At 65.1% G+C, this 55351-nt stretch carries 57 protein-coding genes and 2 pseudogenes (1 of these 59 cut by a window edge); 32 read left to right on the forward strand and 27 right to left on the reverse strand.

What is annotated here, in order from left to right; genetic code table 11:
- Window positions 1–59 precede the first annotated feature (59 nt).
- Window positions 60–956, reverse strand: coding sequence for a LysR substrate-binding domain-containing protein (locus EN874_RS23340; RefSeq protein WP_127427475.1), 897 nt, complete (start codon window positions 954–956; stop codon window positions 60–62).
- Between the two features lie 82 nt (window positions 957–1038).
- Between EN874_RS23340 and EN874_RS23345 the strand changes: the two genes are divergently transcribed.
- Complete coding sequence (locus tag EN874_RS23345; RefSeq protein ID WP_168247563.1) at window positions 1039–2631, forward strand: amidohydrolase; 1593 nt, start codon at window positions 1039–1041, stop codon at window positions 2629–2631.
- Between the two features lie 24 nt (window positions 2632–2655).
- Window positions 2656–3588, forward strand: a complete 933-nt coding sequence (locus EN874_RS23350) for a dimethylarginine dimethylaminohydrolase family protein (protein ID WP_127427477.1) — start codon at window positions 2656–2658, stop codon at window positions 3586–3588.
- A gap of 445 nt (window positions 3589–4033) precedes the next feature.
- Here the strand turns inward: EN874_RS23350 and EN874_RS23365 are convergent, their stop codons facing one another.
- The gene (locus tag EN874_RS23365; RefSeq protein WP_126084862.1) at window positions 4034–4213 is read right to left on the reverse strand and encodes a hypothetical protein; all 180 of its coding nucleotides are present in this window, start codon (window positions 4211–4213) and stop codon (window positions 4034–4036) included.
- A gap of 139 nt (window positions 4214–4352) precedes the next feature.
- Between EN874_RS23365 and EN874_RS23370 the strand changes: the two genes are divergently transcribed.
- The 3 genes from EN874_RS23370 (at window position 4353) to EN874_RS23380 (ending at window position 5499) form a co-directional block, all read left to right on the forward strand.
- Entirely contained in the window at window positions 4353–4613 is a 261-nt protein-coding gene (locus EN874_RS23370) for a hypothetical protein (protein ID WP_127427478.1), read from the forward strand.
- 3 nt (window positions 4614–4616) lie between these two features.
- On the forward strand, window positions 4617–4877 hold the full coding sequence (locus tag EN874_RS23375) for a hypothetical protein (RefSeq protein ID WP_126084860.1): 261 nt from the start codon (window positions 4617–4619) through the stop codon (window positions 4875–4877).
- A 142-nt stretch (window positions 4878–5019) separates the two neighbouring features.
- A complete protein-coding gene (locus tag EN874_RS23380; RefSeq protein ID WP_127427479.1) occupies window positions 5020–5499 on the forward strand; it encodes a class I SAM-dependent methyltransferase in 480 nt (159 codons plus the stop codon).
- Window positions 5500–5558: 59 nt separating this feature from the next.
- Here the strand turns inward: EN874_RS23380 and EN874_RS23385 are convergent, their stop codons facing one another.
- The 8 genes from EN874_RS23385 to EN874_RS23415 form a co-directional block, all read right to left on the reverse strand.
- Window positions 5559–6263, reverse strand: a complete 705-nt coding sequence (locus EN874_RS23385) for an SOS response-associated peptidase (RefSeq protein WP_127427480.1) — start codon at window positions 6261–6263, stop codon at window positions 5559–5561.
- Window positions 6264–6371: 108 nt separating this feature from the next.
- On the reverse strand, window positions 6372–6590 hold the full coding sequence (locus EN874_RS23390) for a hypothetical protein (protein ID WP_126084857.1): 219 nt from the start codon (window positions 6588–6590) through the stop codon (window positions 6372–6374).
- 691 nt (window positions 6591–7281) lie between these two features.
- The gene (locus EN874_RS23395; RefSeq protein WP_127427481.1) at window positions 7282–7836 is read right to left on the reverse strand and encodes a dihydrofolate reductase family protein; all 555 of its coding nucleotides are present in this window, start codon (window positions 7834–7836) and stop codon (window positions 7282–7284) included.
- Window positions 7837–7941: 105 nt separating this feature from the next.
- Window positions 7942–8088 (reverse strand): hypothetical protein, encoded by a 147-nt coding sequence (locus EN874_RS33800; RefSeq protein ID WP_168247564.1) that lies wholly within the window; start codon window positions 8086–8088, stop codon window positions 7942–7944.
- Between the two features lie 106 nt (window positions 8089–8194).
- A complete protein-coding gene (locus EN874_RS23400) occupies window positions 8195–8428 on the reverse strand; it encodes a hypothetical protein (protein ID WP_127427482.1) in 234 nt (77 codons plus the stop codon).
- A gap of 194 nt (window positions 8429–8622) precedes the next feature.
- Entirely contained in the window at window positions 8623–9045 is a 423-nt protein-coding gene (locus tag EN874_RS23405) for a hypothetical protein (protein WP_127427483.1), read from the reverse strand.
- A gap of 115 nt (window positions 9046–9160) precedes the next feature.
- The gene (locus EN874_RS23410; RefSeq protein ID WP_127427484.1) at window positions 9161–9727 is read right to left on the reverse strand and encodes a cytochrome c; all 567 of its coding nucleotides are present in this window, start codon (window positions 9725–9727) and stop codon (window positions 9161–9163) included.
- Window positions 9724–11244 (reverse strand): multicopper oxidase family protein, encoded by a 1521-nt coding sequence (locus EN874_RS23415; RefSeq protein WP_127427485.1) that lies wholly within the window; start codon window positions 11242–11244, stop codon window positions 9724–9726. Before EN874_RS23415 ends, EN874_RS23410 begins: the two co-directional genes overlap by 4 nt.
- A 191-nt stretch (window positions 11245–11435) precedes the next feature.
- Between EN874_RS23415 and EN874_RS23420 the strand changes: the two genes are divergently transcribed.
- The 5 genes from EN874_RS23420 to EN874_RS23435 all read left to right on the forward strand — a co-directional run bounded on the left by EN874_RS23420 (window position 11436) and on the right by EN874_RS23435 (window position 16922).
- The gene (locus tag EN874_RS23420) at window positions 11436–13349 is read left to right on the forward strand and encodes a DUF4396 domain-containing protein (protein ID WP_127427486.1); all 1914 of its coding nucleotides are present in this window, start codon (window positions 11436–11438) and stop codon (window positions 13347–13349) included.
- 101 nt (window positions 13350–13450) lie between these two features.
- Window positions 13451–13609: a hypothetical protein gene (locus EN874_RS33805; protein WP_168247565.1), complete on the forward strand. Its 159-nt coding sequence runs from the start codon at window positions 13451–13453 to the stop codon at window positions 13607–13609.
- Window positions 13610–13891: 282 nt separating this feature from the next.
- Window positions 13892–14959, forward strand: coding sequence for a type III polyketide synthase (locus EN874_RS23425; RefSeq protein ID WP_127427487.1), 1068 nt, complete (start codon window positions 13892–13894; stop codon window positions 14957–14959).
- On the forward strand, window positions 14956–15669 hold the full coding sequence (locus tag EN874_RS23430) for a methyltransferase domain-containing protein (RefSeq protein ID WP_127427488.1): 714 nt from the start codon (window positions 14956–14958) through the stop codon (window positions 15667–15669). The genes EN874_RS23425 and EN874_RS23430 overlap by 4 nt, the downstream gene beginning before the upstream one ends.
- Window positions 15669–16922, forward strand: a complete 1254-nt coding sequence (locus tag EN874_RS23435) for an FAD-dependent oxidoreductase (RefSeq protein ID WP_127427489.1) — start codon at window positions 15669–15671, stop codon at window positions 16920–16922. The genes EN874_RS23430 and EN874_RS23435 overlap by 1 nt, the downstream gene beginning before the upstream one ends.
- A gap of 6 nt (window positions 16923–16928) precedes the next feature.
- On the opposite strand, the gene EN874_RS23440 is transcribed toward EN874_RS23435, so the two are convergent.
- Window positions 16929–17741, reverse strand: a complete 813-nt coding sequence (locus EN874_RS23440; protein ID WP_127427490.1) for a methyltransferase domain-containing protein — start codon at window positions 17739–17741, stop codon at window positions 16929–16931.
- A 267-nt stretch (window positions 17742–18008) separates the two neighbouring features.
- On the opposite strand from EN874_RS23440, the gene EN874_RS23445 reads away from it, so the two are divergent.
- The 3 genes from EN874_RS23445 (at window position 18009) to EN874_RS23455 (ending at window position 21114) form a co-directional block, all read left to right on the forward strand.
- Complete coding sequence (locus EN874_RS23445) at window positions 18009–18488, forward strand: DUF2231 domain-containing protein (protein WP_168247566.1); 480 nt, start codon at window positions 18009–18011, stop codon at window positions 18486–18488.
- A gap of 303 nt (window positions 18489–18791) precedes the next feature.
- Complete coding sequence (locus tag EN874_RS33810; RefSeq protein WP_189394130.1) at window positions 18792–19025, forward strand: RNA-binding protein; 234 nt, start codon at window positions 18792–18794, stop codon at window positions 19023–19025.
- Window positions 19026–19593: 568 nt separating this feature from the next.
- Window positions 19594–21114, forward strand: coding sequence for a tlde1 domain-containing protein (locus EN874_RS23455; protein ID WP_245513636.1), 1521 nt, complete (start codon window positions 19594–19596; stop codon window positions 21112–21114).
- Between the two features lie 163 nt (window positions 21115–21277).
- On the opposite strand, the gene EN874_RS23460 is transcribed toward EN874_RS23455, so the two are convergent.
- Window positions 21278–22033 (reverse strand): DUF4239 domain-containing protein, encoded by a 756-nt coding sequence (locus EN874_RS23460; RefSeq protein WP_127427492.1) that lies wholly within the window; start codon window positions 22031–22033, stop codon window positions 21278–21280.
- 220 nt (window positions 22034–22253) lie between these two features.
- On the opposite strand from EN874_RS23460, the gene EN874_RS23465 reads away from it, so the two are divergent.
- From EN874_RS23465 to EN874_RS23480, 4 genes are all read left to right on the forward strand, one after another.
- Window positions 22254–23039 carry a ThuA domain-containing protein gene (locus tag EN874_RS23465; RefSeq protein WP_127427493.1) on the forward strand — a complete coding sequence of 262 codons (786 nt, stop codon included), beginning with the start codon at window positions 22254–22256 and terminating at the stop codon, window positions 23037–23039.
- An 84-nt stretch (window positions 23040–23123) separates the two neighbouring features.
- Window positions 23124–24182 (forward strand): Gfo/Idh/MocA family oxidoreductase, encoded by a 1059-nt coding sequence (locus tag EN874_RS23470; protein ID WP_127427494.1) that lies wholly within the window; start codon window positions 23124–23126, stop codon window positions 24180–24182.
- A gap of 16 nt (window positions 24183–24198) precedes the next feature.
- The gene (locus tag EN874_RS23475; protein ID WP_245513637.1) at window positions 24199–24642 is read left to right on the forward strand and encodes a hypothetical protein; all 444 of its coding nucleotides are present in this window, start codon (window positions 24199–24201) and stop codon (window positions 24640–24642) included.
- A gap of 108 nt (window positions 24643–24750) precedes the next feature.
- The gene (locus EN874_RS23480) at window positions 24751–25152 is read left to right on the forward strand and encodes a GFA family protein (RefSeq protein ID WP_127427495.1); all 402 of its coding nucleotides are present in this window, start codon (window positions 24751–24753) and stop codon (window positions 25150–25152) included.
- A gap of 51 nt (window positions 25153–25203) precedes the next feature.
- Here EN874_RS23480 and EN874_RS23485 read toward each other — a convergent pair whose 3' ends face one another.
- Window positions 25204–25926, reverse strand: a complete 723-nt coding sequence (locus EN874_RS23485) for a 3-keto-5-aminohexanoate cleavage protein (protein ID WP_127427496.1) — start codon at window positions 25924–25926, stop codon at window positions 25204–25206.
- Window positions 25927–26480: 554 nt separating this feature from the next.
- Entirely contained in the window at window positions 26481–26897 is a 417-nt protein-coding gene (locus EN874_RS23490) for a helix-turn-helix domain-containing protein (protein WP_127427497.1), read from the reverse strand.
- A gap of 223 nt (window positions 26898–27120) precedes the next feature.
- Here EN874_RS23490 and EN874_RS23495 point away from each other — a divergent pair.
- Window positions 27121–27594 (forward strand): annotated as a pseudogene (locus EN874_RS23495) (dihydrofolate reductase family protein); the annotation flags it as partial.
- An 81-nt stretch (window positions 27595–27675) separates the two neighbouring features.
- Here the strand turns inward: EN874_RS23495 and EN874_RS23500 are convergent.
- Together EN874_RS23500 and EN874_RS23505 are read right to left on the reverse strand one after the other, a co-directional pair.
- Window positions 27676–27870, reverse strand: a complete 195-nt coding sequence (locus EN874_RS23500; RefSeq protein WP_127427498.1) for a hypothetical protein — start codon at window positions 27868–27870, stop codon at window positions 27676–27678.
- Window positions 27871–28019: 149 nt separating this feature from the next.
- Window positions 28020–29279 carry a cytochrome-c peroxidase gene (locus tag EN874_RS23505; protein ID WP_245513639.1) on the reverse strand — a complete coding sequence of 420 codons (1260 nt, stop codon included), beginning with the start codon at window positions 29277–29279 and terminating at the stop codon, window positions 28020–28022.
- Between the two features lie 205 nt (window positions 29280–29484).
- Between EN874_RS23505 and EN874_RS23510 the strand changes: the two are divergent.
- The 4 genes and pseudogenes from EN874_RS23510 to EN874_RS23525 all read left to right on the forward strand — a co-directional run bounded on the left by EN874_RS23510 (window position 29485) and on the right by EN874_RS23525 (window position 32578).
- Window positions 29485–31016: pseudogene (locus EN874_RS23510) on the forward strand (acid phosphatase).
- A gap of 103 nt (window positions 31017–31119) precedes the next feature.
- Window positions 31120–31569, forward strand: a complete 450-nt coding sequence (locus tag EN874_RS23515) for a hypothetical protein (protein ID WP_127427500.1) — start codon at window positions 31120–31122, stop codon at window positions 31567–31569.
- A gap of 56 nt (window positions 31570–31625) precedes the next feature.
- Window positions 31626–32048: an OsmC family protein gene (locus EN874_RS23520; RefSeq protein WP_127427501.1), complete on the forward strand. Its 423-nt coding sequence runs from the start codon at window positions 31626–31628 to the stop codon at window positions 32046–32048.
- A 5-nt stretch (window positions 32049–32053) separates the two neighbouring features.
- The gene (locus EN874_RS23525) at window positions 32054–32578 is read left to right on the forward strand and encodes a hypothetical protein (protein WP_127427502.1); all 525 of its coding nucleotides are present in this window, start codon (window positions 32054–32056) and stop codon (window positions 32576–32578) included.
- 85 nt (window positions 32579–32663) lie between these two features.
- Here the strand turns inward: EN874_RS23525 and EN874_RS23530 are convergent, their stop codons facing one another.
- A complete protein-coding gene (locus EN874_RS23530; RefSeq protein WP_128261474.1) occupies window positions 32664–33116 on the reverse strand; it encodes a hypothetical protein in 453 nt (150 codons plus the stop codon).
- A 128-nt stretch (window positions 33117–33244) separates the two neighbouring features.
- Between EN874_RS23530 and EN874_RS23535 the strand changes: the two genes are divergently transcribed.
- Window positions 33245–33988, forward strand: coding sequence for a 2OG-Fe(II) oxygenase (locus tag EN874_RS23535; protein ID WP_127427504.1), 744 nt, complete (start codon window positions 33245–33247; stop codon window positions 33986–33988).
- A 147-nt stretch (window positions 33989–34135) separates the two neighbouring features.
- Window positions 34136–35758 (forward strand): ABC-F family ATP-binding cassette domain-containing protein, encoded by a 1623-nt coding sequence (locus tag EN874_RS23540; RefSeq protein ID WP_127427505.1) that lies wholly within the window; start codon window positions 34136–34138, stop codon window positions 35756–35758.
- Window positions 35759–35796: 38 nt separating this feature from the next.
- Here EN874_RS23540 and htpG read toward each other — a convergent pair whose 3' ends face one another.
- Window positions 35797–37683, reverse strand: a complete 1887-nt coding sequence (htpG, locus tag EN874_RS23545) for a molecular chaperone HtpG (protein ID WP_127427506.1) — start codon at window positions 37681–37683, stop codon at window positions 35797–35799.
- Between the two features lie 381 nt (window positions 37684–38064).
- Here htpG and EN874_RS23550 point away from each other — a divergent pair, with 381 nt between their 5' ends.
- A complete protein-coding gene (locus tag EN874_RS23550; protein ID WP_127427507.1) occupies window positions 38065–39483 on the forward strand; it encodes a hypothetical protein in 1419 nt (472 codons plus the stop codon).
- 18 nt (window positions 39484–39501) lie between these two features.
- Here EN874_RS23550 and EN874_RS23555 read toward each other — a convergent pair whose 3' ends face one another.
- From EN874_RS23555 to EN874_RS23565, 3 genes are all read right to left on the reverse strand, one after another.
- A complete protein-coding gene (locus EN874_RS23555; protein WP_127427508.1) occupies window positions 39502–40395 on the reverse strand; it encodes a hypothetical protein in 894 nt (297 codons plus the stop codon).
- Between the two features lie 178 nt (window positions 40396–40573).
- Window positions 40574–42232, reverse strand: a complete 1659-nt coding sequence (locus EN874_RS23560) for an acyl-CoA synthetase (RefSeq protein ID WP_127427509.1) — start codon at window positions 42230–42232, stop codon at window positions 40574–40576.
- A 79-nt stretch (window positions 42233–42311) separates the two neighbouring features.
- Window positions 42312–43157 (reverse strand): helix-turn-helix transcriptional regulator, encoded by an 846-nt coding sequence (locus EN874_RS23565; RefSeq protein ID WP_168247567.1) that lies wholly within the window; start codon window positions 43155–43157, stop codon window positions 42312–42314.
- A gap of 141 nt (window positions 43158–43298) precedes the next feature.
- Here EN874_RS23565 and EN874_RS23570 point away from each other — a divergent pair, with 141 nt between their 5' ends.
- Window positions 43299–43688: a VOC family protein gene (locus tag EN874_RS23570; RefSeq protein WP_127427511.1), complete on the forward strand. Its 390-nt coding sequence runs from the start codon at window positions 43299–43301 to the stop codon at window positions 43686–43688.
- A gap of 3 nt (window positions 43689–43691) precedes the next feature.
- Here the strand turns inward: EN874_RS23570 and EN874_RS23575 are convergent, their stop codons facing one another.
- The gene (locus EN874_RS23575) at window positions 43692–44390 is read right to left on the reverse strand and encodes a YafY family protein (protein ID WP_127427512.1); all 699 of its coding nucleotides are present in this window, start codon (window positions 44388–44390) and stop codon (window positions 43692–43694) included.
- Between the two features lie 95 nt (window positions 44391–44485).
- Between EN874_RS23575 and EN874_RS23580 the strand changes: the two genes are divergently transcribed.
- Window positions 44486–44890: a VOC family protein gene (locus tag EN874_RS23580; protein WP_127427513.1), complete on the forward strand. Its 405-nt coding sequence runs from the start codon at window positions 44486–44488 to the stop codon at window positions 44888–44890.
- A 68-nt stretch (window positions 44891–44958) separates the two neighbouring features.
- Entirely contained in the window at window positions 44959–46515 is a 1557-nt protein-coding gene (locus EN874_RS23585) for a serine hydrolase (RefSeq protein ID WP_127427514.1), read from the forward strand.
- 25 nt (window positions 46516–46540) lie between these two features.
- Here the strand turns inward: EN874_RS23585 and EN874_RS23590 are convergent, their stop codons facing one another.
- Entirely contained in the window at window positions 46541–47107 is a 567-nt protein-coding gene (locus tag EN874_RS23590) for a hypothetical protein (protein WP_127427515.1), read from the reverse strand.
- Window positions 47108–47144: 37 nt separating this feature from the next.
- Entirely contained in the window at window positions 47145–48083 is a 939-nt protein-coding gene (locus tag EN874_RS23595) for a hypothetical protein (protein WP_127427516.1), read from the reverse strand.
- A 170-nt stretch (window positions 48084–48253) separates the two neighbouring features.
- Here EN874_RS23595 and EN874_RS23600 point away from each other — a divergent pair, with 170 nt between their 5' ends.
- Both EN874_RS23600 and EN874_RS23605 read left to right on the forward strand, forming a co-directional pair.
- The gene (locus EN874_RS23600) at window positions 48254–49360 is read left to right on the forward strand and encodes a KamA family radical SAM protein (protein ID WP_127427517.1); all 1107 of its coding nucleotides are present in this window, start codon (window positions 48254–48256) and stop codon (window positions 49358–49360) included.
- Window positions 49361–49568: 208 nt separating this feature from the next.
- Window positions 49569–50390, forward strand: coding sequence for a BA14K family protein (locus tag EN874_RS23605; protein ID WP_245513640.1), 822 nt, complete (start codon window positions 49569–49571; stop codon window positions 50388–50390).
- A gap of 177 nt (window positions 50391–50567) precedes the next feature.
- Here EN874_RS23605 and EN874_RS23610 read toward each other — a convergent pair whose 3' ends face one another.
- Complete coding sequence (locus EN874_RS23610) at window positions 50568–51701, reverse strand: alpha-hydroxy acid oxidase (protein ID WP_127427539.1); 1134 nt, start codon at window positions 51699–51701, stop codon at window positions 50568–50570.
- Window positions 51702–51894: 193 nt separating this feature from the next.
- Here EN874_RS23610 and EN874_RS23615 point away from each other — a divergent pair, with 193 nt between their 5' ends.
- Window positions 51895–52476, forward strand: coding sequence for a TetR/AcrR family transcriptional regulator (locus EN874_RS23615; RefSeq protein ID WP_127427519.1), 582 nt, complete (start codon window positions 51895–51897; stop codon window positions 52474–52476).
- A gap of 197 nt (window positions 52477–52673) precedes the next feature.
- Window positions 52674–53081 (forward strand): globin family protein, encoded by a 408-nt coding sequence (locus EN874_RS23620; RefSeq protein WP_127427520.1) that lies wholly within the window; start codon window positions 52674–52676, stop codon window positions 53079–53081.
- 339 nt (window positions 53082–53420) lie between these two features.
- On the opposite strand, the gene EN874_RS23630 is transcribed toward EN874_RS23620, so the two are convergent.
- On the reverse strand, window positions 53421–54812 hold the full coding sequence (locus EN874_RS23630; RefSeq protein ID WP_127427522.1) for an FAD-binding oxidoreductase: 1392 nt from the start codon (window positions 54810–54812) through the stop codon (window positions 53421–53423).
- Window positions 54813–55030: 218 nt separating this feature from the next.
- Window positions 55031–55351, reverse strand: the 3' portion of a protein-coding gene (locus EN874_RS23635) for a group 1 truncated hemoglobin (RefSeq protein ID WP_127427523.1). Its footprint extends 231 nt past the window's final position; only the last 321 of its 552 coding nucleotides appear in the window; its start codon lies beyond the right edge, outside the window; its stop codon occupies window positions 55031–55033.

Below are 55351 nucleotides of genomic sequence, written 5' to 3' on the forward strand. Positions count from 1 at the left end.
GAATAGTTTTCGCCTGATCGGCAAATTTGATTCACGTCTGGAAAGGGCGGCGCCCTGCCTCAGTAGTTCGCCACCCTGTTTTCCGACAGCTTGGCCCTCAGCCAGTCGCTGAAGGCATTGAGCACCGGATGCCCCGCCTTCGCATGCTCGAAGACCAGGAAATAGGCGCGCGGCGAGGGCACCGACGCTTCGAACGGCTTCACCAGCCGGCCCTCGCTCAGCGCGCGGCGGCCGAGCAGTTCGTCACCCAGGGCGATGCCCTGGCCGGCGATAGCCGCCGAGAAGACGAGGTTCATGTCGGAAAAGAAGATGCCACCTTCGGTATCGGGATTTTCCACCTTGGACAGCGCCAGCCAGCGCGCCCAGTCCTCGGTGTCGCTGAGATGGAGCAGGTTGGCTCGCAGCACGTCGGCCGGTTTGGCAAAGCCGCCGACCTTGTTGAGCAGCGTCGGGCTGCAGAGCGGCATGAAGGAGACTTCGCAAAGCAGCTCCACCGCGCGGTTGGGCCAGTTGCCGACGCCGAAGGCGATGAAGGCGTCGGCATCCGGATTGCTGACGTCGTCGAGGCGGCGCGGCGTCAGCACCGACAGCGCCACATCCGGATACATCTGCTGGAATTCGCCGATATGGGTGCACAGGAACATCGAGGCGAAGCCGGGCGGGCAGGAGATGGCGAAGGAGCCGCCGACGCCGGCGCCGTTGGTCTGCGTCCCGGCGTCGCCGAGCACGGTCAGCGCCTTGCGCACATCCGAGGCGTAGCGCTGACCGCGCGGCGTCAGCGCCACGCCCTTGCCGATGCGCTGCAAAAGATCGAAGCCAAGGTCGCGTTCGAGCAGCCTCAGCTGATGCGAAACGGCGCTGCGGGTGAGGTGGAGCTCGTCGGCGGCGCGCCATACGCTGCCGTGGCGGGCGAAGCTGTCAAGGGCGCGCAGCGCCTGCGTTGAAGGTATGCGCAAGAGGCCTCAGGTGAACCGAATTTGCACGAGCCGGGAAAACATATCACTTTTTGATGAGCCGCTTCACTGCTTTCTTTGCGGCATGGAGAGACCGGTGACGACCTCGGCGCAAGAGACCGCGCTTGCCTGCATCGACGGGATCCAGCCGCTCTTGTCGGCCTGGACGCGCACCATTTTCGACTTCGGCGAGACCGCCTGGCGCGAGTACCAGTCGGCGGCCTGGTATGTCGACCGGTTGAGGCGCGAGGGCTTTTCGGTCGAGGAAGGTTCCGGCGGCATGCCGACCGCCTTCTGCGCCCACTGGACGAACGGTGACGGGCCCACCGTCGGCATGTATGCCGAATATGACGCCGTGCCCGGCAACTGCCAGGACGCGGGAGTGGTGAGGCAGCCGCGCCCAGGTCTCGGCATCGAAGCCGGCGGCCACACCGACCCGCATTCGGGCCTTGGCATCGGCAGCCTCGGCGGCCTGCTCGCCGCCAAGGCGGCGATGCAGCAGCATGGTATTGCGGGCACGCTGCGCTTCACCGGGGAGCCGGCCGAGAAGGTGAGGGGCTCGAAACCGATCCACGCGGCCAAGGGTTACTATGACGGCCTGGCCGCCATGATCTCCTTCCACCCTTTCTACATGCTGCCGCTCTGCAACACCGCGCGCTGGGACACCCATTGCGGCGCGGCCTATGCGATGATCTACCGCTTCGTCTGCGACGAGCCCGAAAAGTGGGTTCGCGCAGGCGATGGCGCGCCGATCCCGCAGGCGCATTCGGCGGTGCGGGCGCCCGGTGCCAACGACGCGCTGATGATGATGTACATGGCCTCCAGGGCGCTGCGCGATTCCATGCTGACGCATCAGGGCGGCTGGTCGATCAGCGAGGCGATCCTCACCGCGGGGCAGGCGACCGCCGACAATCTGCCGGCGGGACTGGCCGAGATCCAGTACATGATCCGCGTGCCGACCATAGCCATGGCCGAGCAGGTGGCCGCCGTGCTCGACCGCAACGCGGAGGCGGCCGCCAGGATAAGCGGCTGCCGGTACGAGCGGCACTGGGTGTCGAAGTCGCGGCCGGGGCTCGCCAATCACGTTATGGCCGATATCACCTACCAGGCGCTGTCGACCGTCGGTGTGCCACAGTGGAACGAAGAGGCGAGGGCCATCGCCCGCGAGATCCAGGTCAATGCCGGCGGCGAGGCGACCGAAAACCCGTTCATCGACGAGATGGAGCGGCTGATTTCGCCGCAGGAGGCCGAGGCGATCCTGCGCCGCGACCTGCCGCCCTCGCAGGTGAATTCGACCTCCGACGACTACACCGATATGAGCTGGCACGCGCCGACATCGCGCTTCTACGTCGGCCGTCCGGCGCTGCGCTCAGCCAACGGCCACGCCTATCCGTCCTGGGTGATGAACGCGCTGGGCGGCATCCCGGCGACCATCGACCCGATGGTCACTTGCGCTTCGAAGACGGTGGCGCTGACGGCGCTTCGCCTGCTCGAGGACAAGGCCGCGCGCGATGCCGCGATGGACGAGTTCGTCGCCCGCACCGGCGGCGGCGTCGGCGGCTCGAACTGGATCGCGCCGCTTTGCGACTATGATCCGCCGATCCATTTCCGCTGGCCGGAATATGTCACCACGCCGCGCGGGCGCGACTGGTGGATTCCGTCCGCTTCCACCGCATGACAAACATCGATCGAGGAGAACCCCATGACCGTCCATGACCGCATCGTCGCCGAGCCCTTCTCGCTGCAGCGCCGCAATCCCGATGGCGGCACCAAGCCGCTGACCGCTTGGGGCTTCGCCAACGAGACCGATCCACTGACCGACGTGCTGCTCGGCTCGCCCAATTTCCTGCGGCATCTCTCGACCAGTTCGCTGTCGAGAAAGCATCTGCGCGAGGCGCCCTGCAACATCCAGATCGCGCAGGCGCAGCACAAGGACCTTGTCGCCGCTTACGAGCATTTCGGCGTCAACATCCACTGGCACGAGCCGACGCCGGAACTGCCGATGCAGGTCTATTCGCGCGACTCCAGCGTCATGACGCCTTATGGCGCCTTCATCACCGCTATGGCCAACTGGTGGCGCCGAGGCGAGAACTACGCCGCCATCCGCACCTATGAAAAGCTCGGCATCCCGATCTACGACATGGTGACGGCCGGCACCTTCGAGGGCGGCGACTTCAACGTCATCGAGGAGGGCGTGGTGCTGATCGGCTGCGGCGGCGCCCGCACGCAGGAGGAGGGCGCCCGCCAGGTGCAGGCCTGGTTCGACAAGGAAGGCTGGGAGACGCGTATGGCCTTCATCGACGAATACTATGTCCACATCGATCTCATGGTGGTGCCGATCGCCGAAAAGCTCACCGCGGTCTGCCTCGCCTGCACCGAGCCCGGCATCGTCGACTGGCTGAAGGGCAAGGGTCACGAGATCATCGACGTGCCCTTCCAGGACACGATGGCGCTCGGCTGCAACTTCATGTCGCTCGGCAAGGACAGGGTGATCGCGCCGACGTCGAGCAAGACGCTGATCGAAAAGCTCAAGGCCCAGGGCTTCGAGGTTGCGGCCGTCGACATGAGCGAGATCTCCAAGACCGGCGGCGGCATCCACTGCATGGCGCAGGCGCTGAAGCGCGTGAAGGCTTAAGGGGCGGTTCGTTTTATAGCGTGCGGGAGTGCAAATACTCCGATGCTGGCGGGACAGCGCTCTCTCTGTCCTGCCGGGTAGCGGAGCGAGGCAGGGCGGATCGATCGGGCATTAGCCGGGGTTCCCGGCGAAACGTTTCGGCCAGACGGTCCCGCCGAAAAGCCTCCAGCACGAAATCGACGAAGACCCGCGTCTTGGCCGGCAGCGGGGTGCGGCTCGCGTAATAGAGCGAGATCGAGCCGAGATCTGCATACCAATCAGGAACGAGGCGCAGCAGCGCTTTGCTCTCCAGATAGGGCAGCGCTTCCGGTGGCCGCTACCGGCACGGACGTCGCCCATGTCGAAGGCGGGCGGATCAAGTCGCTGCACGTCTTCCTCGACCCGGAGCCGCGCTGAACACGCTCACCCGTGTTCGACGCGAATTGCTGGGCATGTCGCCAGTTGCTCAACGCGCAGCCTTCCTCGGCGCGACAAGCGCATCCAGGCGCTCCTGCAGGTGGCCGTTGAGCACGATCATCTCCTTCAGCGCCTTCACGGGGTCGCCCTTGTGCCGGGCGATGAAGCGCTCGGCGGTCGCCTGAAGTGCCGCTTCCTGGCGGCTGTCGAGCCTCACGATGTGGTCCATGGCGGGTGCTCCCTTTGGCTCGTATTAGCATGTGAACAAAAAGTGAACAAAAATGTCAAGAGCGAATTGACTTTGCGAGGAATGGGTTCCTATTTTGTCAGGAGATGGGGCGGTTTGCTCGGGATCAGGGAGAGCCGCATTGGGCAGACGGAAGGGCCGCTATGACAGATTGTTCCGGTCGGACGCGGAGGCGATCATTCGCGACGCGCTGGAGCTGCGCCAGACCGTGCTGGCGGCGCAGCTCAACCTCAAAGCCAATGGCGAAATATACTGGCGGCTCAACGGCTTGGTGGAGAAGCTGCATGAGGTGATGGGCGCGGTTGCCGGAAGGGAGCCCGACTTCCGCGCTGCCTGGCTCGGCCTGTTGCCGCTAACCGAGGATTACTGCGACCGGACATGAGAGATGGCCGGACCCATGGACAGCGTCGGCCGGGCGGCCAAGGCCAACATGCTGCTCGTCGTCGAATGCCGCCACTGCTATCACGTCGGCCGCTTCAAGGCGAACGACGTGGCCAAGGTCGTCGGCTGGAACAAGCCGCTCGAAGCAATCCGCTTCCGCTGTAAGCATTGCGGCCGCAAGGACACGGAGGTCAAGACCCAGTTCATCGACCAGGACCATCCGCCCAAGGGCTACATCTGGGTGCTGCAGAAAGCGAGGACATGATCGCTAGGCGCTTTTCCACTGCGTATCGATCGCTCAAGGACGACCTGACAAATTACAGAAAGCACGCACGGGATCGACGACGTAACCGGCCGAACCTACAGTGGCGGCCCTCGACACCCTCAAGCCCTGCCCGGAGCCGCCCATGGACAGCCGCCTCGATCGCATGATCGCCCGCCTTACCACCCAGCGCCGGGCACTGGAGCGGGCGGCGCAGGAGATCCGGGGCCTGCCTGGACCAGTGCTGGAGATCGGCCTGGGCAAGGGCCGCACCTACAGCCATCTGCGCAAACTGTTCCCGGAGCGCCGGATCATCGCCTTCGACCGCGACCTGCACGCCCCGGCCGATGCTGCGCCCGCCGGCACCGACCTAGTGCTGGGCGATTTCCGCGAAACGCTGTCCGCCTTGTCCGGCCGTGCGTCCGCAGCCTTGGCCCATGCTGATTTCGGCAGCGAGGACCCCATCCGCGACGCTGCCCAGGCCGGCTGGCTGGCGGCGCTGATCGACGCGCTGATGGCACCGGGCGGACTGGTGGTCAGCGACCGGGTGATGCAGTCGTCGCGCTGGACCGCCTTGCCCTTCGACACGCCGGACTGGCCATATTTCCTCTGGCGCGTGAACTGACCGCCACCACACCCTGGTGCTCGGAGACGATGCGGGCCGGGCTTCGAATGGGAAGGCCTCTAAAACAACGACCCCTGCGCCGGCGGCTCGGCAGGAAACTTGATCTGCGTCGCCGGCTTCTCGACGATCACCAGCGCGTCGTCCGGCGCGGGCCGCTGCAGCGTCCTCGCCTCCGCCCATGGCGCGGTGAGCCACGTCTCGGTCTCCTCCTCAGTGGTCAGGATCACCGGCATTGCCTTCTCGTGGATCGGCGCGATCAGCGCGTTGGGCCTTGTCGTCAGGAACCCGTAGAGCTCATGGTCGCCCGGACCTTCCTTGGCCCTGCGCACGCCATGCCAGGGGGTCCAGAGGCCGGCGAAGAAGAACAGCGGCTTCTCGTCGCTCAGCGCAAACCAGAAATTCTTCTGCACGCCGGTTTCGGGGTCCTTGTCGCCGGGCGTCGGCGAGGGCTCGGCAAAGCTCGTCACCGGCACCACGCAGCGGTTCTCGACGCCGAGATAGGGCAGCCAATGGGCATATTGCGGGTTGCGGATGTTGGTCGTGCCGGAATCGGCGTTGCCGCGCATCCGCTCCGGCGGCGTCGGCATGCCCCAGCGCAGCCTGGCGAGCTCGCGGTTGCCGTCGGCGGCGTTGCGCACCACCGGCGCCGGCTGGTTGGGATAGATGTCGACCGAAGGTTCGAGATTCCCGGCAATGTCGCGCAACGCCCGCGTCCACTGGCGGATCGCCTCCTGGCTGGTGGTGATGTTGTAAAGATTGCACATCGGCAGCGCTCCCGTCCGCGGATTGTTCCCGCATTTCCGGGCGAAGCGCAAACCACCCGATCCCGGAAGCGGAGCCTGCCATGCCAGTCGCTTACCTGCCGGATTGTGTCAACGTCCGCGCCCGCCGCGCCGCCTTGCCTCGACCGGCTCCTCGGCCGGCGGCTCGCCCGGCAGGCCCAGCCGGTGCCGTTCCTCCTCGGCGAAGGCTTCGGCTTCCGCGTGAATGTCGAACACCTGCTGCGTCAGTCTTCCGCCTTCGACGACGCGCACGATCCACTGGCCGTTGATGCCCTTTACGCGGACGCTGTCTGGTTCGCCTGCCACCATGTGCAGCTCCAGCTCGTTGCCACAAGAAATGCATCCTTGAACGGCAATACGATTTAACGTGCGAAGGGTTGCCGCAAGTATCGGCGCATTGGCCTTTAGTAGGAGAGCAGTCGCCGGCCGCCCGTCGATTCGACATCGCAAATAAAAATATCGAGAAACCGCCGATGCTGTGTAAAAAAGCCAGGTTTCGGAACCGTGGTTAATGCACGTCGCGCCAAAGTGAGCGGCGGCTTTGCGAAAACGACATGCATAACAACAAAGACCTAAAGCGCGTCGCCCGAATCCGTTTCAGCGCGACGCGCTTTAGGGCATGCTTGGCGGAATTCGACTTCGATATGTCACCCGGTTCGCGCAACAATACGCCAGCGAGTCACGAACGCGTCCAAGCGGATTGTGAGGCCGACATGTCCGCCGCGCCGATGGTTCGGATCGAATGTGAGGGTGGTCGAAGGCTTGCTTTGGCGACGTCCGCCGCGCCGGCGGCCCGGCAGCCTGGGGGGGTGTATTGGGTTCGGCGGCCGGGCCTGACCGGAGTTTGCGAGCCTGCCGGCTATCTCGAACATGCGCTTGTGCTTATACAAGGGCAAGAACGACCTAGGCCCTAGGACCAAAGCAGTGGGGGCGGCGCAAACGGCCGAAGCGGCGGCCTTCTCCCTTCAACTCCGGCTGGCCCGTCTTGAACTTGCCGCGCTCAGGCAGGCGCGTAGCGCAGCAGCGTCACGCCTTGGGAGAGGCGCTCCCTGCCAAGTGGCGTCAGCGCGAGCGACAATCCATACTGGAAATACGGCTTGCCGCCGCCCAGGACGACCGGGTGCATGTAGAGTCGGTACTCGTCGATCAGGCGCGCTCGGGCCAGATGCGCCGCCAATCCGGCGCCGCCGACACTGATCTGGCCATCCGTCTCAGCCTTCAGCGACCTTGCCACCGCCACGGCGTCGCCATCAGCCAGGCGGGCATTGGCGCCGACCTCGCTGAGAGTCGTCGAGAACACGATCTTCGGCGTCTCGCGCCAGGCGCGGGCGAAGTCGCGCTCGACCTCCTCGGCGCTCGTCGCCCGCTCAGGACTGTCCCAGAACCGCATCGCCTCGTACAGACGCCGCCCGCAGAGCGCGATTGCGGTCTGCCGCATGTCCTCGTTGAAATGCCGGTGCAGCTCTTCCTCGGGCGCCGGCAAGTCGATGTTCCCGTCCGGCCCGGCAATATAGCCGTCCAGCGACATCAGCATGGAATAGACGATCCTGGCCACCGGCGCCTCCTTCCGGCCCGCTCCACCGCCAAGGATGCACAGCCTGATTGCACATTGCAATCGGTTTGTCGCGAGTCGCGGAGGAAAACCGGGAGCGAGCCCGCCTCAAAATCCGAAGAACTGCTTGCCGACGAAGTAGCCGAGCGCGACGATCACCAGCGGGAAAAGCGCCGGCGCGATCCTGCCGAACGGCGAGCGTTTCATCTCTCTCGCTGGAGCGTTGGGCTTGGCGTTGCCGAGATTCTTGGTCATGGGTCCGTCGCCGGGATTTGTTGCCGGGTGACCCATAATATTAGAAATCGCTGATTAATTTTCTGACAATTCGATCGATGCAATTTGCAGCTATCGTCGGTAGTCGCTATTCCGCCTGCTGGGTGCGCTCGGCGAGCGCGAAGGCCTGCAGGTTCCTCGATTTGCCGAGATCCTGGTCGGCATTGGCGATGATGGCGTGGAAGGCGGCGCGGGCGATGTCCTTCTTCTTGGTACCGGGATGCACCTTGCGCACCGCCTTGACCAGCTCCTTCGGTGTCATGTCGGGCGTGACGAGGCGCATCAGCGTGTCGCCTATGGCCTGCAGTTCGCTGGCATCCATGACCGGAACCCTGTGTTGGCTGCATGAGCCCGGCATATAGCCGGGTCAGCGCGTCACTTTTGTGATGCGCGCCGACAAACGGTCTCGCGGCCTTCCTGATCAGGGTCTGGCGGCCGCCACGCCGGTGTCACGGCCGATCGCGGCGGGTTGCATGGCCGGGCGGACGATGATCGCCGCCCGGCTGTGGTTATCGCCTATGCGGGCACCAGGACGGCGATGCGATGCACGCCGACCTCCTTGCTCGTATTCGTCGCCTCGTCGGTCTTGCCCTTAGAGCAGGTATACATGTCACCCACCTTGAGCTTGAACTCCTTGTCCGCCTTCTTGATGGTGAATGCGCCTGACGTGATCGTGCACACCATGTCGTTGTCCATCACGCTTTGCGGGGCATGCGCTCCGGGCTGAAACACGACGTCGACAATGGAGATGCTTTTGTAGGCGGGAATGTCGGAATTGCCGGTACCGACCTCCACAACCCTGACGCCGGGCGCTATCTCCTTGCCTTCCTTCGGACCGTATTTCTTGGTTTTCGCAAACGTTGTCGTCGTGAACAGGGGCGCCACCGCGGCGGCCGTCACGCCGAGAGCAATTGCGGACCTGCGATTGATCGATTTCATCGCATCCTCCCTAAACCTGTCATGCACGGATGAGCATGGCTGCTATATATTAGCACAACCTGATTTTACTGTGCAGAACAAGTGTCTGTCGATAGCCGGGCTGCTTAGGCGCGCCTCACTCCACCTTTAGCCGGAACTTCGAATGGCAGCTCGCGCAATCCTGCAGGATGAGATGCAGGAGATGTTCGGCCGGCATCCTGGCCGGATCGGCTGCTGCCGCGTTCGGGCGCTTGCCGAGCAGGCTGCCGCCATCCATCGGCAGTCCCGTTCCCATGCGCATGTCGTCGCCGATCGCGGCGGGCGCTTCCTCGGCCTTGGCGGCGAGCGCCTCGGCGAGACGGCCGATATGGCGGGCCAGCGCCTCGAATTCCGGCCGGGCCTGGTCGACTTCCGGTTTGGCAGCTGACGGCGCGCCCAGCGTGCCGGCAGGGAATTCCGCGATCAGGGCAGGGCCGGTGCGGGTGCTGAGCGTGCCCGCTGCCGCCCTGAAGGCCGCCGGCTCATAGGCGCGCTTGCCGTCGAACATCTCGGCGATCGCCTTCGCGGCCGCCGCCATCTCCTTCATCGAAGCCTGGCGCGCCTTGACGATTGCATTGCTTGGCCCCTCTGCCAGCGACGGGGCGGCGAGCAGCGAGCCGGCCAGCGTCAGCACCGCCGCCGCATACACGGTGCCGGACTTCATGCCTGCACGTCGACAATGCCCATCATGCCGAGCTGCTCGTGCTCGAGGATGTGGCAGTGATACATGCGCGGCCCCGGCCGCTCCTGGCGCAGAAGCAGCCGCACCGTCTCGCCGCGCGCCACGTTGACCGTGTCCTTCCACGCCAGATAGGGCTGCTTCGAGATCTTGCCGTCGCGCTCGCGCTCCACCACCTGGAACTGCGTGCCGTGGACGTGGAACGGGTGGTCCATGTCGGCCTGGTTGACGATTTCCCAGAGCTCGGTCTCGCCGGCCCTGGCGACGATGTCGACGCGCTCCATGTCGAAGGCCTTGCCGTTGATCAGGAAGCCCATCTCCATCCCGGTGGCGTTCATCGCCATGGTCTCGGTGAACACGAAGCGGCGGCTGACCGTCGGCTGCCCAAGCGGCGCGATCGGCCTCAGCCGCTCGGGCAGCGGCGGCATCGCTTCCGCCGGCGTCTCGGAGACGTCGACCGTCAGCAGCGTCAGCCCCGCGTCCGCCGGCCGGCCGGCGCCCATCCAGCCGCGGTCGTAGTCGAGCGTGGTGAGCGTTGCGGCGCCAGGCCGGTCGAAGGCGACGACCAGCTCGACGCGCTCGGCGGGGCTGAGGAGGATCTCGTCGGCCGCAACCGGCTTCCCCAGCAGGCCGCCGTCTGTCCCGATGATCGTCATCGCCGCGCCATCGAAGGCAAGCCTGAGGAAGCGCGCATTGGTGGCGTTGTAGAGCCGCAGGCGCCGCTTCGCGCCCATCGCCATGGCGAGCCGCGGGTTCTTCTGGCCGTTGACCAGGACATGGTCGCCGACGCGGCCGTTCATCAGATCCTTCATATCGCTTTCGGGCATCGAGCCGTCAGCGGCAAGGCGAAGGTCGGTGAACATGAGCACCGTGTCGCCATAGGCCGCAGGAACGGGATCGGCCTTGGCCTTGACGACGAAGGCGCCGGCAAGGCCGCGATAGACCTGCTCGGCCGTCCGGCCGTGCGGATGCGGATGATACCAGTAGGAGCCGGCGCTCCCTTCCGGCAGCTCGAAGGCGTAGACGCGGTCCGCACCCGCCGCCACCTGGTCCATCGGATTGCCGTCCTGGTCGGCGGGCACCGGCATGCCGTGCCAGTGGATGGTGCTTGGCTCGCCCTCGATCCGGTTGGCGAAGGTGATCTCGACGCGGTCGCCCTCATGGGCCTCGATCAGCGGGCCCGGGCTCATGCCGTTATAGCCAAGGATCGGCGTGTCCCGGTCAGCGGCGAAACGCGCCGTGGCGGGCGCCGCCGTCAGCCTCGCCCTGAACAGGCCGGGCGGGCCGGCGTCGTTGGCAAGCAGCGATAGCTCGCGCAGCGCCTCGCCTTCTGGCAGCGGGGCCGGGCCTTTCGACATGGCGCCCATGTCGTGGCCCGCGTGGCCGCCCATCCCCGGCATGGAATCCATGTTCGACATGCCATCCATCTTCATCTGCGCCAGCGCGCGAGGGACCGACAGAGCCGTTGCCAGGCCGGCTGCCAGAAAGCCGCGACGATGCATCTTTTTCTCCTCGATTTCGATCAGAAGGTCCCGCCGAAAGGTCTGGCCCGACGCTAAGGGTTCCAGTTGCTGGAAGGTCAAGCCCGATCGAAGCCTTGCGCCGGAATTTCCGGCGAATGGATCGTAGCGGCCCCGGCCGCGTTCATGCGCAGGGGATGCAACCAGCCGTTTCATCGAGCAGAGGCCGCATCATGCTCATCCAACCGATCGATTATTTCCTCGTCGCCTGGTTCGCGCTCGCCGTTGCGTCGACGCTCTATGTCGGCTTCGACCAGTACCGCAACAATCCCGAGCCGGTGGTGATGAAATGGGGCTTCATCCTTGTGACTCTCTATATGGGCCCGCTCGGCCTGCTTCTTTATGTGTTGGCCGACAAGGAGCCGCGTCCCGGCGAGCACGAGGCCTTTACCGGCCCGCTCTGGAAACAGGGCGTCGGCTCGACCATCCATTGCGTTGCCGGCGATGCCACCGGCATCATCCTTGCCGCGGTCGTCACCGCCACGCTCGGCCTGCCGATGTGGCTCGACCTCATCGTTGAATATCTTGCCGGCTTCGCCTTCGGCCTCTTCATCTTCCAGTCGCTGTTCATGAAATCGATGATGGGCGGCAGCTATTGGGAAAACGTCCGTAGGAGCTTCCAGCCCGAGTTCATCTCCATGAACTTCATGATGGCCGGCATGGCGCCGGTCATGAGTTTCCTGATGATGGGCCGCGACATGCGCGCCATGGAACCGACCGAGCTTCTGTTCTGGGGCGTGATGTCGATCGGCGTGATCGCCGGCTTCACGCTGGCCTACCCGGCCAATGTCTGGCTGGTCGCGCGCGGGCTGAAGCATGGCCTGATGACGGAGCGCGAAAAGGCGGCCAAGGCGACTGCCCAGCCTGCGAGGGGACGGCATGCGCGAATGCAAATGCAGCAGGCTGATGCCGGCGGCCATGGTCATCATCGGCAAGGCGGCGGCCCGGCCTCCGGCAACGGCGGCGCTGGCCATCACATGCGCTCGGATGCGACCACGCCGCAGATCGCCGCCCTCGGCATGGCCTCGCTGGTCGCGCTTGCCATCGGAATGATCGCGCCTGCGAACTGGCTGAACCTGACCTTGTCGGCTCGCGACGTCGGCGGGGTGATCATGCCGCAGGGCATGATCATGGACCGCGACACGCCGGCCGACGCCATGCGCGACATGGCGGCGGCCGACCCGCGCCTGGTGACCGCCTCCTACGATCTTGCGGCCAAGGGAGATCAGGAATTGCCGTTCCGCATGGAGAATGGAGTGAAGGTGTTTGAGCTCAGGCCGTCGGTGGTCCGCTGGCAGATCCTGCCGGATGTGGCGGTCGACACCTATGCCTATAACGGCCAGATTCCAGGCCCGCGCATTCATATACGCCAGGGAGACCGTGTCCGCATCGACGTCACCAACGGCTTGCCGGAGGAGACGACGGTGCACTGGCATGGCTTGATCCTGCCCAACCAGATGGACGGGCCGGCCGAGATCACCCAGGCGCCGATCGAGCCTGGACGGACCTATTCCTACGAATTCACGGTCACCCAGCACGGCACCTATTTCTATCATCCGCACGCCAAGCCCGACCGGACCCAGGCGCTCGGCCTCTACGGCGCGCTGATCGTCGATCCCGCCAATCCCGCCGACGAGGTCGCCGCCGATCATGACTATGTCATCGAGTTGCAGGAATGGCTGGTGCGGGAGGGCCTGACCTATCCCTCAATGCCTATGGACGGCGGTATGCCGAACTTCTTCACAATCAACGGCAAGGCCTATCCCTCGACCGATACGATCCGCATGAAGGTCGGCGAGACGCTGAAGGTCCGCTTCATCGGCACCAACAACGGCTTCATCCACCCGATGCACATCCATGGCGGCCCGTTCGAGGTCGTCGCTCGCGACGGCGAGACGGTTCCAGCCTCGGCTCGCTTCCTCGCTGACACGGTCAATGTCGGGCCGGGCCAGCGCTATGACGTCGTTTGGAAGGCACAGCGCCCGGGCAAGTGGCTCATCCACTGCCACATCCCGCATCACACGACCAACAACAATGTCGAGGAGAAGGGCGGAGGCGGGCTGATGGTCGTCATCGATGTCACGTGATCGCGACGGGGCGGTCCGTCGGCCTTCCGGATCCGGCGACGCGCCTTCAGAGCTTGGAACTCTTGACGCTCCCGCAGGGTTTATAGGCGAGGCGAACTGCCATGGAAGACAAACCGCCTGCCGAAAACCCGGGAAGGACCCTAGCCATCGTGCTGGCGCTCTGTCTCATCATCATCGCCTTGTTCTTCATCGGCTTCAGATATTCGGAGCGCGATCAGGGTGCCTTGATCGTGCCCGGAACGGCGCAGGGCACCAAGTGACCGGCCCGAAGTTTTTGCCCGACAGGCTGAAGCTTCCCGTCGGCTCCATGCTCTTGTGGCACGGCGCGTCTCCGCTTGCGGAAAGGACTGTAACACTTTGATTTTGCGCCTGATCGTTTGCGAAGTTTTGGCCCGGGATCATACGCCCTGGAAGAAACAGGTTTTCCGAAACGTTTATCGAACAGGCAACGCTCAACGCCTGGCATTTGACAGTAGCCCCTGTGAGCAAGGAACCCCTCCGGCAACAGCGCGCACCGCGCCCGAGGCCCAGGGAGACAGTATATGTCCGCCAACGCCTACATCAACCGGATCGCGACGGCTGTTCCGGAGCATGAAGTCCATCAGTTCTACCTGCGCTACGCCGCCTCGATGCTGGCCGACGATCGCAGGAGGATATTCGAGCGCATGGCTGGCCTCGCCGGTATCGAGCACCGCTTCTCATGCTTTGCGCCCGCCCTTGACCCCGAGGGGCCGTCAGCCGACCTCGGCGGAACCTTCAAGCGCGGCGCGTTTCCCGGAACGGCCGCCAGAATGGCGATGTTCAGCGAAGCCGCGCCTGTCCTGGCGCAAAAGGCCATCGACGGACTGGGCCTTGACGACGAAGCATCGCGCATCACCCATCTCATCGTCACCACCTGCACCGGTTTCTCCGCGCCCGGCATCGACCTCGACCTGGTTCGGCGCTGCAACCTTCCCGATAACATCGAGCGCACGATGATCGGCTTCATGGGCTGCTATGCCGCGGTCAGCGGCCTCAAGCTTGCCCGCCACATCGTCCGCTCGGATCCGCAGGCGAGGGTGCTGCTGGTCAATATCGAGGTTTGCACCCTGCACATCAGGGAGACCAGCGAGCTGGAAAAGCTCTTGTCCTTCTGCCTTTGGGGCGATGGCTGCGCGGCGAGCCTCGTCACCGCCGAGCCGCCCGGCATAGAGCTCGACTCCTTCTGTTGCACCGTTGCGGACGAGCGGCGGGACTTGATGACCTGGGACATCCGCGACCACGGCTTCGACATGTATCTTTCGGGCCAGGTGCCGGCAGCGGTCCAGGAAGCATTGCGCGGCAACCAGGACGTTATCCTCGGCGGCCGGGCGGCAGAGGCGATCGACCTTTGGGCTGTGCATCCTGGCGGCCGCACCATTCTCGACGCCGTCGAGAGGGCGCTGGACCTCGAGCCGGCCGCGCTTGAAGCGTCGCGCGAGGTGCTGCGCCGATACGGCAACATGTCGTCGCCGACTGTCATGTTCGTGATGGAAGAGATGCTGAAGAAGCCGGGCGGGCTGCTCGGCTGCGGCATGTCGTTCGGACCTGGGCTGACGGCGGAGACCATGCTGTTCAGGACCGTCTCATGAGCGCGCTCGCCCAGCGCAGCCTCATCCCGGAAATCCTCGATCGCCTCGCGGCCGACGATCAACGGGCGCTTGCCTCGCGCCGCGACCTGCGGCGCATCAATGCGCTGATGTTCCAGGCGCCGATCATGGCATCGCTCATGCGGAAATTCTTGCCGCGGCCGCCCGGCCACATCCTGGAGATCGGCGCCGGCGACGGCACCTTCATGCTGAGGGTGGCGCGACGTATGGCGAGCGACTGGCGCGAGGTGGAGCTGACCATGCTCGATCGCGTCGGTCTCGTCACGCCGAAGCTCGTTGCGGATTTCGCCGCGCTGGGATGGACGGTCGAAACCGTCACCGCCGATGTCTTCGACTGGGCGAAGCGGGCGGATGACAGATGCTTCGACGCGATCACAGTCAACCTGTTCCTGCATCATTTCGACGACGCCGGACTGCTGCTCCTGTTTTCACTTTTGCGGCGCAAGGCTCCGCTCATCCTGGCGTCGGAACCGCTGCGGGCAGGCTTCGCGCTGACCGCCGCCCGGCTTCTGCCGGCAATCGGCGTCAACGACGTCACCCGGCATGACGCGGTCCAGAGCGTGCGCGCCGGCTTTCGCGGCAGCGAGCTTTCCGACCTCTGGAGCGCCGCCGGCGGGAGACCGCTGGAGGAGCGGCGCGCCGGGCCTTTCTCCCATGTCTTCGCCGGCGCGGCGTCGGCGGCGGATGCGTGATGAGGCGGCCATCCACCCACGATGCGATCGTCATCGGTGGCGGTCCGGCGGGCGCGTCTGCGGCGCTGGCGCTCGCCCGGCGCGGATGGGCCGTCGCGATCGTGGAAAAGAGCGCGTTTCCGCGCCGCAAGGTGTGCGGCGAATACATTTCGGCAAGCAACCTCGCGCTCCTCGACAGGCTGGGGATCGGCGATTCCTGGCGCGCCGAGGCCGGTCCCGAAGTCCGCCGGGTCGGCCTGTTTTCCGGCGACACCCGCATCGAGTCGCCAATGCCGGGCGCGCGTGCCGGACCCGCGGCAAGAGACGGCTTCGGCCGCGCGCTTGGTCGCGACATATTGGATAGCTTGCTGCTCGATGCCGCCCGGTCGGCCGGCGCTGAAGTCTTCCAGCCCTGCCGCGCCGTCGCCATCGAACACTGCGGTGATCGCCAGGCGGTGCGGATCCAGGTTAAAGGCGGCAGCTCCCCCGACGAGGGGACGATCCTGCGGGCGCCGGTGATCGTCGCCGCGCACGGCTCGTGGGAACCGGGGTCGCTGCCGAGCCAGCTTGGAAAGGTCAATCGCCCCTCGGACCTGCTCGGCTTCAAGGCGCATTTCACCGGATCGTCGCTGCCGCCCGACCTGATGCCATTGCTGACATTCCCCGGCGGCTACGGCGGCATGGTGTTCGCCGACAATGGCCGCATGTCGATCTCCTGCTGCATAAGGCGCGATGTGCTGACCCGGCTGCGCGGCAGCCTCGCCCGCGCGGGCTGCGGCCATGTCACAGCGGCCGAGGCCGTCGAGCATCACATTCTGGCGACATGCCGGGGCGCGCGGGATGCCCTGGAACAGGCCCGCCGCGACGGTCCGTGGCTCGCCGCAGGGCCGATCCGGCCAGGCGTCCGCGCCGGCTACGAAGCGGACGTCTTCCGCGTCGGCAATGCCGCCGGCGAGTCGCATCCGATCATCGCCGAGGGCATTTCAATGGCGCTTCAGTCCGGCTGGCTCCTGGCGCTGGAGCTCGGCGAGGGGGCAAGCGGGCAGGGGAAGCGCGAGGCGGCCGGCAGGCGCTACGAGGCGGCCTGGCGGGGATTGTTCTCGACGCGGGTCCTTGCCGCCGAAGCCATCGCCCGGCTGGCCCTTGGCCCCGGCGGCGCTGCACTGATGGAGGCGGTCGTCCGCAATTTCCCGCGGACGTTGACGCTGGGGGCGCGGCTCAGCGGCAAGACGAAAGCCGTTCCCGGCCTCGCCGATGCACGCCTTGCTCGATAAACTGCCTCAGGCCACAGCCACTATGACATGCGCCTGAATTTTGGCCGCGACCTCGCCGCTACCGTGCCTATCCGCAATCACCGATGCGGCATAGTCCGTCGCCGCTTCCAGTTTGCCCGCGTCCCTGGCCTCGATTTCGTTGCGAAGGGGGGAGCCCTGACAATAGCCAACGGCCGGAATGCGCGGCGAGGATGCACGACTTTGTTCGGCCCGCGTCTCGATCACCACTCGGGAGAAACCTGCGTCCTCCAGCTCGCGGCGGATCAGTGCCGTATCGTGGTAGCCGTAAGGCGTGCGGGCCAGAAAGCGCGGCGGATCGTCCGGAAAAATCTGCGCAAGCGCGTTCGTTATATCGTCCGCAAAGACATTCTCCTCGATGCGGTCCCATACATTGAACAGAAAACGTCCTCCGGGCTTGAGCACGCGCTTTGCCTCACGGTAGCCAAGCGTGCGGTCTGGAAAAAACATCGCGCCGAACTGACAGCAAACGACATCGAAGGCCGCGTCCTCGAACGGCAGCGCCAGGGCATCAGCCTGGCGCCACGTGATGCGGCTGTCGGGTTCTTGCCGCGAAGCGGCGTAATCGAGCATCGGCTGGCTGAGGTCGGTTACGACATAGCTTGCGCCGGAGGGCAGTTTTGGCGCCAACGCGCGGGTGACAACGCCGGTGCCCGCGGCGATTTCCAGAACCGAGCCGGGCGAGAGCGAGGCTGCCCGTCGCGCCAGATCCGCGGCGTAGGGCTCGAAAATCAACGGCACCATATAGCGGTCGTAGTTTTCCGGAACCGAGCCCGCGAACACCTTATCCGTTTCCAACATTGCGATTACCCGCCGTTCATTCGATGGCTCGCAAGACTAGCACATAGATGTTTGTTTTGGTTCGGTTTCGACCGAGATCCGCGCAATGGCATATGGGGTTATGCCGGTCGTTGCTGTCGGGCGTTGAAGCGCCCGCACCGGCCAAGCTTGTGGAACATTCCGAAGCCACCGGAGTTCGTATGTATCCGGCTCTTTTGCCGCCAAGCCCGTGATGCGTTGTGATGTGGCCTGAGGGCGACGCTCGCCACGCCACCGGGAGGCATTACGATGGCTAACCATACGATCCCCCACAATCCGCACAGCACGGCGAGCATTGCCGGCCATCCTGTCCACGCAATGCTGATACCGTTCCCGATCGCCTTCTTCGTCGCGACCTTCGTTTGCGACCTCATCTTCTGGCGGACCGGCAATCCGGGCTGGGTCACCGCTTCGCTTTGGCTGCTGGGGGCTGGGCTGATCATGGCCGCGCTGGCCGCTCTTGCCGGCCTGACCGATATTGTGGGCGATGCTCAGATCCGCGATCTTCGGGATGTGTGGCTTCACGCCGGCGGCAATGCGGTCGTCGTCCTGATCGAGCTTTACAACTGGTACTCGCGATATGCCCACGCGGAAGCAGCCGTGGTGCCGGTCGGCGCGGTTCTGTCGCTGATCGTTGTTCTCATCCTGCTGTTCACCGGCTGGAAGGGCTGGGGAATGGTCTACCGGCATCACGTGGGGGTCGCCGACGGCCCGGACCAGATGCGCTGAATTCGCGACGCTTGCCAGCCCTTGAATCAATCCGGGAAGGGCGCAGCAATTTCGTCAGGAATTGCGTGAAAACAAATAGTTGGATTGGGTAGGCGCTTCAAAAGCTGAGCAGCTTCAGGGCGCCCCGTGGGCCTGGGGACCTTGGGTAGTGTCTCGGTTTGAAAACCCCATCTACGACTACGAAGGAATCGCTACGCCGCCTCGAAGGGTGTAGGATGCTTTGTCGTCCGCACCCGGCCGAGGCACACGGACGCTTGAAACAGCAGATCGCGCTTTCGCCCATCCAAGGGAGAGGGAAGCGTTATGGCTTTCACCAAACACAGCGGCATATTTGGCCCAGGCGAGCTTGAGCTTCTCCAGAAGGTATTTGACCAACTGTGCAACGAGCGCCGTCTGGCCCTTAAGGACGGCGACCAAAGAAAACAGCTTGCCTGCGACGTCATCCAAGCGTTCCAAAGCGGCTTCACCGCCGAAGTGGAGTTGTGGCAGTCGCTTTCGAAGCGCCGCGCGGCCAGGGTGCGAAGCGACCTGGCTTGATAGCCCTGTCCTTGATTTTCGGCACGCGGCGCAGCCGTCCTTCCCGCCACGGGGCTGCGCGTCGCATTCCGCTCGCGAAGAACTGCCGCACCTCGCCACGCCAGGCTCTTCCTGCCGCTTTTTTACCTCAATCCGTCCTTAGCTGGCGATCGTCCGAGAGGGCAAAACCTTCGCGTTTGCTTGACTCAGCCCGCAAAAACGGGCAGCAAAAGCGGGCGAGGGAGAGCATTTTTACCGTGGCGAAGACCATGGAGGGCTCTTTTTTCGTATGGACCGTCGCCACAATGGCGATTGGTGGAGGGATTGGTTAACCATCTTTGTCCATCTTTTGAATCAATCGGCAACAGACGCGTGAAGGTGCAGGGGGCACCAGGCGAACTGTGATCGTGACGGGTGCCAGGTCCGCAAAACCGGCATGCCGATTGAGAGTGGTCGTATGGCGTTTTTGCGTTTGAAGAACCGGGGTGACACTCCTGAAGAGGGGGTAACTTCGAAGAAATCTGGTGGTCATCGTTGGGTTGTGGTGCCCGCTGTCGGCGCCGCGCTCGCCCTATGGTCGGTGGCTACCGTGGCAGGGCTCTATTCGGTAAGCACCTCGCTCACCGCTGCCTCCAACGGATTGCCGCAGAGCCTGGTCGCGCCGCGCAACATCGCGCTCGCCGGCCAGCGCCGCCACCTTGCCAATGCCTGGGCGCCGCGCCTTACCGCGGCCGGCGGCTACAAGACGGGCTCGCTCACCGGCGACTGCGATGCCGACTGTGTCGGTCTCGCCACCAGCTTCGCGCCCTCCGCTGTAACCCATGACGGCAAGGCGGCGCGCCTGAAGCCGGCGACGCCGGATAGCGTCGCTTTTGAAAAGATCAGCGTTGCGCGTGAGAAGGTCGTTCTGGAGGCTTCCGCCGCGGATGTCGCCGACCGTTTCGACACCGTGGTCAAGCGCGCCGGGCTTTCGCCGCAGAAACTCGCCGATGCCTTCCATCGCGCGGAGAACGCGCCCTTCCTGCTTGCGAGCCTGCCGGCGGCGAGCCGCTTCGGCGGCGCCGCCCAGACCGATTCGAGCGGTCCGGCCGAGGCACGTTTCGGCTCAAGCCAGGTCGATGTCAAGCGTGCGTCCGAGCTGGCGCTTGCCCTAGCCAACGTCATGCCCGAAGAGACGGTCGACGTGCCGACCGCCGTCGCGCTCGCCAACAGCGATGCGCCCGATCTTTCGGCGGGTGCTCCCGACGGTGGACAGGCCGCAGTGCAGGTCGCCTCGCTGCCGCCGCAGGATGGCTTGCCCGATAGCATCGCCGTTCCCGGCTTGAGGCCGCGGGCCACGCTCGAGCGCGCGACCGAGGCGCCCGAACAGAATGCCGAGCGCAAGCCGGAACCGGCCAAGTCGCAGGCAAGCCAGGCCGCCAGACCCCAGCCAGCCAGGCCGGAACCTGCCAAGCCGCAGCCGGCCGCCGTCGATACCGCGGAAGGCCAGCAGTCGCCGCGCTCGCTGAGGTTCTCCGACCAGGCGCTTCCGGGTGTGCAGGGCTCGAAGCCTCTCGTGCCGGACTCTAAGCCCGCCAAGCGCGGCAAGGCGCAGTCCTCCGAGATGCTCGCCTATGCCAAGCCGGACACGCCTGAGCGCGGCGGCCTCGGCAGGGCTTTCGGGAGCCTGTTCAATTCGCCTTCGACGGGCAATGGCGTCGCCGTCTACGACATCTCGGCGGCGACCGTCTACATGCCCGACGGCTCGAAGCTCGAGGCGCATTCGGGGTATGGCTCGATGGTCGACCAGCCGCGCTTCGTCAACCGCAAGAATGTCGGTCCGACGCCGCCCGACACCTACAATCTGTCGATGCGTGAATCGCGCTTCCACGGCGTCGAGGCGATCCGGCTGACGCCGACCAGCGGCAACAACAAATATAACCGCAACGGCCTGCTCGCGCACACCTATATGCTGCGCGGCGGCCGCGCCGAATCCAACGGCTGCGTCGTCTTCAAGGACTATCACCGCTTCCTTGCCGCCTACAAGAAAGGCAAGATCAAGCGCCTCGTCGTGGTGCCCCGCCTGACCAGGTCGCCCACCCAGGTCGCCCAGGAAGGCCGCCAGGGCTGATCGTCGCCACTTTGCCGGCAGCAGCCTTGTTGCCGGTAGCCTGCGTTCGATCTCTGGCGGTTTACGGTCTTTCGCTGCCATCGGCGCGGAGGTGCCGCGCCGACGGTGCGGCGGTGGCTGCTAAGCTGCTGGTCGAGGTCCTGGGCCAGTCCGGCCGGTGACGTCACTGCGTCAGTTCCGCCAGCGCCCTTTGCAGCGGCGCCGGCGAGACCTGGATCGGGCCTGAGAAGGGCGAGTCCATATCGATGATCAGGTAGATCGCCGCCGCCACCAGTGCCCCGGAAATCAGGCACGTAAAGACGATGGTGGCATTGCGCGGCGCCCGAAAGCCGAAGCTGGCGAAGATCAGCGTCAGCCAGGCCACGAGCAGGGCGATTAGCGGCGCGGGAATGGCGCCCTCGGACTGCTCGGCCAGTATCCAGCGTTGTTCGATCACCTTCTGCAGTTGCTGAGTGGCGGCCTGCTGCACGGCAGTCTGCTTGGCATCCGTCGGTGTCAATCCGGCCAGGATGTCGCCGATTTGATTGAGCAGCAGTTCCGACAGCCTGTTCGGGACGACGGTTGTGTCGCTGTCGGCAGTCGAGGTGTCGACCACGCGCTGGACATAGGCGGTGAGCGATTGCCGGGCGCTATCCGCCTCCGGTCCGTAGTGCCGGAGCGTTCGGTCAAGCATGATGAGATCGGTGGCGAAGGTGTGCACGTTGCCGTCGATAGCCTCGAACGTGTTCTTGGCCGAGTTGATCATCAGGCCGAGGACCAGCGAGGACATCACCACGAAGAGGTTCGCGGCAAGCCGCACCACGGCGCTGGTATCGTCCTGGAGATGGTGGGTGGGGAAGCGCGCATGGACCACCAGGCTGACCAGCGAGGCCCCGGCCAGACAAGCAAAGATCGCTGCTCCTGCAAGCACTTCGCCCATGGCTGATATTGCGCACGGGAAGGGGCGCTTGCCAATCGGGTGCGCGGCGGTTGAATCAAATTGGTAACATAAAGGCGTATGCTGTTGTTGGAAAAGGGCACTTGTGACCTGTGCTTCGCGCGAAGCGGAGCGGCAGGCGAAAACTGCTTCCAATAGCGGCCGAAGACGCTATCTATGGCGCGGGGCGGCTCCATCCTCACAATCATTCACGAGGCTATCCATGACAATACGCGCTGTCGTCTGGGGCGAGAACATCCATGAGCGGACAAACGAGGTGGTGGCCGGCATCTATCCGGAAGGGATGCACACGACCATCGCCAACGCGCTCAACGCCGACAAGGCGATCTCCGCCTCGACGGCGACGCTGGAGCAGCCGGAGCACAGCCTGCCGGAGGCGCGCCTCGCCGAGACCGACGTGCTCGTCTGGTGGGGCCATAAGGACCACGGCGCGGTGGCCGACGAGGTGGTCGAGCGCGTCGCTCGCCGGGTGTGGGAAGGCATGGGGCTGATCGTGCTCCATTCCGGCCATTTCTCGAAGATTTTCAAGCGGCTGATGGGCACGCCCTGCACGCTGAAATGGCGTGAGGCCGGCGAGCGCGAGCGGCTCTGGGTCACCAGCCCCAGCCACCCGATCGCCGAAGGCATCGGCGAATATTTCGAGCTTGAGAACGAGGAGATGTATGGCGAGCAGTTCGCCGTGCCGGAGCCGCTGGAGACGGTGTTCATCTCCTGGTTCCAGGGCGGCGAGGTGTTCCGCTCGGGGCTGACCTACCGGCGCGGCGCCGGCAATGTCTTCTACTTCCGCCCCGGACACGAAACCTATCCGACCTATCACGACGCCACCGTGCACAAGGTGCTTCGCAACGCGGTGAGGTGGGCGCATAGCCCGCAAGGGGCAAAGCCCGCCATCCTCAACGCGCCGAACGTGCCGGTCGAGAAGGCGCTGGAGCCGATCGTAGAGCGCGGCGGCAAGCTGCACGCGGCCGGCGAGGGCGGCTTCCGCTAAAGCATTCGGGAATTGCGCGAAGACAGCGCTTAGGCCACATTGGGCATGTAATTGAATCGAACCAATCCGCTCGGAGGAGCAAGAATGCGACTTTTGATACTCGGTACCGGCTGGATGGCGCAGGAGCACGCCCGCCGCTTCAGTGCCATCGAGGGCGTCGACATCGTCGGCGCCGTCGATGTCGATCCGGCGCGCGTCGGCGAGTATGCCGACGCCTATAATATTCCGAAGCGTTTCACCTCGCTGGAAGCGGCGCTCGACTGGGGCGATTTCGACGCGGTCGCCAATGTCACGCCCGACCGCATCCACCATCCCACCACCATGGCGCTGATTGCCGCCGGCAAGCCGGTGCTTTGCGAAAAGCCGCTGGCCGAGAATTTCGGCAAGGCGAGCGAGATGGCCGATGCGGCGGAAGCCGCCGGTGTCGTCAACATGGTGAACCTCACCTATCGCAATGTGGCGCCGCTGCAGAAGGCGCGCCAGATGGTGCAGCACGGCGAGATCGGCACGGTGCGCCATGTCGAGGCGTCCTATCTGCAGAGCTGGCTGGTGTCGAAATTCTGGGGCGACTGGCGCAGCGACCCGAAATGGCTGTGGCGGCTGTCGCGCGGCCACGGCTCGAACGGCGTGCTTGGCGACGTCGGCATCCACATCCTCGATTTCGCGAGCTATGGCGCTGCCCTCGACATCGACCATGTCTTCTGCCGGCTGCGCGCCTTTGACAAGGCGCCGGGAAACCGCATCGGCGACTATCAGCTCGACGCCAATGACAGCTTCGCCATGACGCTCGACTTCGCCAACGGCGCCTTCGGCGTGGTGCATGCCAGCCGCTGGGCGACCGGCCATCTCAACGAGCTTCGCCTGCGCATCTATGGCGACAAGGGCGGCATCGAGGTGGTGCATAATCTCGAAGGGTCGACGCTCAAGGCCTGCGTTGGCGTCGACGTCGAGAACGCCAAGTGGGAAACGCTCGACGCCGGCACGGTGCCGACCAATTACCAGCGCTTCGTCGATGCCGTCGGCAGCGGCGTGCAGACCGAGCCGAACTTCCGCCACGCCGCGGGCCTGCAGAAGGTGCTGGATCTGGCGGTGGTGTCGGACGAGAAGCGCGCCGAACTGAGGGCCAACGCGGACACGCAGTGAGGGTGGAGCGCTAATCTTGCCGCTTGCGGGGGAGATTGGCTGTCATCACGCGCAAATCTTTCAATCATTTCTTGAAGCCGCCGTCGAACTGCTTGGCGCCGACCGCATCGACCACGGCGTGCGGGCGATCGAGGAGCCGGCTTTGGGCGAGTTGCTTGCACAGAGGCGGATTCCGCTTGGCGTCTGCCCGATCTCCAACATCGCGCTCGGCGTCTATCCGTCGCTTGCCGAACATCCGATCGATGCGCTTCGCAAGGCCGGCGTCCCGGTCTCGATCAACACCGACGATCCGACGCTGCTCGACACGACGCTCGAAGCGTCTTACGCCGCCTGCGCGGAGACCCTCGCCTGGAACGGCGAAACAATCCGCCAGCTCGCCGCGACATCGGTGAATGCGAGCTATGCCGACACTGCGGTGAAGGCGCGGATCCTGGCGGATCTGGCGGTGTGGCGGGCCTGACAAGGGCTGCCGCAAACGGCGCGAAGCGTCCTTCCGCTGTGTTGCCAAACTGCATAAGCTCTCATGCCGCTGTCCTGACGAGGATCGAGGAGCTGGAAGGAGCCGCTTATGGTGACCCGTCGCGCCCAATGTTCCTGCGGTCAGCTGTCGGCCACTTGCGTGGGTAAGCCGGTGCGTATCTCGGTGTGCCATTGCCCCGACTGCAAGCGGCGTACCGGCAGCGCCTTCAGCTACAATGTCCGGTTTGCCGAAGGCGACGTTTCGATCGAGGGACGGTCAGCGCAATTCACGCGCGTCGGCGAGCAGGGTGGCCGCGTCATTTACAGCTTCTGTCCGGACTGCGGCAGCAATGTCCACTATCGCATCGACACGCAGCCCGGCCTGACCGCCATTCCGGTGGGCGCATTCGCCGATCCGTCGTTCCCGCCGCCCTTCCAGTCCTTCTATCATGACAGCCGGCGCTGCGAGTGGGTCGAGATAAGCGCCGAGCCTTTGGCGAAATTCGGCTGACTTCCAGCTTGGGTTTCTCTTCCCCCACTTCGTGGGGCGAGGAACATCTCGTCACGGTTTGCGACAAATCCCCACCGCCGCCTTCACCAGCGCCGCATTCCCTTCGGCCACGCTGCCGTCCGGCAATTCCTTCCCGTCCTCCAGCCCGACACGGGTGGAGAATTTCCGCAGCGCCGCCCGTTGGACGAAGGGCCACACCGTCGCATTCTCGCCATGCAGCAGGATGGAACGTCGTATGCCTTCGCGCTGCAGCACCTTTTCGACGCCGTTGGCGATGGCAAAAGCCTCGTCCAGCGTCTGCTCGGAAATCTCGATCAGCACGCGCAGCACCCGCCCGCCATGGTCGAGGCCGGCGAGCCTGAGCGCGTCGCCGATCGATGCCAGCCCCGCCTCGATGCCGACGCCGCGGCCGCGCAGGGCCTCCATTACTTCGGGCGCCGCCGCCTCGCTGAGGTTGACCGAGGCGTAGTCGGGCAGTTCATGCCAGCCGGCGATGGCGGCAAGCGTGCGCCTGTCGTCCTTCTCGATCCAGGCGCCGGTGGAGACGCCGATCAGCGTGCCCGGGCAGGCCCGGCGCAGCGCCGCCACCGTCCGGTCCATCGCCTCGGGCGCCAGGCTTTCCTGCCGGTCGGCGCCGCGCGCATGGACATGCAGTTCGGCAGCGCCCGCCGCGATCGAGGCCGCGCCGTCGCGCGCCATGGCATCCGGGTCGAGCGCAAGCGCCGGATGGAAATCGGCGGGACGCGCGCCGTTGATGCAAGCCTGGACGATCATGACGATGGCGATCCTGTTGCGGGGCCGAGTCTAGCGCAGAGTGGGCGAAGCGGAAACGGCCGATGGTGAGCTTGCAGACAGGGGCACCTTGTCGCCGTGATCTCGGCAAGCGCCGCGACCCTTCGCGCCTAGCTGTAGAGCGCGAACCTTGCAGGGCTGTCTGCGACCTCAACGTACCCGCCGCGCCATAACAATCCCGATCGACCACGCTCACCGCTTGCGGCGTCTTTTCCAGCGGCTGGTCGGATTTGCCGGCGCTGGCGTCTTTCCTGGCCTTGTAGCCGTCGAAGTCGGAAGTGCTGTCGCCGGCCTCGCCCTCGACCTGGATCGGGGCCAGCACGTCCTGTTTGTCCTGCGCCAGCGCATGCGGTGCATGCAGGAAAGTCATTGCCAGCAAACCCCGCCAGAACGCGCCGCTTCGTCATCACCCTGATCCCCATCTCCAAGCTGCGGGCAGCGCCATTCAAGATGAGTAAAAGAGTCAACTTTTAATTTGTCAGGCAAGACGGAGGCTTGCGATCAAGGGCGGAGATCAGCAGATCGTAAGGCTGGCGCTACCCCAGATGCTCCGCCCGCAGCTTCTCCTTCATCCGCTTGATTGCCGGATCGCCGCCGGCTGCGAGCCTATCGGCAATCCGGGCGAGGTCATCGTCGGCCTTGCGATATCTGCTGCCCCACGCGCCGACTGTCGCCAGCACCGGCAACAGGTCGATGCCGGCCTCCGTCAGCCGGTAGATCGCCTTCAGCCCATGGCTCGGGTCGTCGCTGCGGGTGAGGATGCCTTCGTCCTGCAGCGTCTGCAGCCGCTCGGCGAGCGTGCGTGACGAGATGCCCTCGTCCGACTGCAGGAATTCGCGAAAATGCTTTTTCCCGGCGAAGGCCAGGTCGCGGATGATGAGCAGCGTCCAGCGGTCGCCGATGACTTCGAGCGAGAGGCTGATCGGACAGCCGGACCGTTCCCTGGTCGACATGGATATGGTTCCATTTTTAAATCACTTTACAATTGACATCACTAGTCTCGCAAGTCAATACTTCCAAAAGTAAACCGTTTACCGGAAGGAGGACCGCGCGATGAAAAAGCTCATCCTGCAGATGCAGATGTCGGTCGACGGCTTCGTCGGCGCGGATGAGGATCGTCGCTGGCAGCTTTGGGAATGGGGCGATGAGAGCGACTAGGACGACGAGCTCAAGGAGGACTTCAACGCCGTGTTCGAAACCGTCGACACCATCCTCTTGAGCCGCAAGATGGCCGAGGAGGGCTATCTCAACCACTGGAGCAATGCGGCGCGGAAATATCCGAAGGACCGTTTCTATGCGTTCGCCCAGCGCATCGTCGAAGCCGAGAAGGTGGTGCCGAGCGACAGGCTGAAGGTCTCGCGGTGGGAGCGCACGCGGATCGTCAGCGGTGACTTGCCGCGCGAGGTCAACGCGCTGAAGGCGGGCGAGGGCGGCAACATCGCCGTCTTCGGCGGCGCCGGCTTCGCCTCGGCGCTGATTGCAGCCGGCCTGGTCGAGGAGTTCCAGCTCTTCATCAACCCGGCGGTGCTGGGTGGCGGCCGCCGCATCTTTGACCAGGGCGGCTTCGCCAGGCTGAAGCTCATCGGCTCGAAAGCCTATGCCTCCGGCATGGTGGTGAGCCGCTACGCGCCGGCCGCGCGAGGGACCTGAATCAGTCCGGCAGCGCGCCGTCTCAACCGCTTGTTCGCTTGCGATTTTCCTGGAGGAAAGGGGTACTGTCCGCGGCCCGCGTTACCGGCCCTGAAGAGACCCCAGCGCGTCGATTTCCCGGCATCCCGCCTCGTCGTTGGCCGCGGCCGCGAGCCGCAGCGCTTCATGCGACGTCAGGCCGATGAGCACGCGGCCGCCGAATTCGGCGGGCTCCTCAATGGCCGTATCAAACACCGTCCAGCGGTCGGTCGGGTCCTGTAAAGCGACGAATCTCATCCGAGACTCCATCCATGAAGAGCCTCTAATATAGAAGGCGTTTCATGCCGATCCTGTGATCTGGCCCACACATCTCCGATTACGTCGATTCGGTGCCGAACGACAAATCCGCACCCTGCGCTCGGGCAGCACCGGAGGCCTCGCCGCCGTCACTGCCCCGCCTGGTCGGCGTCGGTCAACGTGCTGAGGAAAGCGACGATGTCGTCGATCTCGGCATCGGTGAGCGCCGGCTTGTCGCCTAGCGTCCTGCCGTTGAAGGGCGGGTCGGTATTGAGGTTTCCCCAGTAAGCCTTTGGCAGGTCGTCGAATTTGTTCACCGTGCCGTCGGCGTTCTTTGGATACCAGCGGCCGGAATCGGTGTCGCGGCTGGCGTAGAAGGCCACCGCCTCGCGCAGCGTGTGGAAGCGGCCATTGTGGAAGAAGCTTTTGCGCTGCGCGACGTTGCGCAGCGTCGGCGTCTTGAACAGGCCGCAATATTCGGAACGGCCTTTGAAGTCGGTGCGTAGCGGACCGCATAGGCCGAGGTCGAAATAGGCGGGATCGGCATTGGCCGGGATCGCCGGGTTGCGCGGCACTGCGATGGCGATCAGGCCGTAATCGGTGAATTGCGGCGGCTCGCCGTCATTGGCGGGCTCGCTCAGATGGCAGCTTGCGCAATTGCCCTTGGCCTCGTCCTCGAACAGCGCGCGGCCGTGCAGCTCCTGTGCGGTCAAGCTCGCCTTGCCGGCGAGAAAGGCGTCATAGCGGCTGGAATAGGGATAGAAATCGACGCTGCTCTGCTCGAAGGTGCCGAGCGCCTCGACCGCGGCGTCGAAGGCATCTTGCGGATGGTCGAACACATCGGCGCCGAACGCCGCCTTGAAGGCGTCGGCATAAGGGACCTTGCGCAGCGCCGCGACCACGGCCCCTTCGTCCTTGTTCGCCATCTCGAAGGGCGAGAGCAACGGAATCCTCGCCTGGTCTTTGCCGTGGTCGGCGCGGCCGTCCCAGGTCAGCCCGCCGGTCGGGCCGTTGTCGACGCTCTCGTCGCCTTCGTCCTCGGAATCATAGAAATGCTCGGCGAAGGCGGGCGCCGCCTGCAGGTAGCGCAGCGACGGCACGGCGCGCAGGCCGGGCTGATCGAGCTTCGGGCCGCCCCGTTCGACTGGCGCGGCCGAGGCCGGGCCGAAGGCATGGTTGGGATCGTGGCAGGACGAGCAGGCCTGTTTGCCCGAGGCCGACAGCGAGGGATCGAAAAACATCTGCCGCCCGAGCGCCGTGAGCGCCTCGGCGCGCGCGAAAGCTTCGGCGCGTGATAGCGGGCCTGGATGGACGCCCCCAGGTCCCGCCGTATTCGCTGGCGCGGCGAAGCCGAATATCGATGCCGCTATGACGGCGATCGCCCGGCCTTTCCATCGTCCCATTGTCATCGGTGCCATCCTGAGTTCTGCCGGGAAGTAAGGTCGCAGTGCAAAGGAATGATGACCGGTCTTCGTGCTCACGAAACCGTGTATCGCAAGGGCTGGAAATGTCACAAAGGTGATAAGGCATCGAAGTAGCTGGGTCCATGCCAGTCCCTTGTTCCGACACATGCGTTGCTCCTCCAGCCATTCCTCAGCCACGAGGCATTTTCCAATGATCCGGTCCCTTCTCTCCCTTTGCCTCGCCTCGACGGCGCTGGCATCGCTCACTGCTGCTGCCCATGCCGCTCCCCCCGGCTACGACAAGATCGACACCGTCGTCGTCATCTTCGCCGAGAACCGCAGCTTCGATAATCTCTATGGCGGCTTTCCCGGCGCCAATGGCCTGGCGAACGTCTCGGCCGAGCAGGCGCGCCAGCTCGACCGCGACGGCAAGCCGCTGGCCGAGCTGCCGCCCGCCTGGGGCGGCCTGACCGGCAAGGGCGTCACCCCCGCGGTGACGGAGGCTCAGACCGCGCATCTCGCCAATGCCAGCTTCGCCATCGACGATCCCAAGGGTTTCAACGAGAATATGGGCGTCATCACCCGCGACCTCTGGCACCGCTTCTACCAGGAGCAGATGCAGATCGACGGTGGCCGGAACGACAAGTTCGTCGCCTGGGCCGATTCCGGCTCACTCGTCATGGGCCACTATGACGGATCTGGCCTGCCGATGTGGGCGGTGGGCAAGAAATACGTGCTTGCCGACAATTTCTTCCAGGGCGCCTTCGGCGGCTCCTTCCTCAACCACTTCATGCTCGCCTGCGCCTGCGTGCCGGTCTATCCCCATGCCGACACCAGCCCGGTCAAGGCCCAGATCGCCGTCGTCGAGCCCGACGGCGTGACGCTGAAGCTGGCCGACAATTCGCCGCACTCCGCGCTCGGCGGCGCGCCGAAATTCGTCAATGACGGCGCCATCACGCCCGACTTCCACGCCGTCAACACCATGCAGCCGCCGTACCAGCCGAGCGCCAACAAGCCGGCCGAGGGCGGCGACAAGGCGCTCGCCGATCCGGCGGCACCGACCACGCTGCCGCCGCAGAGCGAGATCACTATCGGAGATCTCCTGTCGCTGAAGGGTGTTTCCTGGGCCTGGTATTCCGGCGCCTGGCAGGCGGCGCTCGACGGCAAGAACGCCACCCCGGTGCCGAACTTCCAGTTCCACCACCAGCCGTTCAACTATTTCGCCGCCTATGCGCCCGGCACCGCCGCGCGCGCAGAGCATCTCAAGGATGGCGGCCTCGGTGGCACCGAGTTCATCAAGGCGATCGACGACGGCAAGCTGCCGGCCGTGACCTTCTACAAGCCGCAGGGCAACCTCAACGAGCATGGCGGCTATACCGACGTCGCCAGTGGCGACCAGCATCTGGCCGACGTCGTTGCGCATCTGGAGAAGAGCCCGCAATGGCAGCACATGCTGGTCGTCGTCACCTATGACGAGAATGGCGGCTTCTGGGATCATGTCGCGCCGCCCAGGGCCGACCGCTGGGGCCCGGGCAACCCGTCCCGGCCTTCATCGTCTCGCCCTATGCCAGGATGGGCACGGTCGACCATACGCAATACGACACGACCTCGATCCTGCGCTTCATCACCGCCCGCTACGACCTGCCGGTGCTGCAAGGCATCGTCGCCCGCGACAAGGCGCTGGCCGCCAACGGCGAGCCGCCGATGGGGGATCTGACGGCGGCGCTTGATTTGACGAAGTAGTCGTCGAAGCCTTTCTTGCGAAAGGCCCGCTCCGTCGGGCTTTTTTCGTTGGCGCGCCGCAAGGGTACTTGCTAGGATCGGTCTTCCTGCCACACAAGGTGCCATGTCCGACAATTACCTGCACATGGTTCCTGACGATCCGTACTGGCAGCCCGATAAGACGGCGGCGGAAGAGGCTGCCAACTTGGTGCGCAGACTGTTCCCCCAAGCTGAGCATGTCGGAATCGAATACAAGGAAGCGGTCACTTTCTTCGATGCAGGCGCGAATACGGAAAGCGTCCACTGCGCCTTCTGCGGGAGCGACCTGGAGGATTGGTGGGGCGATGCCATGGATCAGGCAGCCGCTTCGGATTTTAACAACCTCACGATCGTGACGCCTTGTTGCAGCAAATCCACGTCGCTCAACGACCTCCGCTATGTATGGCCCGCCGCGTTCGGCACGTGCTCGCTTACAGTCGTCAATCCTGGCGCGACCACCCTCGGTGCTGATCAGTCGCGAAAGATTGAGCAGGCGATTGGCTCGCCGCTCAAGATGATCTGGCAGCATCTCTGAGCCAGCCGAGGGCCGGGTAGATCAACCGAGCGGCTGAGCAGGACCAAGGAAACACAATGGCAGAGCTGAAGATCAGAACCCGCAACACTGGCGCGCTTGCCGTCCTGCCGCCGGGCGGCCTGCCGGCGGTCACGACGCCGACCGGCGGCACAGTCGACGTCGTCACCCAGGTCAGCGCGCCGGGCTTCAATCCGCTCGATCTGCTCTACGCCTCGCTGGCCGCCTGCATGGTGCTTAGCGCCCGCATCGCCGCCACTCGCCTCGGTGTCGCCGACCGGCTCGGCGGGGTGAGGGCGGATGTGAGCGGTGAGAAGGCGAAGGACGAGCCCTCGCGAGTCGAGACATTCACCGTCAGATTGGAGATCACCGGCGACCTCGACGTTGCGACCAAGCGGCAAATCCTCGCCGACGCTGAGGACATCTGCACCGTTTCCAACACGCTGCGCGGCGCGCCGGCACTGCACGCGACGCTGGGGTGAAGCCGATGGCGCATCTTTCCCCGATCGACTACGCGACCGCCCCGGACGACATCCGCGCCGAGCATGACCGCGAACTTAAGCTGCGCGGCCGCATGACCAACATGAAGCGCATCCTGCTGAATTCGCCGGCCGCGCATCGCATCTACGCCGAATGGTTCACTCTGCGCGATCTCCTCAAGCCCACGCTCGACGACCGCGCGATCTGGCTGTTCTCGAAGGCGATCGCCGAGACGATGCGCGCCGAAATCCCGGTGACCTTCTTCCGCCGGGCGCTGATCGAGAACGGCCTTGATCCCGAAGGGATAGCGCTGACCGCCGACGAGGTGCTGCTGATCGAGTTCGGCAAGACGGTCGCAGCCGACGCCAATGCCGTCCCGCACGAGACCTGGGCCGCGCTCAAGGCACGCTATGACGAGACGCTGCTGGTCAATCTCACCGCCTTCGCCGGCATCATGGTGGCGACCTGCGTGTTCACCAATGCGGTGAAGGTGGACCTCGACCCGGAGCTGGAGAGGTATCGGCGGCGCTGAAGCTGCTGATTTCCCCCCTTGCGGGGGAGATGCCCGGCAGGGCAGAGGGGGGTGCTGTCCCGCCGACGTGCCTAATCATGGTATGTCACGGCCGCTCGGCTTCGACACATTTCTTGTAGGTGCGGACGTCGAAATGCGCCGTCGAACCGAAATCAGCCCAGAATTGGATGCCGGCCGCGATCGATGCAAGATCGGGCGGCAGCGAACTGAGCCCGGCTGGCCGCTCCGGCTTCGCTACCAGTTCATAGGCATGAATTTCTGCTCTTGCTACCCTATGAATATCCGTCCAGTCGAACACGTAGAAGCCTCGCTCGGCTAGCGCGATGTAGCTGCTGGCGTCCTTAACGGGGACCAGCAGATTGGCCTTCGATACGATCGGGACCTCGTCGATCCGAGCTTCGATGGAAGTCGCCTCCGAAAAATCCGTGGCGAAGACCTCGACTGGAATTGGGGCGCTGCCCGCTGTGATGAACGCGCCCAACCGGCCATCGCGGTCCGAGGCAATCCACGCGTAGTCGATGCCGAATGGATAGTCCATCCCACTGCTCTCATTTGGTGCTGGCCGCTCCAAAGGAGCATGCGCCGCTCGTGCTGGCAACCTCAGCATGAATCGGGTGGCTCCAACGTCTCCTCCGCCCCACTTTGAAGTCATCAAGGAGCCAACCCATGACCATCCATTCCCTCAACACCAAACGCGCCAGCCGCTCCGCCGAATCCCGCGTCGCCGCGCAAGACTGGCGCAGCATCGTCTCCGACCTCAACGCCCATGGCTGCGCCGTCATGCCCGGCCTGCTGTCGGCGGACGAATGCGCCGATATCGCCGGTCTCTATCCGCATGAGGAGCATTTCCGCAGCCATGTGATCATGGCGCGCCATGGTTTCGGCAAAGGCGAATACCGTTACTTCAACTACCCGCTGCCGGACCTGATCGAGGACTTGCGCTCAGCCCTCTATCCGCGTCTTGCCACGGTCGCCAATGACTGGAACGAGAAGATGGGTGTGGCGCTTCGCTATCCCGCCGACCACGCCGCCTTCCTGAAGCGCTGCCATGACGAGGGCCAGACGAAGCCGACGCCGTTGCTCTTGCAATACGGCCCCGGCGATTTCAACTGCCTGCACCAGGATCTTTACGGTGCGCTCGCCTTTCCGCTGCAGGTGGCGATCCTGCTGTCGGAGCCGGGCGAGGATTTTTCCGGCGGCGAATTCGTGCTGACCGAACAGCGCCCGCGCATGCAGAGCCGCGCCGAGGCGGTGCCGCTGAGAAGAGGCGATGCGGTGATCTTCGCCGTCCACAATCGGCCGGTGGAGGGCTCGCGGGGCTACTACCGCGTAAACCTGCGCCATGGGGTCAGCAGGTTGCGCTCGGGCCAGCGTCACACGGTGGGGATCATCTTCCACGACGCGAAGTAAGGTTAGGGGAGTAAGGGAGTAAGGGAGTAGGGGAGTAGGCGAGGGATGTGATCGCCGAAGCGGCGGATAAGGGGTTCCCTTATCTCGCGCATTCGCTTATTTGCCCTACTCCCCTACTCCCCTACTCCCCTACTCCCCTACGAGCCCATGATCCGTCTCGAAAGCATCGGCAAGCAGAACGGCCAACAGATCGTCTTCGTCGAAGCCTCGGCCGCCTTGCAGAAGGGCGAGAAGGTCGGGCTCGTCGGCCCGAACGGCGCCGGCAAGACGACATTGTTCCGCATGATCATCGGTCAGGAGCAGCCCGACGAGGGCCAGGTCTCGGTCGATCGTGGCGTCACCATCGGCTATTTCAGCCAGGATGTCGGCGACATGGGGGGATTAAGCGCCGTGGCCGAAGTCATGGAAGGCGCCGGGCCGGTCAGCGCGGTCGCCGCCGAGATGCGCGAGCTGGAGCACGCCATGGGCGATCCCGACCGCGTCGACGAGATGGATCAGATCATCGAGCGCTACGGCGAGTTGCAGCACCGCTTCGAGGAGCTCGACGGCTATGCGCTCGACGGCCGGGCGCGCGAGGTGCTGGACGGCCTGGGCTTCTCGCAGGAGATGATGGACGGCGACGTCGCAAAGCTTTCCGGCGGCTGGAAGATGCGCGTGGCGCTCGCCCGCATCCTGCTCATGCGGCCCGACGTCATGCTGCTCGACGAGCCGAGCAACCACCTCGACCTCGAAAGCCTGATCTGGCTGGAGAAATTCCTGAAGGACTATGACGGCGCGCTGCTGATGACCTCGCACGACCGCGAGTTCATGAACCGCATCGTCTCGAAAGTGATCGAGATCGATGCCGGCGCGCTCACCTCCTATTCCGGCAACTACGAATTCTACCAGGAACAGCGGGGGCTGGCCGACAAGCAGCTGCAGGCGCAGTTCGAGCGCCAGCAGGCGATGCTGGCCAAGGAGATCGCCTTCATCGAGCGCTTCAAGGCGCGCGCCTCGCATGCCGCGCAGGTGCAGAGCCGGGTCAAGAAGCTCGACAAGATCGACCGCGTCGAGCCGCCGAAGCGCCGCCAGACGGTAGCCTTCGAGTTCCAGCCGGCGCCGCGCTGCGGCGAGGACGTGGCGACGCTGAAAGGGATCCACAAGTCCTACGGCAGCCGCTCCATCTATTCAGGCCTCGACTTCCAGATCCGCCGCCGCGAACGCTGGTGCGTGATGGGCGTCAACGGCGCCGGCAAGTCGACGCTGCTGAAGCTGGTGGCCGGCGCCTCCGAGCCGGACGAGGGGACCGTCGCGCGCGGGCCAAGCGTCAAGATGGGCTATTTCGCCCAGCACGCCATGGAGCTGCTCGACGGCGAGCGCACCGTTTTCCAGACCCTTGAAGACAATTTCCCGCAGGCCGGCCAGGCGCCGCTCAGGGCTTTAGCCGGCTGTTTCGGCTTTTCCGGCGACGAGATCGAGAAGAAGTGCCGCGTGCTCTCCGGCGGCGAGAAGGCCCGCCTGGTGATGGCGCTGATGCTCTTCGATCCGCCCAATCTTCTGGTGCTCGACGAGCCGACCAACCACCTCGACATGGCGACCAAGCAGATGCTGATCGAGGCGCTGGCGCAATATGAGGGCACCATGCTCTTCGTCTCGCACGACCGCCATTTCCTGGCAGCGCTCTCCAACCGCTTGCTGGAGCTGACGCCTGACGGCATCCACACCTATGGCGGCGGCTATACCGAATATGTCGCCCGCACCGGCCAGGAAGCGCCGGGGCTGAGAGGGTAGGGCGGCGCCTCCCCACGCTGGATCGGCGCCGGCGCCAATCACCCCTTCGCCAACCCGCGCTCGATCAACCGAGCAAGTCGCGCAGAGAACGCCTTCGCATCCGCCGGCTTGTCGCCGTCGAGCACGCGCGCCTCGTCGTAGAGCAGATGCGCGGCGTCTTCCTTGAAGGCCTGCTCGTCGTCGCCGAGCCTGGCCAGCGCCGCGACCCGCTCGTGCCGCGGGTTGATCTCGAGGATCGGCCTCGCGGCCTTGTCCAACCGGCCGGCGGCGTTGAGCAGCCGCTCGAACTGGCGGTCGGGGCCATGCTCGGGCGCAACCAGGCAAACCGCGCTTTCGGTCAGGCGGTCCGAGGCCTTGACGTCCGAAACCTCGTCGCCGAGCGTCGCCTTCACGAAAGCCAGGAAGCCGTCGATTTCCGGCATCGCCGTCGTCTCCGGCTTGGCTGTCGTGTCGAGCAGCGGGATCTCCGATAGCTCGGCGGCTCCCTGCGTCACCGACTTGAACGGCTTGCCGTCGAATTCCGGCGCCATCGTCGTCCAGAAACTATCGACCGGATCGGTCAAAAGCAGCACTTCGATGCCGCGTGCCCGAAAACCTTCGAGCTGCGGCGAGGCCTCGATCCGGGCGCGGTCGTCACCAGCCATGAAGAAGATCGCCTTCTGGCCTTCCTTCATGGCGGCGACATAGTCGGCGAGGCCGCGCAAATCTTCGCCCGAAGCCGTCGAGCGGAAACGGGCGAGCTTCAGCAACTGGTCGCGTCGCTCGTAGTCCTCGTAGAGACCTTCCTTGAGCACGACGCCGAAATTCTCCCAGACCTTGGCGTAAGCCTCGGCATCGTTGTCGGCCAGCTTGGCGAGATCGCCGAGCACGCGGTTGGTCACGCCCTTGCGGATCGCGGCGAGCAGCGGGCTTTCCTGGATCATCTCGCGCGAGACGTTGAGCGGCAGGTCGGCGGAATCGACCAGACCGCGCACGAAGCGCAGGTAGCGCGGCAGGACGTCGGCGTCGTCGGTGATGAAGACGCGCCGCACATAGAGCTTCATGCGTCCCTTGCGGTCCTGGTCGAAGAGATCGAACGGGCGCGAGCCCGGCACGAAGGCGAGCACGCTGTATTCCTGCCGGCCCTCGGCGCGGAAGTGGATCGTGGCGGCCGGCTCGTCATATTGCCCGGCGACGCTGCGGTAGAAGTCGGTGTATTCCTCCGGCTTGATCTCGCTCTTTTGCCGAACCCACAGCGCCGTGCCGTCGGCGATGTCGCGCGGCTCGGCGCCCGGCTTCTCGACAAGCGCGATCGGCACCGGCACGTGGCCCGACTGCGATTTCGCCAATCCCTCCAGCCGGTAAGGCGTCGTGTAGGAGGTCGCATCCTCCATCAGGTGCAACACGACGCGCGTGCCGCGCTTGGGTGCCGCCGCGAGCGGCACCGGCGCGATCTCGTAGGTGCCCTTGCCGTCCGACGACCAGCGCCAGGCTTCCTCGCTGCCGGCCTGCCGGCTGATTACGTCGACATGATCGGCCACCATGAAGGCGGAATAGAAGCCGACGCCGAACTGGCCGATGAGCGCGGAGTCTTCCGCCGCCTTGCCGGCCTCGACCCGCTCGATGAAGGCGCGGGTGCCGGAGCGGGCGATCGTGCCCAGCGCCTCTGCCATCTCGTCGCGACTCATGCCGATGCCGTTATCCTCGACGGCGAGCTGCTTGTTGTCCGGGTCGGCGCCAATGGTGATGCGCGGCCTTGCGTCCTCGCCCAGAAGTCTGGGGCGGGTGATCGCCTCGAAACGCAGTTTTTCGCAGGCATCGGCCGCGTTGGAGATCAGCTCGCGCAGGAAGACATCCCGGTCCGAATAGACTGAATGCACCATCATATGCAGCAGCCGCGAGACGTCGGCCTCGAATGCCCTCGTTTCCGTCTTGATATCCGTCATCCAAACTTTCCCACGTCTTCTTTTTTGCCCGTCGCGCCCAAACGCGTCCGGGATCTCATCCTTCGACCATTTTAATTGCGCTGGCGGCGCCCGGCCGGGGCCGCCCTCGGTACGACAATATCGTGACGAGACGCGAAGGCAACAAGAGGTTGGGTTTGCGGGTCGATGGCGGGTGAACCTACCGGCCCCCGGCAAGGGCGAAAAGGCACTTACCGCGCTCGGCAGAGGTGACGCTGGCGGAACGTCGCGCAAGCCTCTGGAAACCCGCGATAACCTTAATTTCTTCCTTCTTTTGGTCAGGCTTCCCGCGCGGAACGTAAAGGGATAAATTAGTAATTCGTTAAGTAAGACGGCGGGTGTGAGCGTAAGAGGTGTGCCGTTATGAATTTCAAATCCCTGATCAAGCGGGCCGAAGACGTAGACAAGGAATTTCAGGAGCTCCAGTCGGATCTGGCTGAGGCTTTCGAGGAATGTCTTTCGGCTGACGAACAGACGTCCTTGGAAGACGATGCGGTCGCCGCTGCGGCGGCAAGCGACGAGGATCCGCCGGGCGAGGCCCAGTCCGAGGCTTCGGCCTCGCGGCTGACGCCGCACACACAGACACGGTTGGCCGCTCTGGAAGCCGTTGCCGGGCTGTTCCGCGACGGACAGGGTCATCTGGAGGAGATCGGGGCGAGGCTGGCCGAGATCGCCACCGCGCATCAGATGACCCGCGAGATCCTGAACGTCCTGCATCGCGATGCGCTCCGCGCCAATGAGCTTGAGCTGGAGAACGCCGCTTTGAACGCCGGACACAAGGCCCTGGCGGAGCAACTGCTCGACGCCTCCAGGAAGCAGCGCGAACGCGACGGCGCGGCCGAGGCCTGGCAGCAGCGTGAGGCAAGCCTTGTCCAGGACCGCGAGTCGCTGCGCGAGGCGCTAGCGGCGGTGCGGCTCGAGCTGGTCGAGACGGGCAATGAGAGCGCCAGGCGCGAGGCGGAGTTCGGCGAGATCGTCAAGACGCTGACGGCCAAGACCGTCGAGGCCGACAAGCGTGCTGCCGAGAACAAGCTGCTGCGCGAAAAGCAGGTCGGCCTTTCGGTCGACCTTGAGCAGGCGCAAAAGCGCGAGGCGGAAGCCCGGCACAAGTTCGACGAGTTCGCGGCAACCCACGCCAACGAAAGCGCGCGAATTGCCGAGCTGATGGCCCAGATCGGCAATCACGAAAAGGAAGAGGCTCGGCTGCAGAAGTCGCTCGAGACGACGCAAGCCAAGCTTGCAGAGACAACCGAGGCGGCCAGCATCGCCGAAAGCGATGGCGCGTCGGAGCTGGCGCGGAGCCAGGCGGAGCTGCGCGGCTTGCGCTCCGAGATCCAGGAGCTGCAATCGCGGCTGGAGCAGGCCTCCAACGACAAGACCGAAGCCGCTGCCGACACGATGAGGCTCAAGGCACGGTTGAACGATGCCGAGACCGAACGGCAGATCGCGGAGGAAAGGCTGGCCGTTCTCCGGAACGAGAGCGAAATCGACAAGAAGAACCTGTCGGTGGTCAGCACCAACCTGTCGCAGCTTTCGCTGCAGCAGGCGTCCGAGCAGATCCAGCTCGATATCCAGAAGCAGGAATGCGAGGATCTGCGCGCCGAGATCGCGACGCTCAACGCCCGCATCAAGGAGCTGCTGCCTTACGAGCGGCTGCACAGGGTGACGGATGCGAGGGCGCGCAAGGACGTCGTGCCCGTGACCAACGGCATCATCGCGGAGGCCGCGCGCCCGACCGCCCGGCGCAACAGCCGGCGCAACATGCGCGCCAACGCAAGTTGAGATCGGGAAGCGCCTGCGTTACTGGCCGGCCATGTGGTCGGCCAGCTGCTGCGCCTCTGCGAGCAGCGCCGGGAAAGCCGCATCGCCGGGCAGCCGCTCGCCCATGCAGGCGCGATAATCGCCGTCGCCTTTTTCCCAGGCTGCGTTGGCGGCATCGTAGGCCTGCTGGTCCTTGAGGTCCGAGCTCTGATAGGTCTCCTGGAATTTCTGCGCGGTCGCGTCCGCCGCTGTCCAAAGCGCCTCGCAGGCTGCGATCTTCGGCACGGGCGGTGATGCGGGCGCCTCGGCGATGAGGACGCGGTCGCCCTTGACCACCGCGACGACGACCTGCTGGGCGTAGATCGGCCCGACGTCCTGTGTCCAGCCGCCGAGCCTGGCGACAACGATATCGGCGCCTTCGGGCTTCTTCAGCGCAAAGTCGAGCGTCTTCACGAATGCGGCGTCGGCGCCGATGGCCTGGGTGTAGAAGGCATCGAGCTTGAGCGCGTCGTCGATGCCGGTTGGCAGCTTGAGGCTCTCATCGTCCTCATCAGTCTTGGACCGCAGCCAGCGCTCCGCGAGCCCGCGCGTCGTCGCCACGATGCTCGGGCCCTCGTCGCTCTTGGCGTAGCGCAGCCCGTCGAGCATGCCGAAGCCGATATCGGAGGCACTTAGGCTTTCGAGGTTGATCTTGCCGGTTGCCGGAAAATCCTTGACGGAAAGCGGGCCGAGAATAGCGGCAAGACGCTTTTCGAGATCGGCCTGCGCCTTGGTGTTCGCGGCATCGAGCGTTTCCACCTGAGTGTTCGAGCTCTCCAGCGCCGCGATGTCGGAAATCGCCTTGTCGCGCTGGGCGATATAGTCGTCCTCCGGCGAGGCCGCGAAAGCAGCAGTGCCCGCGAGCGAGAACAGAAGTGTTAAGACCAACCGCATGATATGACCCCGCTCGGCGTTTCGCCCAAAGACATACGAACGTTTGAAGACAAGATTGGGCTAAAAAAAGACAGCAGGCGACGGCGACGAAGCTGCCGATCTCGCCACAAGGGCATTGATGATTGGCGAAGGGCTGCGAGATGGGTGATCTCCCCCACAAGGGGGCAGATCAGCCCTCTCACCCGTTGCGCTTCTCCACCTCGGCCTTCCGCAGCAAGAACCGCTGGATCTTGCCGCTCGGGGTTTTCGGCAGCTCGGTGACGAATTCGACCTCGCGCGGATAGGAATGGGCCGAAAGTCGCTTCTTCACATGCTGCGCAAGTTCTTCCGCAAGCGCGTCGCTGCCCTTATAGGCCGGCGCCAGCACCACGAAGGCCTTGACGATCTCGGTACGCTGCGGATCGGGCACGCCGACCGCGGCCGCCTCGTTGACCGCCGGATGCTCGATCAGCGCGCTTTCCACATCGAACGGGCCGATGCGGTAGCCGGCCGAGGTGATGACGTCGTCGGCCCGGCCGATGAAGGAGACCGAGCCGTCCGGCTCGTATTCCACCGTGTCGCCTGTGCGGTAGTAGCCGCCGGCGATCGCCGGCGTCTCCGCCTGATGGTAGCCGTCGAACCAGCGCAGCGGCGATTTGGCGATATCGACAGCGAGCACGCCCGGCTGGTTGGGACCGAGCTCGCGGCCCGCTTCGTCCAGCACCACCATGCGGTAGCCCGGCATGGCGAAGCCGGCCGAGCCCGCGCGAACCGTGTGCGCCAGACCATGGTGGTTGTTGACCATCATGCCGTTCTCGGTCTGGCCGTAATGGTCGTGGATGGGCGCGGCGAGGTGGGCGTCGAACCAGCGGATCACTTCCGGGTTGAGCGGCTCGCCGGCGCTGCTCACGACGCGCAGCTTGCCCTTGACGCGGGCGGCGGCCTCGGCGCCTTCCGCCATCAGCAGCCGATAGGCGGTGGGCGAGCCGGCAAGGCTGGTGACGCCTAGCCGCTCGATGATGTAGTAGGTGCTTATAGCGTTGAAAGCGCCTTCGTAGAAGGTGGTGGCGATGCCAAGCTGGAGTGGCCCGGTGATGGCATAGTAGAGCCCGTAGGCCCAGCCAGGGTCGGCGATATTCCAGAACACGTCGTCGGACCGAAGCCCGATCGCGTCGCGCATGTAGGCGCCGAAGGCGAGCAAAGCGTTGAGCGGCACCGGCACGCCCTTCGGGTGGCCGGTCGTGCCGGAGGTCGACATCATCATGAAGAGATCCGAGCCCTTGCGCATCACCGGGTCACAGTCGGGGGAGGCGGCGGCAAGCGCGGCGCGGAAATCGATGTCGCCGGCGGGTAAGGTCTCGCCAGGCCCGAGGATGGTCGCGACGCGCGGCGGGTTTTCCACCTCGTGGAGCTTGCCGCGATTTGCCGGGTTGGTCACCACCAGCTTGGCCTTGCTGTAGCTTAAGCGATGCTCGATCGCGTTCGGGCCGAAGGCTGTGAACAGCGGCTGGTAGACCGCGCCGACGCGCCAGGCGCCGAGGATCAGCGCCACCAGCTCGGGAATGCGCGGCAGCATGCCGGCCACGACATCGCCGGGGCGAACGCCCAGATCCTTCAGGAGATTGCCGACGCGGCCCGACATGTCGGCGAGATCATCAAAACTGTATTCGCGCAGCTCGTCATTGGCGGAGATCGCCCGCAGCGCCAGCCGGTTTTCGCCGGTATAGCGGCCGCAGCATTCGACATAGGCGTTGATGCCGCTCGCCGGATCGCCGGAGAGCCTGGCGATCTCGTCCTCGATGCGGAAGCGCCGCACGGCATCCTCGTGGCGCGGCAGCGTCGCTGACATTTCGGTCATGGCAATCCTCCCTTGGCCGCACGCCACCTCCCTATCGCATGGGCTGAGGGAGATTGCCCGAAAACCCGGCGCTGGTCGATTACGGTGAAAGTCGGGGAGAGGGGCGCGCTCGCAGGCTTTCGCCACGCTTCCGATAAAGGCTGATCGTCATGTCCTTGCCCGCCCCGGCGGGCGTCAGCATGACGTAATCATAGGTCACGACCTCGCCACTTGGCCCAACCAGCCCCTTCGACCAGATCGGCGCTTCCTCGACACGCATCTCCGCCCATTGCCGATCGAACTCCGGGCTCAGCGCCCTGAGCGGATCGAGCACGGCGCGGATGTCTGCAGCCGCCGCATAGCCGACCGTCGCCGAGCGAAACTGCGCGATGGCTGAGCGCGCCACCACCTCCCAGTCGGCGAACAGCGCCCGCCAGTCCGGATCGAGGAAGAGCCGCGTGAGCAGGTTGCGCTTCACCGGGTCCTCCGGGTCGAACCCGCCGAACAGCGCCGCCGCCTCGTCATTCCATGCCGCGAAATCCCAGGCGCGGTTCAGCGCGTAGGCTGGATTGGGCGAGAGCGCCGCAAGCAGGTCAGCCATCCACGGATCGGGCGAGGGGCGTTCGGACCGGGAAGTCTCGGGCAGCCATTGCGGCTTCGCGAGTTTGAATAGATGCTCGCGCTCGACCGGCAAGAGCTTCAGCACGTCGGCCAGCGCGTGGAGCACCTGGGCGGACGGGTTGGCCTCGCGCCCTTGTTCCAGCCACGTGTACCAGGTGGCGCTGATGCCGGCGAGCAGTGCCACCTCCTCGCGCAGCAGGCCCGGGGCGCGCCGTCGGGTGCCGGGGCTGATGCCGTGCCGCGCCGGCTCGACGCGCTCGCGCATGGCGCGCAGAAAGCGACCGAGCTCCTTGCGTCTGTCCGCCTCAGCCGTCCGTTCCAGCATCCCGTACCCTCGAAGGGGGTTAGCGGCGCTACCAGCAGCGCCGCTCATCTTGTACTACCTGACTACCAGTATAAATCCAGCGGCGCTTCTAACACCACACTGGTCGCACCCGACGCGGCCAACTTGGACAAGGATCCAAAAATGAATGCGCTGAAAAAGATCAGGAACATCGACTACACCGTCATCTTCGCCCGCGACATGAAAGCGATGCGCGGCTTCTACGAGGACGTCATGGGCTTTCCCGTTCATTCGAGCCTCGGCGAGGGTTGGACCGCCTACCAGGTCGGCTCCTGCCTCCTGGCCCTGACAGAGCGCAGCGCAATGTTCAACGACGCGACGACGCCGGCAGGCGCGCTTTCGCTGCAGCTTGCCTTTCGCGTCGCGCCCGCCGAGGTCGACCAATGCGCCGAGGCGCTGCGAGACAAGGGCGTCGCCATCGAGATGGAGGCGACCGACCAGCCCTGGGGCCACCGCACGTTGTTCTTCCGCGATCCGGATGGGAATGTGCTGGAGATCTATGCGGAGATTTAGGGATCAGGGCAGGCGAAGCCCTTGCGCTTCCATGTGCCGTTTCCAGCGGCTGCGCAGCTCTGCCGGCCGGCAGCCGATGCGCTCGTCGAGGAAGGTGGCGGCGCTGATGCGGTCGGTGCGGAAATGGCGGAAATCCTGGCGCAGCTCGCACCAGGCTGCGAGCAGCCGCACCGTCTCGGCATAGCCGATCATCGTCGGCCAGATGACGCGTTCGCTCTCTTCCTCGCGTTCGTTGCGGTAGCGGATGCGGATCTTGTGGCCGTTGCGGATCGATGCGCGTGCCCGTGCGATGTCGAGCCCGTCCGGTAGGCTTGCGCGGCTGAGCGGCGCACCGACGCTCGGCTGGCTGACGCAGGGGCGCAGGCGCTCCGGCACGACAGTGGCGATCTTGGCGATGAGGTCGCGCGCCGCTTCCGCCAGTACCGCGTCGCCCTTGTCGGCTACCCATTGCGCGCCGAGCACCGCCGCCTCCAGCTCGTCCGGCGTCAGCATCAGTGGCGGCATATCGTAATCGCGGTCGAGCACATAGCCGAGGCCGGCTTCGCCCTGGATCGGCACGCGCTGGCCGATGAGGTCGGCAATGTCGCGATAGACCGAACGGCGCGAGGTCTCGAGCTCCTCGGCGATCCGGCTGGCGGTTATCGGCTGGGTCGAGCGCCGCAGGATCTGGATGATCTGGAACAATCTGTCGGCGCGGCGCAAGGCATGTCTCCTGTTGCCACTATGCTGGCAGCAGGCCTCGTCCACAAGTCGGACACGGCGCCGCAACGGGCGCCAGCATCTGATGGAGAAGATTCATGAATTTCGTTTCGACCCGCATCATCACCGCCGATGTCAGGCGGCTGGTCGACTTCTATGAGGAGGCGACCGGTTCCAAGCTCACGCTTTACACCGAGGATTTCGCCGAACTGATCACAAAGGCCGGCACGCTCGCCATCGGCAGCACGCGCACGCTGCAGCTCTTCGGCGGCGACCACGTCGCTCGGCCGGCAGCCAATCAAACAGCCATCATCGAGTTCCGCGTCGCAGATGTCGATGCCGAGTACCGGCGGCTCGCCGATCGCATCGATGGCTCACTGGTGCAGGCGCCGACCACCATGCCGTGGGGCAACCGCTCGCTGCTGTTCCGCGATCCCGACGGTAATCTCGTCAATTTCTTCACGCCGGTGACCGTCGAGGCGATCCGGAAGTTCGAGAGGTGACGGGGATTGGCCCGGCCGGCGCTGCCCTGTATTGTCGCGAGGTCAATGCGGAGAGGGGAGGCGCAAGCATGCGGCTTGATCGGAATCTCTGTCATTTGAGGATCTTGGCCTTCATCGGCGTTATCGGGCTTTGGAACCAGGCGGCATCTGCGGATCCAATCTCGCCCGAGCGGATGTCGACGGCCCTGTCGAAGCTCGAGGCGCTGGCGCAGGGCGCCGTCGCGGACGGTGCCGTGCCCGGTCTCGCCATCGCGGTCGTTCATGACGACGAGGTTGTCTTCCTGAAAGGGTTCGGCCATCGCGAGGCCGGCAAGCCGGAGGCCGTCGACCCCGACACGGTGTTCCAGATCGCGTCCCTCTCCAAGCCGGTCTCCGCCACGGTCGTGGCGGCGCTGGTCAGCGACGGGGTCGTGTCCTGGGATTCCAGGATCGCCGATCTCGATCCGGGCTTCCGGCTCGCCGATCCCTATCCCACCAGCCAGCTGACGGTGCGCGATCTCTTCGCGCATCGCAGCGGGCTTCCGGGCACCGCCGGCGACGACCTCGAGGACATCGGCTACGATCGCGCCACGATCCTGCATCGCCTGCGCTTCGTGCCGCCGTCGTCGAGCTTTCGCGCCGGCTACTCCTACAGCAATTTCGGCCTGACCGAAGGCGCCGTCGCGGCCGCCATGCCGACGGGAAAGTCCTGGGAGGAGGTCGCCGAGGAAAAGCTTTACCGTCCGCTCGGCATGGCCTCGACCAGCTCGCGTCTCGCGGATTTCGTCATGCACGCCGATCGCGCGGCGCTTCACGTCAGGGTCGACGGCGCCTGGGCTGCGAAGATCAAGCGCGATCCGGACGCGCAGGCGCCCGCCGGCGGCGTCAGCTCCACCGCCCGCGATCTCTCGCAATGGGTGCGCCTGCTGCTGGGCGACGGCGCCTACGCCGGCAAGCCGCTGATCGCGGCAGATGCGCTCGCCCAGACGCATGTGCCGCTGATGACGCGCGGCAAGAACCCGGTCTCGGGCGGCGAATCCTTCTACGGCCTCGGCTGGAACGTCGAATTCGGCCGGCACGGACTGAGCTGGGGCCATGCCGGCGCCTTCAGCGTCGGCGCGCGCACGGTGGTGACGCTGTTCCCGAAGGAGAAGCTCGGCATCGCCATCCTTACCAACGCCTTCCCGACCGGCGCGCCGGAAGGTCTCTCCGACAGCTTCGCCGATCTGGTCTTTGACGGTTCGGTCGAGAAGGATTGGATCGGGGCCTGGGACGCGATCTATGCCGACCTGTTCGGCCCGGCTGTCGAGGCGGCCAAAGCCGCCTATGCTAAGCCGCCGTCGCCGGCAAGGCCGGCGGCGCCGGCCGGCGCCTATATCGGCCACTACGCCAACGACTTCATCGGCCAAGCGGTCGTATCGGGCGCGGGCGACGGCCTCGTGCTCAAGCTGGGCCCGGCCGGCGCGCGATCCTATTCATTGAAGCACTTCGACGGAGATATTTTCCTGACCTTCCCTGATGCCGAGACCCCGAACCGGCCAGCGGGCGTGAGCTTTGTCGTCGGCCCGGACGGCAAGGCGTCGGCCGTGACGATCGATTTTCTCGACGACAACCATATGGGCACGCTGCGGCGGGTGGGGGACTAACTCAGCATACTGCCCTGTGCCCTACTTATGCGCCGTCCTTGCGTCGAAATGTGCGAACCGGCATCTCGCGCCGCCAATGCGTCATCACTTTTTCCTGAAAGCGATCGCCTTTGAATCTTACGCAATGACTGCTCTCGATCAGAAATATATCGTCCTTGAATGCAACGTCCTCCAGGAACCGGTCAGACAGGACGTCTAGATTGACCTCACTCCCCGAAGTTTGACCGATCAATTGGGAAAAGGTGAACATTGCATAGCAATAATTGTCGAAGGTCTCGAACTCTGAAAAGTCTGCAATGCGACATTCATCCAATGTCATTGCGGGATAGCTGTATGGACCCGGACTACTCCTGTTCGCGTCTCGCTCAAGGAGCCGGGGCATAGCGGGCGGTCGAAGGGCCTTGGTGGCGCCAGCCGCCTCCAGCACGGAGGTACTCCACTCCCAGCAACTCGTGAACCAGTTATTGAATGCTTCGCGCATCACGCCGTGTTCGTCTGGCAACCAACTGTTAAATTCTCGCTCGGCCTCGATTAGCCGGTAAACATCGAAAAGAAACTCGTATATGAGTGCAGCCACCGTCGCGTTTCGCATTCCTCGACCTCATGCGGCTTGGCCTGCACCCTTAGGATTATTCGGCAATTTCTTTGTGGTGAAGCAACCTGAAGCAATCGCCGCTGCCGGATTTCGCCTGCGTCAGCACGGGTTTCGCCCGGTCGATCCATTCCTGGTGCGATCTGGCATCGGCTTCGATCGCATCCGCCGATGCTGCGCTGACGAAGCCGCGGCCCTTGCTGAACAGCCAGCACGCGCGGCCTAGGAACTGCCTGCTGCGCAGGCGCAAGAGATCGGCGTCATAGAAGATGTCGAGCACCTCGTGCTTGATCTTGCGCTCCTTCTCCGGATTGGCGACCGCGGCCTCGACCGGCTCGCCGCCGATCGCGTCCTGGAGGTCCTTGTAGTCGAGGACGAGCTGGGTGGTGGCGTATTTGATCTCGCTCTCGTCGCGCACGATGTTGAACCACAGCTTGGGATCGATCTCGTTGACGACGAAAGTCGTCTCGAAATCACGCGACAGGTTCAGGATGTCGAAGTCGCGCACATCGATATCGCGCTCGACCAGGAGGATCTTCGTGACCTGCTTGCCGAGTTCGCTTCCCTGCGCGCTCACCGCAGCGTTCTTTCCGCCAAGATCCGGGCTGATATAGGCGCCGCCCTCGTCCAGGACATCGTCGAACTCGCCGAGCGTTTCGATGACGGGCGCGCCGCGGGCAATGCGCGCGGCAAGCTTGGCCAGTACCTGCTGCAGCTCGGTCTCGCGTTTGCGCTGGTCCTGATAATTCTGCTGGAAGAAGAAGATGAACAGCGAAACGCCGATGCCGATGAGGATGACGCCAAGCTGTGAGAAGATGTTGCGGTAATATTCCAGCAGCTTTTCGCGGTGGCGTATGTCGTCGCGCACACTGTGCGCCACATGCAGATTGACGATCAAAGAAAGGATCAGCAGTCCCGCGCCGACCAGGATGAGCCCGCCGATCAGGAGGTAGCCATGGCCTGTGTTGAAATCCATTGTTCGCCCCCGAAGCCCCGGATGGCTGAGACTAATAGCATTTCGCTAAAACAACTATCCGCATGGGCAGGGAGCGAGGCGCGGCGCCTGCTGGTCTGCGGCAACCGCGGCGGTTGACCCCGCCGCCCATCCGGCCGATAGGTCCGCCGAAATTGCTTGCGGGACCTCCGATGACCTCAGACGCCAACCTCAAACAACCGGCCTTCGCGCCCGACGCCGCCTGGCAGGGCGATGTCCGCGCCGGCGTGCGCCATGTCCGTGACCTTGCCGCGCTGCCGCTTTCGCCCGCCGAGCGCGGGGCTGCGCAGAAAGCCGCGGCCAGCCACAAGGTGCGCGTGCCGAAAGCTTACCTCGACCTGATCGACTGGAGCGATCCCAACGACCCGATCCGCGCCCAGGTGATCCCGTCGCCGGACGAGTTGATCGCCGCCGAGGGCGAGCTCGACGACCCGATCGGCGACCATGCCTACAGCCCGGTGCCGCGGCTGACGCATCGCCACGCCGACCGCGTGCTTTTGTTCCCGACCTACCAATGCGCGGTCTATTGCCGCTTCTGTTTTCGCAAGGAGTCGCTGACGTCGATCGGCCGCGGCTATACGCGCGAGGCGCTGGAGCCGGCGCTGGCCCATATCGCCGGGCACCCCGAGATCCGCGAGGTGATCCTGACCGGCGGCGATCCGCTCTCGCTGCCGGACAAGGCGCTGGCCGAAATCCGCGCCCGCATCGAGGCCATCCCGCATGTCCGGCTGTTGCGCATCCACACCCGCGTGCCGGTGGCGCTGCCGTCGCGCATCACGGCGGGGTTGGTGGCGGCGCTGCAGGGCCGGTTGTTGGTGACGGTGGTCACCCACTTCAACCACCCGCGCGAGATCACCGGCGAGGCCGAAACGGCCTGCCGGACGATGCGGCAGGCGGGTTTTGTCCTGCTCAACCAGAGCGTCCTCTTGAAAGGCGTCAACGATCATGTCGAGGTGCTGGAGGAGCTCTGCCGCGAGCTGATGTATCGCCTCGGGGTAAAGCCCTATTACCTGCACCATGGCGACCTGACGCGCGGTATGGCGCACCGCCGCACGACAATTGCCGAGGGGCAGGCGCTGGTCGCCGAACTGCGCCATCGCCTCTCCGGCATATGCAACCCGACCTATGTCATCGATTTGCCCGAAGGCGGCGGCAAGGTGCCGCTCGCGGCAAGCCATATCGAGGGCCGCGACGGCGAGACCTGGCGGATTCGTGGGCAGGACGGGAAGGTGAGGGAATATCGCGAGGTGGTCGGCTAGCTCCTTCCTCGCCCCGTATGGCGGTGGAGATAGGTGGCCGCGAAGCGGCCGGAGAGGAGGCTTCGTAGGGCGATGACCTTCTTTATGGTCGCATGGCGCGGGTTAGCGCCACCACTTAGTCTCGGCTTCGCCGAACCACCATTTCATGGGGACGGGAACTTCCATCCCGTGCCTGGCATTCTATGAGCGGGGGCTTAAGGAGTGCAGCGTGAAGGCTTTGTTGGGAATCGTCGGCGGCTTCGTGCTCACCCTGGCCGTGTTCGCCAGCGGACTTGGCTTCGCCACCTGGCTGCTGGCCGCCAAGCCGGTGCGCCAGGCCACACCCGCGATCGGCGTTTCCGAGCTGTGGACCAAGGATGCCCAGCCGGTCGATCCGGCGAAGCAGGAGCTCGAGCGCATCCCGGCCCAGCAGGCGGCCGGCGCGCCCGCCAAGGCGGATACCGGCGCGCAGACCACCGCTCTCGCCACCCCGCAACCCGCCGCGCCGCGGCAATTGCAGCCCTTGCCCGCCCAGCCCAACGCTTCACAGATGGCCCAGCCCGATGCCAATGCGGCCGCCCAACCTTCCGGGCAGACCTCTTCCGAGCAGGCACCGGCCGGGCAGGCCCGATTGCCCGCCGCCCATCTCGAATGGTGCGCCAACCGCTATCGCAGCTATCGTCCGGAAGAAAACAGCTACCGCTCCTACAGCGGCGAGCTGCGCCCCTGCGTCTCGCCTTATTTCGATCCGGGCGGCGACGCCACCGCTTCGACCGACGCAGGTCGGAGTGGCCAGGCCGATCAGGGCGAGGTGAGCGACGACGAGGCCGAGATGGAAGGCTACGCTCCCACGCGTGACGGCTACGCCACCACCTATGGCGGCCCGCCGGAGGAGATCGCGCCCGAGGAGCAAGCCCCCAGGGATCGCCTTTTGGGCCCGCAGTTTTCGGGTGACCATGTCAGCGACTGCTTCAGCCGCTACCGCTCCTACGATCCGCAGGACAACACCTACCAGCCCCTCGACGGCGGCCCGCGCCGGCAGTGCGAGTAGGGGCGGCGCGCTTCCCTCGCCGGCAGGATAGAAAGGGTTGCCTCGCGCCGGTATCCCCTCTGTCAAGCGCGCCAACCTAGTGCGTTTCACCGTTTCACCTAAACGGCGAAACGCCCTATCTCCTTGTTTTTACGCAATTCCGGACGGAAAACCGCTCACACTTTTCCTGGAATTGCCCTAGTTCAGCACCCTCTCGTCAATCTCCGCGACATTGCGCGTTCCCGTCAGTGCCATGGTGACCGACAGTTCCTTGCGCAGGATATCGATGGCGGTCGCCACGCCCGCCTCGCCGCCGGCGCCGAGGCCGTAGACATAGGCGCGCCCGACCAGGCAGGCGCGGGCGCCGAGCGCCAGCGCCCGCATCACATCCTGGCCGGAGCGCACGCCGCCGTCGAACAGCACCTCCACCTGCGAACCCACCGCCTCGGCGATCCGGGGCAGCATCGAGATAGTCGAGGGCGCGCCGTCGAGCTGCCGGCCGCCATGGTTGGAGACCACGATGGCGTCGGCGCCGGCCTTGCAGGCCGAGCGCGCGTCGACGACATCAAGGATGCCCTTGAGGATAAGCTTGCCCGGCCAGATGCTTCGGATCCACTCGACGTCGCTCCAGTTCAGCGACGCATCGAACTGGTGCGACACCCAGTCCGCCACACCCTTGACGCTGCCCTCGCCCTTGAGATGGCCGGCGAGATTGCCGAAGGTCCATCGCTTTGCCGTAAGCATGCGGGCCGCCCAGGCCCGCCGGCTGGCGATGTCGAGGATCGTGCGAACTTTCAGCGCCGGCGGCACCGAAAGCCCATTCCTGACGTCGGCGTGGCGCTGCCCCAGCACCTGCAGGTCGACGGTGAGCACCAGCCCGCTGCAGCGGGCGGCATGCGCCCGCTCGGCCAGCGCGCGCACGAAGCCGCGGTCCTTCATTACATAGAGCTGGAACCAGAACGGCTTGCCGACCGCTTGCGCCACGTCCTCGATCGAGCATATCGACATTGTGCTCATCGTATAGGGAATTCCGGCGGCCTTTGCCGCGCGGCAGGCGAGGATCTCGCCATCGGCCCATTGCATGCCGCCGAGGCCGATCGGCGCCAGCGCTATGGGCAGCGCCACCTTCTCGCCGAGGATGGTGGTCGACGTGTCGCGCTGCTCGACGTCGACCAGCACGCGCTGCTTCAGCGTGATCCGCTCGAGGTCGGCGCGGTTGGCGCGCAGCGTCTGCTCGGCATATGAGCCGGCCTCGGCATAGTCGAAGAAGGCGCGCGGCACCTGGCGTCGCGCCGCCTGGCGCAGGTCCTCGATGCAGGTCATGTTCGCCATCAGCTTTGGTGCCGTCGCCGTCGCCCCGATCGTGTCCGGCAACGTCACGATCCCTGTCGGAACATCGAGCACCGTGGGGACCACTCTTTCCATCGTCGTCCTCCCTTCGAAGATTAGTAAGCACTGATCATTGAAGGCCGCGCTTGCCCTGATGTAAATTCACTAGCGAGTATACTTTCGACCGGCAGCGCCCATGCCCAGAACGTCCGACGCGACCAGGCCCGTGATCTTGCAGGCGGCGTACAAGCTCTTTCGCCGCCGGGGTTTCTTCCGCGTCGGGATGGACGAGATCGCGGGCGCCGCCGGCGTCACCAAGCGCACGCTCTATTATCACTTCGCCAGCAAGGACGCGCTGCTGACGGCGGTGCTCGCCTCGCAGCACGAGCGCACCTTCGCCGACTTCCAGAATTACGGCATCGATCTGTCGGGCGGCGCGGATGCGCTGATCGACAAGCTGTTCGAGGGGCTCGTCAAATGGTCGTCCAAGCCGCGCTGGGCGGGCTCCGGCTTCACCCGCCTCGCCATCGAGCTCGCCGACCTGTCGGGCCATCCCGCGCGCTCGATCGCGCGCCAGCACAAGGCGCTGATGGAGCGGAACCTGGAGGCGATGCTTGCCCAGGCGAACGTGCCGGCCCCGAAGGAGCGGGCGCGCGAGCTGATCATGTTGATCGAGGGCGCCATGGTGATGATCCTGATCCACGGCGACCGGAACTATTGCACGGCGGCAGTGCACGCGGCGAAGCGGTTGGTGGCAGGGGCTGGCCCTGCCGCTTGATCCCAAGCTGCACGGACGCCGCGATCCTTCGCGCCGGCGTCTCAGTCGTTCTTCTCGCTGTGGGAGAGGAACCCAGCCTCCCGCAACCCGATACGCGGCAGAGACAAGCCTGAAACATATCGCCTCCACAACCGGCATGCCGGCGAAACACCAAGGCGTGATCCTCACGCAGACCAAGGACGCCGAGGAGCGCGCCGATGACACCCGACCAGATCAGGCTTGTGCAGGATAGTTTTCGCGACGTCGCTGCGGCCTTGTTCTGCGAGAAGCTGTTTGCCATCGACGGCAGCCTCAAGGCGCTGTTTCACACAACCGAGATGGAGAAGCAGGGCGCCAAGCTGATGACGGCCCCCGGCTTCGTCGTGCACGGGCTTTCCCGCGCCGAGACCATCCTGCCCACTGTTCAGGATCTCGCCAGGCGCCATGTCGGCTACGGCGTCGAGGAGCATCATTACCCAATCGTCGGCCAGGCGCTGATCGAGACGCTCGAGGCGGGCCTCGGCGAGGCTTTCACGCAGGAGATGCGGGAAGCATGGCAAGCCGCCTACGGGCTGCTCGCCGGCGTCATGATCGCGGCGGCGCGTGAGGTTGAGCTGGCGGCTTGAATTCGGCTTTTTGGCTCCTCGCTTGGCGGAGCGAGGGGCCGAGCCAAGCCGAGGCGGAGAAGGGGCTTTGTAGCGAGTTCCCCTTCTCCGTCTTGGCTTGCCTGGCCGTGCGGGCGATATGGGCGAAAGGAAATCAGCGCCTCATTCCTTCGCGCCCCCTCTGTCCTGCCGGACATCTCCCCCACAAGGAGGGAGATTGGCAGCTTCGGCGCTCCGCTCATTCCTGCAACGTTGGCGACTGGCGAAAGCCAACACGACGTCCAATCTCCCCCCTTGTGGGGGAGATGGTCGGCAGACCAGAGGGGGGCGCTGTCCCGCCGGCCTCTCAGGGCATAGCCGTCACTCCCCCGAAACAACCTTCCCCGGATTCATCACATTGCCCGGATCGATCATCGCCTTGATCGCCCGCGCCAATTCCCGCTTCACCGGGTCGGCGTGGCGCTCATAGGCCTCGCGCTTGTCGAGGCCTATCCCGTGCTCGGCCGAGAACGAGCCGCCGGCTTCGTTCAGCCCCTCATAGAGCACGTCCTCGATCGCCTCGTGCCGCTCATGCGGCACCTGCCCGTCGCAGTTGATGGATATGTGCAGATTGCCGTCGGCAAGATGGCCGTAGACATAGGGCGCGTATGAAGCGTCGAGCGTCTTCAGCCCGGCTTCGATGCGCGCCACATAGGCGTCCAGCGCGCCGGCCGGCACCGAGACATCGAAGGAGGGCGCCAAGGGATGCGCGCGCTCGATTTGCTCCGTCTCCTCGCGCAGCCGCCACATCGCGGCCGCCTGCGCCTCGGAAGCCGCGACCAGCGCGTCGACGATGCCAGCCTCTACCCAGATCGCCGCCAGCCCGTCCTCGAGCGCCGTCCGCGCCGCCTCGATCGAGTCGGCGCCGAGGCCCAGCACCAGCAGGCAAGGCGCGTCGAGCGGCAACTGCCCGGGCGCGTAGCCAAGCCCCCGCTGCATCAAGGCGGCAAAGCGCCGCCACAGGATCTCGGCGGCGGTAAGCCGCGTGCCGGTTTGGCTCAGAAAATGCCGCACGATGCGCTGCGCGCTGGCCGCATCCGGCACGCCGACCAGCGCGGTTGCGCTTGCGCCGGCCACCGGATCGAGCCTGAGCGCCACGCGGGTGACGATGCCGAGCGTCCCTTCCGCGCCGATGAACAGGAGTTTCAGGTCATAGCCGGCGCTGGTCTTGAGCACCTGGGTGAGGTCGGAGAACACGCGCCCGTCCGGCAGCACGGCTTCCAGGCCGAGCACGCGGTGGCGCATCGTGCCGTTGCGAAAGGCCATGATGCCGCCTGCATTGGTGGAAACCATACCGCCGATGGTGGCGCTGCCGCGCGCCGCAAGGTCGATGCCGGGGTCGAGCCCATGCTGGGCCGCAGCCTCCTGCAGCGCCCCAAGCGTCGCGCCGGCCTGGACGATCGCCACCCGCGCGAACGGGTCGATCTCCTCGATTTGGTTGAGCCCGCCGAGATCGCAGATCACCTGGCCGGAAGAAGTCGCCGCCCCGCCCGCCAGCCCGGTGCGCCCGCCCTGCGCGACCAGCCCGATGCCGCGCTCCGCGCAAAACTTCACCAGCGCCGCGACGCTCGCGGTGTCGGCCGGCCGCACCAGCGCCGAGGCGCCGAAATTGCGGGCGTCGAAGCCGGGGTCACGAGTGGCGAGCTCGGCGGCGTCCCAGATGGTGGCGTTAGGGAGGAGGGCGCGCAACTCGGCGACAAGGGAGGCGGGCATGGGACGGCTCCGGGGAGGGGAGAAAGCGCCATCCTATAGAGGAACCGGAGCCTCGGAGTCACGCGAGCTTGCCCCAGACGCCGATCGCGCAGTTTCCAGGCGTCAAGCCCGTTGTTGCGGCCGCGCTCGATTTCCTGCGCGACGAGGACGTCACCGTGCGCGCCGTCGTCCGCTGGACGCAACAGCACGAGAGGACCGCTTCTACCTGGCGGCGTGCATCAGCCCTTTTTGACGTAGCCCTCGGTAACCTCGTCCTTGTGCGCGGCGAAGGCCTCCAGCACCTCCGTCTTCTCAGCCTTCGGAACCTTGAAATGGTCCAGGGTCCGCCCGAGTTCCGCTGCGACCTCGTCGAATTCCGCCGGAGAGATCCGCAAGTCGCGGTGAGCCTCTTCAAGGCCGAGCGGCGTCGCGCCGGGCCTTGTGGCGACGAACTTGAAGGGGCCGCCGGAAACGTCGCAGACCCACAGCGTGCGCATGAATTTGAGGCCTGGGAGTCGTTGAAGGTTCTTGGTGTGCCATTTCCGCAGTTGCGGGTTTTT

It is taken from the genome of Mesorhizobium sp. M1D.F.Ca.ET.231.01.1.1 (genome assembly GCF_003999155.2).
Taxonomy (GTDB): Bacteria; Pseudomonadota; Alphaproteobacteria; order Rhizobiales; family Rhizobiaceae; genus Mesorhizobium.

Excerpts from the sequence above, each read along its gene's own strand:
- EN874_RS23560 (WP_127427509.1), bottom strand. The coding sequence starts at position 42,232 with ATGACCGAAATGTCAGCGACGCTGCCGCGCCACGAGGATGCCGTGCGG.
- EN874_RS23515 (WP_127427500.1), top strand. The coding sequence starts at position 31,120 with ATGTCCGACAATTACCTGCACATGGTTCCTGACGATCCGTACTGGCAG.
- EN874_RS23345 (WP_168247563.1), top strand. The coding sequence starts at position 1,039 with ATGGAGAGACCGGTGACGACCTCGGCGCAAGAGACCGCGCTTGCCTGC.
- EN874_RS23565 (WP_168247567.1), bottom strand. The coding sequence starts at position 43,157 with ATGCTGGAACGGACGGCTGAGGCGGACAGACGCAAGGAGCTCGGTCGC.
- EN874_RS23505 (WP_245513639.1), bottom strand. The coding sequence starts at position 29,279 with ATGACAATGGGACGATGGAAAGGCCGGGCGATCGCCGTCATAGCGGCA.
- EN874_RS23555 (WP_127427508.1), bottom strand. The coding sequence starts at position 40,395 with ATGCGGTTGGTCTTAACACTTCTGTTCTCGCTCGCGGGCACTGCTGCT.
- EN874_RS23580 (WP_127427513.1), top strand. The coding sequence starts at position 44,486 with ATGAATTTCGTTTCGACCCGCATCATCACCGCCGATGTCAGGCGGCTG.
- EN874_RS23440 (WP_127427490.1), bottom strand. The coding sequence starts at position 17,741 with ATGTTGGAAACGGATAAGGTGTTCGCGGGCTCGGTTCCGGAAAACTAC.
- EN874_RS33810 (WP_189394130.1), top strand. The coding sequence starts at position 18,792 with ATGGCTTTCACCAAACACAGCGGCATATTTGGCCCAGGCGAGCTTGAG.
- EN874_RS23425 (WP_127427487.1), top strand. The coding sequence starts at position 13,892 with ATGTCCGCCAACGCCTACATCAACCGGATCGCGACGGCTGTTCCGGAG.
- EN874_RS23610 (WP_127427539.1), bottom strand. The coding sequence starts at position 51,701 with ATGGCGAACATGACCTGCATCGAGGACCTGCGCCAGGCGGCGCGACGC.
- EN874_RS23500 (WP_127427498.1), bottom strand. The coding sequence starts at position 27,870 with ATGAGATTCGTCGCTTTACAGGACCCGACCGACCGCTGGACGGTGTTT.
- EN874_RS23540 (WP_127427505.1), top strand. The coding sequence starts at position 34,136 with ATGATCCGTCTCGAAAGCATCGGCAAGCAGAACGGCCAACAGATCGTC.
- EN874_RS23590 (WP_127427515.1), bottom strand. The coding sequence starts at position 47,107 with ATGCGAAACGCGACGGTGGCTGCACTCATATACGAGTTTCTTTTCGAT.
- EN874_RS23490 (WP_127427497.1), bottom strand. The coding sequence starts at position 26,897 with ATGTCGACCAGGGAACGGTCCGGCTGTCCGATCAGCCTCTCGCTCGAA.
- EN874_RS23600 (WP_127427517.1), top strand. The coding sequence starts at position 48,254 with ATGACCTCAGACGCCAACCTCAAACAACCGGCCTTCGCGCCCGACGCC.
- EN874_RS23520 (WP_127427501.1), top strand. The coding sequence starts at position 31,626 with ATGGCAGAGCTGAAGATCAGAACCCGCAACACTGGCGCGCTTGCCGTC.
- EN874_RS23530 (WP_128261474.1), bottom strand. The coding sequence starts at position 33,116 with ATGGACTATCCATTCGGCATCGACTACGCGTGGATTGCCTCGGACCGC.
- EN874_RS23535 (WP_127427504.1), top strand. The coding sequence starts at position 33,245 with ATGACCATCCATTCCCTCAACACCAAACGCGCCAGCCGCTCCGCCGAA.
- EN874_RS23570 (WP_127427511.1), top strand. The coding sequence starts at position 43,299 with ATGAATGCGCTGAAAAAGATCAGGAACATCGACTACACCGTCATCTTC.
- EN874_RS23410 (WP_127427484.1), bottom strand. The coding sequence starts at position 9,727 with ATGAAGTCCGGCACCGTGTATGCGGCGGCGGTGCTGACGCTGGCCGGC.
- EN874_RS23365 (WP_126084862.1), bottom strand. The coding sequence starts at position 4,213 with ATGGACCACATCGTGAGGCTCGACAGCCGCCAGGAAGCGGCACTTCAG.
- EN874_RS33805 (WP_168247565.1), top strand. The coding sequence starts at position 13,451 with ATGGAAGACAAACCGCCTGCCGAAAACCCGGGAAGGACCCTAGCCATC.
- EN874_RS23480 (WP_127427495.1), top strand. The coding sequence starts at position 24,751 with ATGGTGACCCGTCGCGCCCAATGTTCCTGCGGTCAGCTGTCGGCCACT.
- EN874_RS23385 (WP_127427480.1), bottom strand. The coding sequence starts at position 6,263 with ATGTGCAATCTTTACAACATCACCACCAGCCAGGAGGCGATCCGCCAG.
- EN874_RS23550 (WP_127427507.1), top strand. The coding sequence starts at position 38,065 with ATGAATTTCAAATCCCTGATCAAGCGGGCCGAAGACGTAGACAAGGAA.
- EN874_RS23470 (WP_127427494.1), top strand. The coding sequence starts at position 23,124 with ATGCGACTTTTGATACTCGGTACCGGCTGGATGGCGCAGGAGCACGCC.
- EN874_RS23585 (WP_127427514.1), top strand. The coding sequence starts at position 44,959 with ATGCGGCTTGATCGGAATCTCTGTCATTTGAGGATCTTGGCCTTCATC.
- EN874_RS23485 (WP_127427496.1), bottom strand. The coding sequence starts at position 25,926 with ATGATCGTCCAGGCTTGCATCAACGGCGCGCGTCCCGCCGATTTCCAT.
- EN874_RS23615 (WP_127427519.1), top strand. The coding sequence starts at position 51,895 with ATGCCCAGAACGTCCGACGCGACCAGGCCCGTGATCTTGCAGGCGGCG.
- EN874_RS23630 (WP_127427522.1), bottom strand. The coding sequence starts at position 54,812 with ATGCCCGCCTCCCTTGTCGCCGAGTTGCGCGCCCTCCTCCCTAACGCC.
- EN874_RS23465 (WP_127427493.1), top strand. The coding sequence starts at position 22,254 with ATGACAATACGCGCTGTCGTCTGGGGCGAGAACATCCATGAGCGGACA.
- EN874_RS23420 (WP_127427486.1), top strand. The coding sequence starts at position 11,436 with ATGCTCATCCAACCGATCGATTATTTCCTCGTCGCCTGGTTCGCGCTC.
- htpG (WP_127427506.1), bottom strand. The coding sequence starts at position 37,683 with ATGACGGATATCAAGACGGAAACGAGGGCATTCGAGGCCGACGTCTCG.
- EN874_RS23390 (WP_126084857.1), bottom strand. The coding sequence starts at position 6,590 with ATGGTGGCAGGCGAACCAGACAGCGTCCGCGTAAAGGGCATCAACGGC.
- EN874_RS23405 (WP_127427483.1), bottom strand. The coding sequence starts at position 9,045 with ATGAAATCGATCAATCGCAGGTCCGCAATTGCTCTCGGCGTGACGGCC.
- EN874_RS23445 (WP_168247566.1), top strand. The coding sequence starts at position 18,009 with ATGGCTAACCATACGATCCCCCACAATCCGCACAGCACGGCGAGCATT.
- EN874_RS23595 (WP_127427516.1), bottom strand. The coding sequence starts at position 48,083 with ATGGATTTCAACACAGGCCATGGCTACCTCCTGATCGGCGGGCTCATC.
- EN874_RS23460 (WP_127427492.1), bottom strand. The coding sequence starts at position 22,033 with ATGGGCGAAGTGCTTGCAGGAGCAGCGATCTTTGCTTGTCTGGCCGGG.
- EN874_RS23525 (WP_127427502.1), top strand. The coding sequence starts at position 32,054 with ATGGCGCATCTTTCCCCGATCGACTACGCGACCGCCCCGGACGACATC.
- EN874_RS23380 (WP_127427479.1), top strand. The coding sequence starts at position 5,020 with ATGGACAGCCGCCTCGATCGCATGATCGCCCGCCTTACCACCCAGCGC.
- EN874_RS23430 (WP_127427488.1), top strand. The coding sequence starts at position 14,956 with ATGAGCGCGCTCGCCCAGCGCAGCCTCATCCCGGAAATCCTCGATCGC.
- EN874_RS33800 (WP_168247564.1), bottom strand. The coding sequence starts at position 8,088 with ATGACCAAGAATCTCGGCAACGCCAAGCCCAACGCTCCAGCGAGAGAG.
- EN874_RS23400 (WP_127427482.1), bottom strand. The coding sequence starts at position 8,428 with ATGGATGCCAGCGAACTGCAGGCCATAGGCGACACGCTGATGCGCCTC.
- EN874_RS23350 (WP_127427477.1), top strand. The coding sequence starts at position 2,656 with ATGACCGTCCATGACCGCATCGTCGCCGAGCCCTTCTCGCTGCAGCGC.
- EN874_RS23620 (WP_127427520.1), top strand. The coding sequence starts at position 52,674 with ATGACACCCGACCAGATCAGGCTTGTGCAGGATAGTTTTCGCGACGTC.
- EN874_RS23375 (WP_126084860.1), top strand. The coding sequence starts at position 4,617 with ATGGCCGGACCCATGGACAGCGTCGGCCGGGCGGCCAAGGCCAACATG.
- EN874_RS23415 (WP_127427485.1), bottom strand. The coding sequence starts at position 11,244 with ATGCATCGTCGCGGCTTTCTGGCAGCCGGCCTGGCAACGGCTCTGTCG.
- EN874_RS23435 (WP_127427489.1), top strand. The coding sequence starts at position 15,669 with ATGAGGCGGCCATCCACCCACGATGCGATCGTCATCGGTGGCGGTCCG.